56 protein-coding genes, 1 tRNA gene and 1 pseudogene (1 of these 58 running past the window's edge) are annotated in these 53,615 nt (G+C 68.2%); 26 read left to right on the forward strand and 32 right to left on the reverse strand.

Annotation, left to right across the window (positions count from 1 at the left end; genetic code table 11):
• From H7A85_RS00005 to H7A85_RS00015, 3 genes and pseudogenes are all read right to left on the reverse strand, one after another.
• A pseudogene (locus H7A85_RS00005) lies at positions 1-864 on the reverse strand (IS3 family transposase); the annotation flags it as partial.
• Positions 865-980: 116 nt separating this feature from the next.
• Complete coding sequence (locus tag H7A85_RS00010; protein WP_182083844.1) at positions 981-2,312, reverse strand: SDR family oxidoreductase; 1,332 nt, start codon at positions 2,310-2,312, stop codon at positions 981-983.
• Positions 2,309-2,776, reverse strand: coding sequence for a DUF2269 domain-containing protein (locus H7A85_RS00015; RefSeq protein WP_182083845.1), 468 nt, complete (start codon positions 2,774-2,776; stop codon positions 2,309-2,311). The genes H7A85_RS00010 and H7A85_RS00015 overlap by 4 nt, the downstream gene beginning before the upstream one ends.
• Positions 2,777-3,191: 415 nt before the next feature.
• Between H7A85_RS00015 and H7A85_RS00020 the strand changes: the two genes are divergently transcribed.
• The 4 genes from H7A85_RS00020 to H7A85_RS00035 all read left to right on the forward strand — a co-directional run bounded on the left by H7A85_RS00020 (position 3,192) and on the right by H7A85_RS00035 (position 5,512).
• Positions 3,192-3,401 carry a cold-shock protein gene (locus H7A85_RS00020; RefSeq protein WP_182083846.1) on the forward strand — a complete coding sequence of 70 codons (210 nt, stop codon included), beginning with the start codon at positions 3,192-3,194 and terminating at the stop codon, positions 3,399-3,401.
• Positions 3,402-3,577: 176 nt separating this feature from the next.
• Complete coding sequence (locus H7A85_RS00025; protein WP_182083847.1) at positions 3,578-3,820, forward strand: hypothetical protein; 243 nt, start codon at positions 3,578-3,580, stop codon at positions 3,818-3,820.
• Positions 3,821-4,004: 184 nt separating this feature from the next.
• Positions 4,005-4,490: a hypothetical protein gene (locus H7A85_RS00030; protein WP_182083848.1), complete on the forward strand. Its 486-nt coding sequence runs from the start codon at positions 4,005-4,007 to the stop codon at positions 4,488-4,490.
• Positions 4,491-4,627: 137 nt separating this feature from the next.
• Positions 4,628-5,512 carry a calcium-binding protein gene (locus tag H7A85_RS00035; protein ID WP_182083849.1) on the forward strand — a complete coding sequence of 295 codons (885 nt, stop codon included), beginning with the start codon at positions 4,628-4,630 and terminating at the stop codon, positions 5,510-5,512.
• A 727-nt stretch (positions 5,513-6,239) separates the two neighbouring features.
• Here H7A85_RS00035 and H7A85_RS00040 read toward each other — a convergent pair.
• The 3 genes from H7A85_RS00040 to H7A85_RS00050 form a co-directional block, all read right to left on the reverse strand.
• Positions 6,240-7,511, reverse strand: a complete 1,272-nt coding sequence (locus H7A85_RS00040) for an ATP-binding protein (protein WP_182083850.1) — start codon at positions 7,509-7,511, stop codon at positions 6,240-6,242.
• A gap of 171 nt (positions 7,512-7,682) precedes the next feature.
• Positions 7,683-7,758 (reverse strand) — tRNA-Ala (locus tag H7A85_RS00045).
• 160 nt (positions 7,759-7,918) lie between these two features.
• Entirely contained in the window at positions 7,919-8,344 is a 426-nt protein-coding gene (locus tag H7A85_RS00050) for a TIGR02300 family protein (RefSeq protein WP_182083851.1), read from the reverse strand.
• Between the two features lie 261 nt (positions 8,345-8,605).
• Between H7A85_RS00050 and aroA the strand changes: the two genes are divergently transcribed.
• From aroA to H7A85_RS00075, 5 genes are all read left to right on the forward strand, one after another.
• Positions 8,606-9,961, forward strand: coding sequence for a 3-phosphoshikimate 1-carboxyvinyltransferase (gene aroA, locus H7A85_RS00055; protein ID WP_182083852.1), 1,356 nt, complete (start codon positions 8,606-8,608; stop codon positions 9,959-9,961).
• 25 nt (positions 9,962-9,986) lie between these two features.
• Positions 9,987-10,685: a hypothetical protein gene (locus H7A85_RS00060; protein ID WP_182083853.1), complete on the forward strand. Its 699-nt coding sequence runs from the start codon at positions 9,987-9,989 to the stop codon at positions 10,683-10,685.
• On the forward strand, positions 10,682-11,329 hold the full coding sequence (gene cmk, locus H7A85_RS00065) for a (d)CMP kinase (RefSeq protein WP_182083854.1): 648 nt from the start codon (positions 10,682-10,684) through the stop codon (positions 11,327-11,329). The genes H7A85_RS00060 and cmk overlap by 4 nt, the downstream gene beginning before the upstream one ends.
• A 267-nt stretch (positions 11,330-11,596) precedes the next feature.
• Entirely contained in the window at positions 11,597-13,300 is a 1,704-nt protein-coding gene (gene rpsA / locus H7A85_RS00070) for a 30S ribosomal protein S1 (RefSeq protein WP_182083855.1), read from the forward strand.
• Between the two features lie 172 nt (positions 13,301-13,472).
• Positions 13,473-14,069, forward strand: a complete 597-nt coding sequence (locus tag H7A85_RS00075; RefSeq protein WP_182083856.1) for a GNAT family N-acetyltransferase — start codon at positions 13,473-13,475, stop codon at positions 14,067-14,069.
• 50 nt (positions 14,070-14,119) lie between these two features.
• Here H7A85_RS00075 and H7A85_RS00080 read toward each other — a convergent pair whose 3' ends face one another.
• Entirely contained in the window at positions 14,120-14,458 is a 339-nt protein-coding gene (locus H7A85_RS00080; RefSeq protein WP_182083857.1) for an ATPase inhibitor subunit zeta, read from the reverse strand.
• A gap of 187 nt (positions 14,459-14,645) precedes the next feature.
• Positions 14,646-15,272 carry a ribonuclease D gene (locus tag H7A85_RS00085; protein WP_182083858.1) on the reverse strand — a complete coding sequence of 209 codons (627 nt, stop codon included), beginning with the start codon at positions 15,270-15,272 and terminating at the stop codon, positions 14,646-14,648.
• Positions 15,273-15,469: 197 nt separating this feature from the next.
• Between H7A85_RS00085 and H7A85_RS00090 the strand changes: the two genes are divergently transcribed.
• A complete protein-coding gene (locus tag H7A85_RS00090; protein WP_182083859.1) occupies positions 15,470-15,709 on the forward strand; it encodes a hypothetical protein in 240 nt (79 codons plus the stop codon).
• A 4-nt stretch (positions 15,710-15,713) separates the two neighbouring features.
• Here H7A85_RS00090 and H7A85_RS00095 read toward each other — a convergent pair whose 3' ends face one another.
• Positions 15,714-16,298: a PAS and helix-turn-helix domain-containing protein gene (locus H7A85_RS00095; RefSeq protein ID WP_182084447.1), complete on the reverse strand. Its 585-nt coding sequence runs from the start codon at positions 16,296-16,298 to the stop codon at positions 15,714-15,716.
• A gap of 101 nt (positions 16,299-16,399) precedes the next feature.
• On the opposite strand from H7A85_RS00095, the gene H7A85_RS00100 reads away from it, so the two are divergent.
• Together H7A85_RS00100 and H7A85_RS00105 are read left to right on the forward strand one after the other, a co-directional pair.
• Positions 16,400-17,137 (forward strand): CoA transferase subunit A, encoded by a 738-nt coding sequence (locus H7A85_RS00100; RefSeq protein ID WP_182083860.1) that lies wholly within the window; start codon positions 16,400-16,402, stop codon positions 17,135-17,137.
• Positions 17,137-17,778, forward strand: a complete 642-nt coding sequence (locus H7A85_RS00105) for a 3-oxoacid CoA-transferase subunit B (RefSeq protein ID WP_182083861.1) — start codon at positions 17,137-17,139, stop codon at positions 17,776-17,778. The genes H7A85_RS00100 and H7A85_RS00105 overlap by 1 nt, the downstream gene beginning before the upstream one ends.
• 276 nt (positions 17,779-18,054) lie before the next feature.
• Here the strand turns inward: H7A85_RS00105 and H7A85_RS00110 are convergent, their stop codons facing one another.
• The 7 genes from H7A85_RS00110 to H7A85_RS00140 all read right to left on the reverse strand — a co-directional run bounded on the left by H7A85_RS00110 (position 18,055) and on the right by H7A85_RS00140 (position 25,704).
• A complete protein-coding gene (locus H7A85_RS00110) occupies positions 18,055-19,119 on the reverse strand; it encodes a carotenoid 1,2-hydratase (protein ID WP_182083862.1) in 1,065 nt (354 codons plus the stop codon).
• A complete protein-coding gene (locus H7A85_RS00115; RefSeq protein ID WP_182083863.1) occupies positions 19,119-21,647 on the reverse strand; it encodes an FtsX-like permease family protein in 2,529 nt (842 codons plus the stop codon). Before H7A85_RS00115 ends, H7A85_RS00110 begins: the two co-directional genes overlap by 1 nt.
• Positions 21,640-22,380 (reverse strand): ABC transporter ATP-binding protein, encoded by a 741-nt coding sequence (locus H7A85_RS00120; RefSeq protein WP_182083864.1) that lies wholly within the window; start codon positions 22,378-22,380, stop codon positions 21,640-21,642. The genes H7A85_RS00115 and H7A85_RS00120 overlap by 8 nt, the downstream gene beginning before the upstream one ends.
• 338 nt (positions 22,381-22,718) lie before the next feature.
• Positions 22,719-23,090, reverse strand: coding sequence for a DUF1330 domain-containing protein (locus tag H7A85_RS00125; protein WP_182083865.1), 372 nt, complete (start codon positions 23,088-23,090; stop codon positions 22,719-22,721).
• A 47-nt stretch (positions 23,091-23,137) separates the two neighbouring features.
• Positions 23,138-23,857: a YafY family protein gene (locus tag H7A85_RS00130; protein ID WP_182083866.1), complete on the reverse strand. Its 720-nt coding sequence runs from the start codon at positions 23,855-23,857 to the stop codon at positions 23,138-23,140.
• A gap of 164 nt (positions 23,858-24,021) precedes the next feature.
• Entirely contained in the window at positions 24,022-24,705 is a 684-nt protein-coding gene (locus H7A85_RS00135) for an alpha/beta hydrolase (protein WP_182083867.1), read from the reverse strand.
• Between the two features lie 63 nt (positions 24,706-24,768).
• Entirely contained in the window at positions 24,769-25,704 is a 936-nt protein-coding gene (locus tag H7A85_RS00140; RefSeq protein ID WP_182083868.1) for a VOC family protein, read from the reverse strand.
• 127 nt (positions 25,705-25,831) lie between these two features.
• Between H7A85_RS00140 and H7A85_RS00145 the strand changes: the two genes are divergently transcribed.
• Both H7A85_RS00145 and H7A85_RS00150 read left to right on the forward strand, forming a co-directional pair.
• Positions 25,832-26,710, forward strand: a complete 879-nt coding sequence (locus H7A85_RS00145) for a LysR family transcriptional regulator (protein WP_182083869.1) — start codon at positions 25,832-25,834, stop codon at positions 26,708-26,710.
• Positions 26,711-26,855: 145 nt separating this feature from the next.
• On the forward strand, positions 26,856-27,557 hold the full coding sequence (locus tag H7A85_RS00150; RefSeq protein ID WP_244630850.1) for a Fe-S cluster assembly protein HesB: 702 nt from the start codon (positions 26,856-26,858) through the stop codon (positions 27,555-27,557).
• A 54-nt stretch (positions 27,558-27,611) separates the two neighbouring features.
• Here the strand turns inward: H7A85_RS00150 and H7A85_RS00155 are convergent, their stop codons facing one another.
• Both H7A85_RS00155 and H7A85_RS00160 read right to left on the reverse strand, forming a co-directional pair.
• Positions 27,612-27,788 carry a hypothetical protein gene (locus tag H7A85_RS00155; RefSeq protein ID WP_182083871.1) on the reverse strand — a complete coding sequence of 59 codons (177 nt, stop codon included), beginning with the start codon at positions 27,786-27,788 and terminating at the stop codon, positions 27,612-27,614.
• A gap of 44 nt (positions 27,789-27,832) precedes the next feature.
• Positions 27,833-28,003 (reverse strand): hypothetical protein, encoded by a 171-nt coding sequence (locus tag H7A85_RS00160; protein WP_182083872.1) that lies wholly within the window; start codon positions 28,001-28,003, stop codon positions 27,833-27,835.
• Between the two features lie 172 nt (positions 28,004-28,175).
• Here H7A85_RS00160 and H7A85_RS00165 point away from each other — a divergent pair, with 172 nt between their 5' ends.
• Positions 28,176-28,415 carry a hypothetical protein gene (locus tag H7A85_RS00165; RefSeq protein WP_182083873.1) on the forward strand — a complete coding sequence of 80 codons (240 nt, stop codon included), beginning with the start codon at positions 28,176-28,178 and terminating at the stop codon, positions 28,413-28,415.
• On the opposite strand, the gene H7A85_RS00170 is transcribed toward H7A85_RS00165, so the two are convergent.
• Genes H7A85_RS00170 through H7A85_RS00180 form a run of 3 tightly spaced genes read right to left on the reverse strand, consistent with a single transcriptional unit; the run spans position 28,400 to position 32,071 of the window.
• Entirely contained in the window at positions 28,400-28,999 is a 600-nt protein-coding gene (locus tag H7A85_RS00170; RefSeq protein WP_182083874.1) for an aminodeoxychorismate/anthranilate synthase component II, read from the reverse strand. The two genes, H7A85_RS00165 and H7A85_RS00170, sit on opposite strands and share 16 nt — an antisense overlap.
• Positions 28,996-30,396, reverse strand: a complete 1,401-nt coding sequence (locus H7A85_RS00175) for an anthranilate synthase component I family protein (protein WP_182083875.1) — start codon at positions 30,394-30,396, stop codon at positions 28,996-28,998. The genes H7A85_RS00170 and H7A85_RS00175 overlap by 4 nt, the downstream gene beginning before the upstream one ends.
• Positions 30,397-30,439: 43 nt before the next feature.
• Positions 30,440-32,071 (reverse strand): histidine kinase famiy protein, encoded by a 1,632-nt coding sequence (locus H7A85_RS00180; protein WP_182083876.1) that lies wholly within the window; start codon positions 32,069-32,071, stop codon positions 30,440-30,442.
• A 99-nt stretch (positions 32,072-32,170) separates the two neighbouring features.
• Here H7A85_RS00180 and H7A85_RS00185 point away from each other — a divergent pair, with 99 nt between their 5' ends.
• The gene (locus H7A85_RS00185) at positions 32,171-32,560 is read left to right on the forward strand and encodes a response regulator (RefSeq protein WP_182083877.1); all 390 of its coding nucleotides are present in this window, start codon (positions 32,171-32,173) and stop codon (positions 32,558-32,560) included.
• A 5-nt stretch (positions 32,561-32,565) separates the two neighbouring features.
• Here the strand turns inward: H7A85_RS00185 and H7A85_RS00190 are convergent, their stop codons facing one another.
• Genes H7A85_RS00190 through H7A85_RS00200 form a run of 3 tightly spaced genes read right to left on the reverse strand, consistent with a single transcriptional unit; the run spans position 32,566 to position 35,449 of the window.
• On the reverse strand, positions 32,566-33,207 hold the full coding sequence (locus H7A85_RS00190; RefSeq protein ID WP_182083878.1) for an LUD domain-containing protein: 642 nt from the start codon (positions 33,205-33,207) through the stop codon (positions 32,566-32,568).
• Positions 33,204-34,631, reverse strand: coding sequence for a LutB/LldF family L-lactate oxidation iron-sulfur protein (locus H7A85_RS00195; RefSeq protein WP_182083879.1), 1,428 nt, complete (start codon positions 34,629-34,631; stop codon positions 33,204-33,206). Before H7A85_RS00195 ends, H7A85_RS00190 begins: the two co-directional genes overlap by 4 nt.
• Positions 34,628-35,449 carry a (Fe-S)-binding protein gene (locus tag H7A85_RS00200; protein ID WP_244630851.1) on the reverse strand — a complete coding sequence of 274 codons (822 nt, stop codon included), beginning with the start codon at positions 35,447-35,449 and terminating at the stop codon, positions 34,628-34,630. The genes H7A85_RS00195 and H7A85_RS00200 overlap by 4 nt, the downstream gene beginning before the upstream one ends.
• A gap of 176 nt (positions 35,450-35,625) precedes the next feature.
• On the opposite strand from H7A85_RS00200, the gene H7A85_RS00205 reads away from it, so the two are divergent.
• From H7A85_RS00205 to H7A85_RS00240, 8 genes are all read left to right on the forward strand, one after another.
• Positions 35,626-35,892, forward strand: a complete 267-nt coding sequence (locus tag H7A85_RS00205) for a hypothetical protein (protein ID WP_182083880.1) — start codon at positions 35,626-35,628, stop codon at positions 35,890-35,892.
• Positions 35,893-35,974: 82 nt separating this feature from the next.
• Positions 35,975-36,151, forward strand: coding sequence for an Rmf/CrpP family protein (locus tag H7A85_RS00210; protein ID WP_182083881.1), 177 nt, complete (start codon positions 35,975-35,977; stop codon positions 36,149-36,151).
• 215 nt (positions 36,152-36,366) lie between these two features.
• Positions 36,367-37,251 (forward strand): BadF/BadG/BcrA/BcrD ATPase family protein, encoded by an 885-nt coding sequence (locus H7A85_RS00215; protein ID WP_182083882.1) that lies wholly within the window; start codon positions 36,367-36,369, stop codon positions 37,249-37,251.
• A 99-nt stretch (positions 37,252-37,350) separates the two neighbouring features.
• Positions 37,351-38,460 carry an S-(hydroxymethyl)glutathione dehydrogenase/class III alcohol dehydrogenase gene (locus H7A85_RS00220; protein ID WP_182083883.1) on the forward strand — a complete coding sequence of 370 codons (1,110 nt, stop codon included), beginning with the start codon at positions 37,351-37,353 and terminating at the stop codon, positions 38,458-38,460.
• A gap of 4 nt (positions 38,461-38,464) precedes the next feature.
• Positions 38,465-38,926: a GNAT family N-acetyltransferase gene (locus H7A85_RS00225; RefSeq protein ID WP_182083884.1), complete on the forward strand. Its 462-nt coding sequence runs from the start codon at positions 38,465-38,467 to the stop codon at positions 38,924-38,926.
• A gap of 33 nt (positions 38,927-38,959) precedes the next feature.
• Positions 38,960-39,802 carry an S-formylglutathione hydrolase gene (gene fghA / locus H7A85_RS00230; RefSeq protein WP_182083885.1) on the forward strand — a complete coding sequence of 281 codons (843 nt, stop codon included), beginning with the start codon at positions 38,960-38,962 and terminating at the stop codon, positions 39,800-39,802.
• Positions 39,803-39,894: 92 nt separating this feature from the next.
• The gene (gene gndA / locus H7A85_RS00235; RefSeq protein ID WP_182083886.1) at positions 39,895-41,325 is read left to right on the forward strand and encodes an NADP-dependent phosphogluconate dehydrogenase; all 1,431 of its coding nucleotides are present in this window, start codon (positions 39,895-39,897) and stop codon (positions 41,323-41,325) included.
• A gap of 839 nt (positions 41,326-42,164) precedes the next feature.
• Positions 42,165-42,497, forward strand: a complete 333-nt coding sequence (locus H7A85_RS00240; protein ID WP_182083887.1) for a hypothetical protein — start codon at positions 42,165-42,167, stop codon at positions 42,495-42,497.
• 328 nt (positions 42,498-42,825) lie between these two features.
• On the opposite strand, the gene H7A85_RS00245 is transcribed toward H7A85_RS00240, so the two are convergent.
• From H7A85_RS00245 to coxB, 3 genes are read right to left on the reverse strand one after another with little or no spacing between them, the layout of a single operon-like run.
• Positions 42,826-43,185, reverse strand: a complete 360-nt coding sequence (locus H7A85_RS00245) for a hypothetical protein (RefSeq protein WP_182083888.1) — start codon at positions 43,183-43,185, stop codon at positions 42,826-42,828.
• Entirely contained in the window at positions 43,182-45,767 is a 2,586-nt protein-coding gene (gene ctaD / locus H7A85_RS00250) for a cytochrome c oxidase subunit I (RefSeq protein WP_182083889.1), read from the reverse strand. Before ctaD ends, H7A85_RS00245 begins: the two co-directional genes overlap by 4 nt.
• A complete protein-coding gene (gene coxB, locus H7A85_RS00255) occupies positions 45,764-46,417 on the reverse strand; it encodes a cytochrome c oxidase subunit II (RefSeq protein WP_182083890.1) in 654 nt (217 codons plus the stop codon). The genes ctaD and coxB overlap by 4 nt, the downstream gene beginning before the upstream one ends.
• 48 nt (positions 46,418-46,465) lie before the next feature.
• On the opposite strand from coxB, the gene H7A85_RS00260 reads away from it, so the two are divergent.
• A complete protein-coding gene (locus tag H7A85_RS00260) occupies positions 46,466-46,966 on the forward strand; it encodes a DUF2231 domain-containing protein (protein WP_182083891.1) in 501 nt (166 codons plus the stop codon).
• On the opposite strand, the gene H7A85_RS00265 is transcribed toward H7A85_RS00260, so the two are convergent.
• Together H7A85_RS00265 and H7A85_RS00270 are read right to left on the reverse strand one after the other, a co-directional pair.
• A complete protein-coding gene (locus H7A85_RS00265) occupies positions 46,944-47,450 on the reverse strand; it encodes a CopD family protein (RefSeq protein WP_182083892.1) in 507 nt (168 codons plus the stop codon). The two genes, H7A85_RS00260 and H7A85_RS00265, sit on opposite strands and share 23 nt — an antisense overlap.
• Positions 47,447-48,211 (reverse strand): cytochrome c oxidase assembly protein, encoded by a 765-nt coding sequence (locus H7A85_RS00270; RefSeq protein WP_182083893.1) that lies wholly within the window; start codon positions 48,209-48,211, stop codon positions 47,447-47,449. Before H7A85_RS00270 ends, H7A85_RS00265 begins: the two co-directional genes overlap by 4 nt.
• Before the next feature lie 712 nt (positions 48,212-48,923).
• Here H7A85_RS00270 and H7A85_RS00275 point away from each other — a divergent pair.
• Positions 48,924-49,961, forward strand: a complete 1,038-nt coding sequence (locus tag H7A85_RS00275) for a hypothetical protein (RefSeq protein ID WP_182083894.1) — start codon at positions 48,924-48,926, stop codon at positions 49,959-49,961.
• A 240-nt stretch (positions 49,962-50,201) separates the two neighbouring features.
• Here H7A85_RS00275 and H7A85_RS00280 read toward each other — a convergent pair whose 3' ends face one another.
• The 3 genes from H7A85_RS00280 to H7A85_RS00290 all read right to left on the reverse strand — a co-directional run.
• A complete protein-coding gene (locus H7A85_RS00280; RefSeq protein WP_182083895.1) occupies positions 50,202-51,743 on the reverse strand; it encodes an MFS transporter in 1,542 nt (513 codons plus the stop codon).
• Positions 51,744-51,812: 69 nt separating this feature from the next.
• Positions 51,813-52,841 carry an aliphatic sulfonate ABC transporter substrate-binding protein gene (locus H7A85_RS00285; RefSeq protein ID WP_182083896.1) on the reverse strand — a complete coding sequence of 343 codons (1,029 nt, stop codon included), beginning with the start codon at positions 52,839-52,841 and terminating at the stop codon, positions 51,813-51,815.
• Between the two features lie 95 nt (positions 52,842-52,936).
• Positions 52,937-53,615, reverse strand: the 3' portion of a protein-coding gene (locus H7A85_RS00290; protein WP_182083897.1) for an ABC transporter permease. The gene runs 176 nt beyond the window's last position; 679 of the gene's 855 nt are visible here — the last part of the coding sequence; its start codon lies beyond the right edge, outside the window — the gene reads right to left on this strand; the stop codon is at positions 52,937-52,939.

Consider the following 53,615-nt stretch of genomic DNA (forward strand, 5'->3'; position numbering starts at 1 on the left):
TCCGCACTGCCTTGGCGATGAACTCAGGACCGTTGTCGGATCGGATGTGCCCTGGCACGCCGCGTAGGATGAAGAGGTCGGACAGAACGTCGATGACGTCCGCGGACTTCAGCTTCCGGTCGATCCGGATACACAGGCATTCTCTGGTGAACTCGTCGATGACATTGAGCATCCGGAACTTGCGGCCGTTGTGGGTGCGGTCCTCCACGAAGTCATAGGACCAGACATGATTGGGGTGCTCGGGCCGAAGCCGAACGCACGAGCCGTCATTCAACCAGAGCCGACCCCTCTTGGGCTGCCTAGCTGGCACCTTCAGCCCTTCCTGCCGCCAGATGCGCTCCACCCGCTTCACGTTCACAAGCCATCCAGCGTCTCGCAGCAAAGCTGCAATCCGACGGTATCCATAGCGTCCATACTGCGTCGCCAGCTCGATGATGTCGGCCGTCAGCGCCGCATCGTCGGCTCGACCCTTCGGCACCTTGCGCTGTGTTGATCGGTGCTGCCCCAGAACCCGGCACGCCAGCCGCTCCTTCACGCCATGCTCCTTCATGACGTGCTCGATGCAGCGGCGACGGCGGGAGGGGCTCACCAGTTTCCCGAGGCGGCCTCTTTGAGGATCAGCTTCTCGAGCGTCAGATCGGAGACTGCCTTGCGCAACCGCTCGTTCTCCTTCTCCAGATCCTTGAGCCGCTTCACCTGATCCAACTTGAGACCGCCGAACTCCTTGCGCCACCGGTAGTACGTGAACGGCGTCACGCCGATCGTGCGGATCGCCTCCGCCACCGGGCGGCCTTGCGACAGCAACACGTCCACCTGCCGAAGTTTGGCGACGATCTCTTCCGGCTTGTGCTTCTTCTGTCCCATTCTCGTGTCCTCCATCAGCTCGAAAGCCTACTTCAGGGAGGACCACTTTTCAGGGGGCAGACCAGTCGCCCGAACACAACTTCGAGATGTGCGCGCGAATCTTTCGTCCCGCCGGCTCAGCGGTCCTCCCATGTCGCGAAGGCCACGATCATCAGGACGATGGCGGGTCCCGTCTTGACGAGGGCGCCGAGCGGCTCGACCCACATGGCGGGCGTCACCACGGCCGCCATCGCCATGTAGAACAGGGATAGCGCGACGCCCGCCGCAAGCCCGAGCCGGCACGAGCGTCGATGGGCGATGAGGACGCCGATCGAGATGTCCATGAGGCTGGTCAGGACGGTGACGGCATCGGCCAGCGGCCGGCTGAAACCGTGGTCGACGAGAATGCCGGACGCCGCATCGAAGGCGACGGAGATCGCGATCGCCCCGGACACGATCCAGAACAGGGCGAGCGTCGCGATCACCAGGGCTTTCAGGAGATAAAGGCGGGCGAACCAAAGGTCCTGCACGCCAGACCCGAGCCGGCCGACCACTGCCGGGCCCGGCAGGGGAACGAGGCCGGTGGCCCGCATCCAGGCCGAGGGATCGCCCCGCACCCCGCGCCGCATCTCGGCGATCGCGGTGGAGCGCACCGGCGGGCGCCAGCCGAGGCGCGAGGCGAGGTCGCCGGCCCGGCCCGCCCAGTCGAGGAGGCGACCGGGCGCGGGCAAGCGCGGCGCCGGCCCGCCCAACTGGTGGCGCAACGCTTGGAGAACGGTGCCGACGCTGGACGCTTCCCGCTCCATCACGTCCCAGGTCTGGCGAAAGTCGCGCCGACCGGCTCGCCACTCGGCGGCGAGGAAGGCCACGGTGCGCGCGATGTCGCGCCCGTCCGTCACCGCGAAGGGGCGCTCGGCCAACGCCTCCGGCAGTGCGACGGGAAGGGTCGCGAGCGCGCGCATCAGCGCGCTGCCGCCATAGGGGACATGGGTCAGAACGAAGCCTGGCCGCAGGATCGCATGAGCGATGGCGGAGCGCGCGATGGCCGCTTCCCCCGCGCGCTTGGTGCGGCTGAAGGACGTTCGATCCTCCGCCGCATCGCCGGGCACCGAGACGTGGACGAGAAGGGCGGGGGCAAGCTCTTCCATGGCGCCGAGAAGGCGCGAAACGAAGCCTTCGTGGACGTCGGCGGCTGCCGAGCCGGCCGTGTCCTGCAGGACGCCCACGCAATTCACCACGAGATCCGGCGCGATGCGGATGAACTCGGCGGCAAGGCCCGGCGCGTCGGCATCGACCAGGGGAAAGAGGACGGCGCGCCCTTCGAAGGCGGCGAGTTGGCGCTGCGTGAAGCTGCGCGCCACCGGCACCACCTCGTGCCCCTCGCGTGAGAGCTCGGTGCAAAGCATCTCGCCGATCAGGCCGGACGCGCCGAGAACCGCGATGCGGGGTTTGGCTGGGATTTCGCTCATAGGGCAGGCTTTGCGATCATCAGCCAGAGGATTGCCATCACGGAGCCGAAGCCCGGAAAGCCGAACGCGAACCAGATGCGATACAGCCGGTGATAGGCGGGGGGAAGCGGGGCGCCGACGGCGGCGGCCTCGCGCGCCAGGTCGCGCATGCGCGCCTGGATCCACACCACCGGCAGCCAGAACAGGCCGGCGACGGCGTAGAGGACGAGGGCAAGGCCGAGCCAGCCCTCCCCGAGCGGCACGCCCGTCGCACGGGCGAGGAGATAGCCGGTGATCGGCTGCGCGATCACGGCACTCGCGGTGAACAACATGTCGGCGACCACCACCACGCCCGCCGTTCGCGCCACGAAGGCCGTGTCCTGCGTCCGGTGCGCCATCAGCATGAAGAACGCGATCCCCGTGCCCGTCCCCAGGATCACGACCGCGCCGAGCACGTGGAGGAACTTCAGAACGACGTAGTCCATGGCGGGGTCGGCCTCCCGGGTCGGCGTTTCCCATGCCTTAAACCCTCGCGGGTGGGAAAGCCGTTAAGATGCCGCAACCGCGCGGGGGCTCGCGAACGGGAGGTCCGTCCGCCGGTGGCCGGCTGGAAGGGGGATTGATCGCGGGAGGGCCGTTTCGAGGATGCCGGATCGCAAGAAAATCGAGGCCGTTTCACCCCGGAGTTTCGAGAAGAAATCCGACGCCGCCGAGATTATCGTGGCGTTCGGATTGTATTTTCCGCCTCGTCGTTTTAGGGTCATGCCATCGATCTTTGGTAGTCGATCCTGTTTTTTGGCGCCTGGGCGCCCGAGCGATCCTCTTTCTCACTGTCGATCTTCGCATTCTCGCGCACGCGGCGCGGGAAGCTATTCGCTTTGTCTTCGAAAGGGCATCGTCATGACCATCGGAACCGTCAAGTTTTACAACGACACCAAGGGCTTCGGCTTCATCGCGCCGGAAGAAGGCGGCAACGACGTCTTCGTTCACGCCTCGGCTCTCGAGCGCTCCGGCATGCGTGGCCTCGTGGAAGGCCAGCGCGTCAGCTTCGAGGTCGTCGCCGACCGCCGTTCGGGCAAGAACGCGGCCGAGAACATCCAGGCCGCCTAAGGCCCACGGCCCACGGCCGGGGATGCACTCGGCAGGGCACATATGAACGATGGGAAAGGCCGGGCCATGTCCGGCCTTTTTCGTGTTCGGAGGGCCAGCCGGCCCTTGCGGACCGACGCCCGGGCGACGCCAGACGTCCGCTTCCGCCCTCCTTCGCCTCGATGGGAACGCGCCTCATGGAATGCCATCCGCTGTTTGGAGTGCTCGCGATCCGCAACGCGGGCGAGGCGGGCGACGATTGGGTCGTGCGCGATGCGGGCGTGTCGCTGGCCGAGGTGGTCGAACTGATCGAGGCGGGCTGGTCGGTGCCCGATATCCTGATGCGCCACGTCATGGTGCTGCGATCCGACCTCGTGGCCATCATGATGCTGCATGCGATGGCAGCGCCCGCTCCCGGCGCATCCCCGGCTGCGGCCTAAGGGGAGATCGGGCGGGTACCGGGTTGTCGAAGGGGGCCTATGTTCCCGACAAGGGGCGTGAACCTCCGGTCGCGTCGTTCGTTCACCCACCGGCCGACGAGATGACGGCAAAGGGGCAGGGTCGCATGGGTTGCCGCACGGGACCGATCCGTCCGCGCGTCGCGAAGAGCCGGGAGGGCGAAAGATGAAGTCGATCGCGTTCGCAAGGTGGGTTGGCGCCATCGGGCTGGGTGCCGCCGCCGTTTTCACGGGTGGAGGGGCGGCGCATGCCTATACCTATACCAACCCGACCTACGGCACGTCGGCGACGTTTCCCGCCCGCGCCTTTCCGCGCATCGCGCCCGCCTCGCCCGACGGGGAAGGTCAGGCCTGGCGTTCGGACGAGGGTGCCGAGATCGTGATCTACGCCATCGACAACCGGCAATGGCCGAGCCCGCGCGCGCTCGTCGCCTGGCGCCGGGGCATCGACAAGGTCACCTACCAGCGCACCGGCGAGGACTGGGCGGTGGTGTCGGGATATCTGCCGGACGGGCGCATCTTCTACGAGCGCTACATCTTCCGGGGCCGGCTGACCCATTCGGTTTCCGTGCGCTATCCCGAAACGCTGCGCGACCCCTACGACAAGCTCCTGAAGCCGATCACCGAAAGCCTGCGCGGCCCCGCGCGCTGACGCCCCGAACTCGCATGGTGCGTCGAATGCGGGCCGACATCGCCACCCCCGGTTAACGCTGGCGCCAGCGGCAAATCGCGCTTTGCCCCGTCCCGCCCTATGCTCGTTCCATCCCAGCGTGTGTGGAGGTCTTCGGCATGGCCGACGTCCAGATCTATCAACCCGTCGATTTCACCAACCTCCCGGTCCTCGATGCCCTCGTGCAGACCGCGAACCCGACCACCCTGATCATCGAGGAAGGGTTCGACCGGATCATCTATTCCGGCAGCTTCGGCTATGCCGGAGCCAGCGTTTCGGGCACGCTGGACACGCTGCAACTGACCATCGGCAACACGCCGCTCTTCTTCGTCAGTGGCATCGCCAGCCCCGTCGCCCCGGTGTCCGGCGCGATCTATGCCGGCAAGGTGCTCGATCCCCTCGCCTATGCGCTGCGCGGCGACGACATGGTCCAGGGCTCCAGCGGCAACGACGTCCTGGACGGCTTTTCGGGCAACGACACGATGACCGGGGGCTACGGCGACGATCGCCTCCTCGGCAGCGAAGGCCACGATCTCCTGTTCGGAAACCCCGGCAGCGACGCCCTCTATGGCAACCAGGGCAACGACACGCTCTATGGCGGCCAGGACAACGACGAGCTCTGGGGCGGCCGGGACGACGATCAGCTCTTCGGCAACCTCGGCAACGACGCGCTCTACGGCAATCTCGGCAACGATCTCCTGCACGGCGGGCAGGGGCAGGACTATCTGGACGGCGGCCAGGGCGACGACACGATCTACGGCGATCGGGGCGACGACACGCTGCGCGGGGGCCTGGGCGCCGACGTCTTCGCCTTCGATCCCGACAACGGCAGCGATACGGTAGTGGACTTTTCCTATGCCGAAGGCGACCGCCTGTCGCTCGGCGGCCGGGCCTACTATCTCGGCTCCGTGGACGGCCAGGCCTTCCTCCAGCTCGACGGCGGCGGCACCATCCTCTTGTCCGGCATTCCTGCCGACCAGTTCAGCGCAGCCTATCTCGTGTAGGATGTGCGTTCGGCGGGCGCGGAGGGGGCGTCGTCTGGAGCTTCGCCCTTCTCGGCCGGTGGCGCCAACTGACCTTGTCCACGAACTGAAAGAGATCGACCGTGGGCCCTCTCGGACTGGTTGCTGCGATCAGATCCGAATCTCGGAAGACGAGCCTACCTGATGACGAAGTTTCCGCTGGCTATCCGACCGTATGGGTATGCCCTATCGGACAACGCCTATGTCTTGACAAACTGGGTAGCGTTACCGATTTGTTCTCCCAGCCCTCATTCGAGGGGGCAGATAGGAGCATCCATTTGGAAGCTTTTTTGGCGCCCCCAATCTCAAGGCACGCGGAGTCGCTTCCCTGTGTGGCGTTCCAATAGGGGGCCGGGCTAAGGCCGAAAGCAATCCGGGGAGAGCGACCTCACCCGGTCCTGAAGAAGTAGCCGCCCTCTCAAACAGGCCGCTGGTTCGATGTAGGATAAGGTCGATGGTGGCGGGCAGGAGCGCCCGTGCGAGGAACTGGGAGCCTAACGCAAGGCCCGAGGGCAGTGCCCAGGCCAACCCAGCGACAACCCCGCAGCGAGGGTCCGCCACCGTGCCCACCACTTTCAGGCTGCAAAGGTCAGCATGGGTTCCTTTCTTGTCGCAAACACGCAAACCGGGGAGGCGGTACGGGGGGAAGTTCGTCTCCGCTCTCACGTTGATGGGGTCTCGAATAACCGACCCCAAATCTAAGCCGTGGTTAGATCGACACGACGTTATCCCTGCCCAGCGAAACCCCAGCATTTTCGGCGCGGAGGCGGACGTAGCCTCGCATAATGTTTTCGCGAAATCCGAACCACCCGGACCCGTACCCGATAAGGATCTTACCATGGCCCTCGCTACGCAATGCTAGAAGGCGCTGATTGAACTTGTCCCGCGCGAGCATGCTTCGCTCGCCTTTTGCGACGAAGATTCGCTTGTAGGAGCTTTCATAGATCTCGGTAAGCTGCCGCCTGTCCGATGTCGTATCCGCGAGAGACCATAGCGCGTCCTCATAGTCGGCCGTGTTTTTGGTCTTCATGGTCGCTTTTTCGTATTGGGTGCGGAGCATTGCCTCCGCGCGTTCCAACGCGCCCCGTATGCCGGCCTTAAAGTGGCTAGCGCGGATAGCATCCACAGGATAAGGGTCGTCATAAGCGGCATAAAAAAGGGACTCGCCAATCAAATGGACGTAGTGCGGAAAGCCGTCACTTATCTGCCCGATGCGAACTAGGGCTTCCCGCTCGACCGCTACGTTCAGTTTCTCAGCAACGTTGCGGATGATATCCCAAAGATAGTTGTGGTGTAGTTTTTCGAGATTGATAGGCTCAATTACCCGGCCGGCGGAGGGGTGAGTTCCGATCAGTTCATTGACGGTAGAGGCGATGCCGCAAAAAATGAACTTGATCCGGTCGCTAAGCTCCGGAATATTTTTGATGAACTCCGCAAACTTCTCGCGTTGGGCCGCATCCCCAATGCGCTCCATTTCGTCAATGACGATGACGGTTTGGCCGGATCGCTTACTAAGGACGAACCTTACGATGTCGAGGGCTTCATTCAGCGACGTGGGAGCGGCAATCGTAGTCTGTGTTTTGTCGGCCCCTTTGAATGATCCACCAAACCCTGCGAATGTCGCTCCGATCGTGGCCGCCGCTGCGCTTTTCTCAAAGCGTTCCTCGACACGTAAGACCGCTACGCCGATGGCCCGTATCACGTCCTCGAACTTGTCGTTCTGGCTGCAAACAACGTAAATCGGCGGAGCGGTCGATCCGTTAAGCAGATGCGCGGCGGTAAGGGCGAGCGATGTTTTGCCTACGCCGCGATCTCCATAAATGAATACTTGACGGCCCTGCGATGCAAGAGCGCGTTCTATCTGTGTGAGGGCTCGTTCTCGACCAAAAAGCAACTCAGGTGTTTTGATTGTTGCCGATGGGGTAAGATTGCTCGCAAGGATCTGTTGGAACTCATCCCGCGAAACCGACGTAAGCGCCATGCCAACTTCCTCGAATCACAACCTGGAGGCTAGCACGGGTTGCATCGAAGAAGAAGAAAACGTGAACGCTCGGAATGGTACTTCGCGGAGGGTGCGCAGTCGGGTGCGCACTAGAACCTTCCAGGCTCTTAACCCGCTGTAACGTATACTGGGTCGGCAATTTGAAATGAATGGTGGAGCCAAGCGGGATCGAACCGCTGACCTCTACAATGCCATTGTAGCGCTCTCCCAGCTGAGCTATGGCCCCATCGCCCGCATCACAGCGGACGTTCCGTCAGGACCCTTGGGCAGGCCCCTCGACCGGTGTGGCGGCTAAGTATGACAATGCGGCCGGGAGCGCAAGCGAAAAAAGAAGGGGCGGGAGGATTTCCCTCGCCGCCCCCTGCCGTTCCGATCTTGCGGATCGCTCAGGCGTCGTCGTCGTCGTCGCGCCCGCCGCCGATGATGTCGGTCATGTCGTCGTCCTCGTCCTCGTCGTCGGCGAGGAACGTGTCGTCGTCGTCATTGTCGTCGTCGTCTTCCAGAACGTCGTCGTCCTCGTTGCCGTCGACATTGGGCAGGTCGTTGGAGGACGAGCCCTCCTCGTCCTCGGCCACGTCGTTGAGGGACACGGTCTCCTCGTCGGTGTCGGCGACCTCCGTCACCTCGACCTCTTCCGTCTCCTCCTCTTCCTCCTTCTGGCGGGACGGCCGCCCGGCCTTCACCGTCTCGAAGAAGGACAGGGGATAGGTCTTGCCGGTGAAGGGCGAGACGATCGGGTCCTTGCCCAGATCATAGAACTTGCGGCCCGTTTCCGGGTCGATGCGCTTGGTGCCGAGTTCGGGTTTTGCCATGGGAGAACCTTGCGAAAGGGGAGGGAAGCGGCCGCGGACGGCCCCTTTGCGAAACGGTGGAAAGGCAGGCGCCGAACCTCAAGGATTCCGGCGCGAAAATCGGTGGTCCCTTACGTTCTCCCCTCCGGCTTGTCAAAACAAGGCGAACGGCTTCGCCGGGCGGGGTTCGGCGGGCGTGACCCGTGGGGCGGGCCGTGATAGGCCTCGGCCGCGATACGATACCAGCACGATCCCCAGCACGATCCAAGGACCGCCCCGCCCATGACCGGCCATGCCAGCACCCCCCGCCCCCTGACCAGCCGGCGCGCCGGCGCGCTTCAAGGCCGGGTGCGCGTGCCCGGCGACAAGTCGATCTCGCACCGCGCCTTTCTGTTCGGCGGCCTCGCCTCGGGCCGCACCCGCGTCACCGGCCTTCTGGAGGGCGAGGACGTTCTGGCGACGGGGCGCGCCATGCGCCAGATGGGCGCCCGCATCGAGCGCGAGGGCGAGGCGTGGGTGATCGACGGCGTCGGCAACGGCGCGCTTCTGGAGCCGGACGGCGTTCTCGACTTCGGCAATGCGGGCACCGGCTCGCGCCTCACCATGGGCCTCGTCGGCCCCTATGATTTCACCACCACGTTCGTCGGCGACGCGTCGCTGTCGCGCCGGCCGATGGGGCGGGTGCTCGATCCCTTGCGCGAAATGGGCGTTCAGGTGCTCGCCCGCTCGCGCGACCGCCTGCCGCTGTCGATCCGGGGGCCGAGGGTCGCAGCCCCCATCGAATACCGGGTGCCGATGGCCTCGGCGCAGGTGAAGTCGGCCGTGCTCCTCGCCGGCCTCAACACGCCGGGCACCACCACCGTCATCGAGCCGGTGATGACGCGCGACCACACCGAGAAGATGCTGGAAGGCTTCGGCGCGAGCGTTTCGGTGGAAACCGACGGGGCGGGCGTGCGCACCATCCGCCTGACGGGCCAGAGCGAACTCAAGGGTGTGGCCGATTTCGTGGTGCCGGGCGATCCGTCCTCGGCGGCGTTCCTCGTCGTGGCCGCGCTTCTCGTGCCGGGCTCGGACGTCGTGATCGAGAACGCTTTGATGAATCCGACGCGCACCGGCCTCGTCGAGACGCTGCGCGAGATGGGCGCCTCGATCGAGATCCTGAACCCGCGCCTCTCGGGCGGCGAGGACGTCGCCGATCTTCATGTGCGCCATTCCGCGCTCAAGGGGGTCACGGTGCCGCCGGAGCGCGCCCCTTCGATGATCGACGAATATCCGGTGCTGGCCGTTGCCGCCGCCTTCGCGGAAGGGGAAACCCGGATGCAGGGGCTGGAAGAGCTGCGCGTCAAGGAATCGGACCGTCTGGCGGCCGTCGCGGCGGGCCTTCTCGCCAACGGCGTGACGCACGAGGAGGGCGAGGACTGGCTCACCGTCACCGGCCGCCCGGACGGCCGTGGGCTCGGCGGCGGACGGGTCGAGACCCATCTCGACCACCGCATCGCCATGAGCTTCCTCGTCATGGGGCTGGCTTCGGAGAAGCCGGTCGGCATCGACGACGCCGCGATGATCGCCACGAGCTTTCCCGAGTTCGAAGGGCTGGTGACGGGACTCGGCGGGTTGCTGGAGGAACAGGCGGCCTGAAGCGGAACGGAGCGAACGGGTCGGCATGAGCTTCCGCATCGACCAGTTCTGGATGCTGCTGCGGTTCGGGCAGGTCCTCGACGCCGTTCTCATCTGGCTGGTCGTCATCCTCGTGCCGGCCTGGTTCGTCTGGCATTCGACGCGCCATCCCCTGGCATGGCGCGTCTTGAAGCTCGTGCTTTGGGCGACGCTCCTGTGGCTGGCGTTGGTGCTCGTCCTCGCGGTCGCCTTGATGGCCCAGGCGGGCTACGGTGGCTATGCGATGGGACTGTTTCTCCTGCCGCTCGGGGTCGTGTTCGGCCTCGGCCGCGCGCGTCGGCGCTGGGCGCGGATGGGCGAGACGGGGGAGGGGCTCGGGGCCACGCTGTTCCGCCTCGTGCCGTTTCCGCTTTTCGTGTCGGTCGCGCTCTACTTCGTCCTCGCCGAGCTTTCGCTGCGCGGCACCGAGCCCCTGCCGTTTCCCTTCGAGATGCTGGGAGCCGCGAGCGGGGGTGAAAGCTTCGAGCCGCGCATCGTGGCGTCGAGCGGCACGATCGATACCGTCTTCGGCCTCCTGCGCTTCGTCGGCTACGCCGCGCTCTACTTCTTCTTCCTGTCCATCCCCTACGTGATGGGCAACCTTGCCGCCGCCGTTCTTCTCGTTCTCGCGCGCCTCGGCTGGGAACGACCGATGCGGATGCGGGGCGAGGCCGATGATCCAGCCCTTTCGAAAGGTATCGAATGACCTCTCCCCTGGTGATCGCGATCGACGGGCCGGCGGCGGCCGGCAAGGGCACGATCGCCAAGCGCCTCGCCGCCCATTACGGCCTCGCCTATCTCGACACGGGTCTTCTCTACCGGGCCATCGGCCGCCTCGCGCACGAGCGGGGGCTGGATCTCGGTGACGGGGCGGCGGTGGGAGCGGTGGCGCGCGAGCTCGATCCGGCCTCGCTGGACGACGCCGCCTTGCGCGGCCGGGAAGCGGGCGAGCTCGCCTCGCGCGTCGCCGTGCACCGGCAAGTTCGCGACGCGCTGACCTCCTTCCAGCGCGCTTTTGCCGTCATGCCGGGCGGCGCGGTCCTGGACGGGCGCGACATCGGCACGGTGATCTGCCCGGATGCCCAGGTGAAGATCTTCGTGACCGCCTCGCCGGAAGTGCGCGCCCGCCGGCGCACGGACGAGCTTCTCGCCAAGGGCCGGGCGGTGGACTACGGGACGATCCTCGCCGAGGTGCGCGAGCGCGACGCGCGCGATGCCGGGCGCGCCGCCGCGCCGCTCAAGGCCGCGCCCGATGCCCGCTTGCTGGATACGAGCGAAATGGATATAGAAGCGGCGTTCCGGGCGGCTTGCGGCATCGTCGACGAGGCGCCATATCGGGACGAGGATTGAGCATTCGGACCGCTCGTCGACCCGCCATCGTGTAGGTCGGCCGGCGGATCGCATGCGTTTCCAAGCCGAGAAGATCACCGCCGGCCGCCGGTTCCTCGCGCCGAAACGGGCTTTCGCTCCCGACGAGCGATCTCCCCCGTGGTTTCCAGACGATCCGCAGAGCGCGGGGCCGTCCGGGACCGGAACCGGCCGGACGGCCCCGAAGCGACCAACCCCGGCGCGATGCCCGTCAGCCTTGGAAAGAAGGCGGGGTCCCAAGGAGAACGAATGTCCAACGCAGCAGTTTCGCGCGACGATTTCGCCGCGCTTCTCGAAGCGTCCTTCCATGAAAACGATGTCGCCGAAGGCGCCGTGGTCAAGGGTACGGTCGTTGCGATCGAGAAGGACATGGCCGTCATCGACGCCGGCCTGAAGGTCGAGGGCCGCGTCGCCCTCAAGGAATTCGGATCGAAGGGCGGCGAAAGCACCCTGAAGGTCGGCGATGTCGTCGACATCTATGTCGAGCGCATCGAGAACGCGCTGGGCGAGGCCGTCCTCAGCCGCGACAAGGCGCGCCGCGAGGAGAGCTGGGTCAAGCTCGAGGTCAAGTTCAACGCCGGCGAGAAGGTCGAAGGCCAGATCTTCAACCAGGTCAAGGGCGGCTTCACGGTCGACCTCGACGGCGCCGTCGCCTTCCTGCCGCGCTCCCAGGTCGACATCCGTCCGATCCGCGACGTCGGCCCGCTGATGAACACGCCGCAGCCGTTCCAGATCCTCAAGATGGACAAGCGCCGCGGCAACATCGTCGTGTCGCGCCGCACGGTTCTCGAAGAGAGCCGCGCCGAGCAGCGCTCCGAGATCGTCCAGAACCTCGAGGAAGGCCAGATCGTCGACGGCGTGGTCAAGAACATCACCGACTACGGTGCGTTCGTCGACCTCGGCGGCATCGACGGCCTCCTGCACGTGACCGACATGGCCTGGCGCCGCGTCAACCACCCGACCGAGATCCTGCAGATCGGCCAGTCGGTCAAGGTGCAGATCATCCGCATCAACCAGGACACGCACCGCATCTCGCTGGGCATGAAGCAGCTGGAAGCGGATCCCTGGGAAGGCATCGGCGTCAAGTACCCGATGGGCGTCAAGGTCTCGGGTCGCGTCACCAACATCACCGACTACGGCGCGTTCGTCGAGCTGGAGCCGGGGATCGAGGGTCTCATCCACGTTTCCGAGATGAGCTGGACCAAGAAGAACGTCCATCCGGGCAAGATCCTTTCGACCTCCCAGGAAGTCGAAGTGGTGGTGCTCGAGGTCGATCCGGTCAAGCGCCGCATCTCGCTCGGCCTCAAGCAGACGCTGCAGAACCCCTGGGAAGCGTTCCGCGACCAGTTCCCGGTCGGCACGATCGTCGAGGGCGAGGTCAAGAACAAGACCGAGTTCGGCCTGTTCGTCGGCCTCGAGAACGACGTCGACGGCATGGTCCACCTGTCCGACCTCGACTGGTCGCGTCCGGGCGAGCAGGTCATCGACGAGTTCAACAAGGGTGACGTCGTGCGCGCCCAGGTTCTCGACGTCGACGTCGAGAAGGAGCGCATCTCGCTCGGCATCAAGCAGGTCGGCGGCGACTCGTTCGCGACCGCTGCCGAGTCCGGCGAGCTTCGCCGCGGCGCGATCGTCACCTGCGAGGTGACGGCGGTCAACGAAGGCGGCATCGAGGTCCAGATCGTGGACACCGATCTCTCCACCTTCATCCGCCGCAACGATCTCGGCCGCGACCGCGACGACCAGCGCCCCGAGCGCTTCTCGGTCGGCCAGAAGGTCGATGCGCGCATCACGCAGTTCGACAAGAAGGCCCGCCGCGTCGGCGCGTCGATCAAGGCGCTGCAGATCGCGGAAGAAAAGGAAGCCGTGGCGCAGTACGGCTCGTCCGACTCGGGCGCTTCGCTCGGCGACATCCTCGCTGCCGCGATGAAGAACCGTCAGGACGGCGAGTAACATCGCCCGGAGGCAGGGCGCCGGATCCGGCGCCTTGCCCCGCACGACATCGAAAGGCCCGTGCCGAGGGATCGGCGCGGGCCTTTTTTCGTGTCTTGCCGCCTTGCGCCGCGCGCCGACCCCATGGCATCGGCCTCGGGCAAACAGAGCCTTCCAGCCGGAATTATCCGAGATGACCGAAACCCCCCGCTTCACCGCCATCGGCCCCGGCAAGATCGCGGCGATCGCGACGACGCTGGAAATGCGAGACAAGCCCGACGCCCGGCCGGAGCCGGACGGGCTCGCTGGGTGCGTGGTCCCGCTCGATGGCATCACGGCGGGCGAGTATCTCGACCTTTATCGCCGGGTCGGGGCGGACCATCTCTGGGTGACGCGCCTGTTCATGACGCAGGGCGAGCTGGAGGACGTGCTGCGCGCTCCCACGACCCGCCTTTACGGCGAAGAGGTCGAGGGGAGGCTGGAGGGCATCCTGGAGCTCGATTTCTCGGAAAGGGACGCCTGCGAGATCAAATATTTCGGGCTCACCGCTGCCCGCCAGGGCACCGGCGCCGCACGGCGCCTGATGAACCACGCGATCCAAACGGCGTTCGATGCCGGCGTCTCGCGCCTCTGGCTCCACACCAACACGATGGACCACCACCGCGCGCTCGCCTTCTACGCGCGGTCCGGCTTCACGCCGGTGCGCCAGGAGGTCGAGATCAACGACGACCCGCGCCTTGCCGGCCTTCTGCCGCGCGATGCGGCACCGCACGTGCCGATCTTCGAGTGACGGCACTAGGCCAAGGAACTCCCCCGAGATCCTGGTCCGGTCCTGTGGCGTCAGAGGCCCAGCGAGTAGCCCTGACCTAGGGGCACACCGAGCGGGTGCGCGAGGTCGGCCATCGCGATCGCGTAACGGGTGCGGATGGTCTCGATATGGACGTCGGTCGGCCCGAGGTCGGCGGCGATGCGGTCGAAGCCGCCGCGCCCGCCGGGCGCCGCCACACCCGCGCGCACCACCGCGTCGGCATAGGCTTCCGCTTCCGCATCGCCGAGGCCGAGCTTGGCGGCGGCCCAGAGCGCCACGAGGCGGTCGGCCCGCGCCCGGTCGCAGAACGAGCGGCGCTCGCGCAAGGCATGGTGCTGTTCGGAAAGTTCGTGGCGCTCGTCGATCGACATCGGTCCCTGTCCCCTCGGGAGTTTCTGGTGCCGCCGCCGGTTCGGGGCGGGCAGGGGAGAGGTTAGCGGCAAGCTCTCAAGGGAGACGGAACCCGGTCGAATCAATTGAATCGATCGGCTGGAAAGATGTTGACCGATCGTTAACGCGGGCGGCCGATCGGCCGCCCTTATGCTCACATCGCCGCGATCAGGCGCGGTGGGCGGAGTGCGAGAAGATGTCCTCCTCGTCCCAGCCGAGAAGGTCGAGCCGGGCGCGCGTCGGCAGGTAGCGGAACGAGGCTTCGGCGAGCTCCAGCCGGTCCTCGCGCTCCAGCTTCTTGAGAAGAACGCCCATCAGGTCGTGGAGATACAAGACGTCGGATGCGGCATAGTCGAGCTGCGCCTGGGTCAGCGTCTCGGCTGCCCAGTCGGAGGACTGCTGCTGCTTCGACAGGTCGACCCCGATCAGCTCCTTGGTCAGATCCTTCAGCCCATGCCGGTCGGTATAGGTGCGCACGAGGCGCGAGGCGATCTTGGTGCAGAACACGGGCTCCGTCATCACGCCGAAGGCATGGTAGAGCGCGGCGATGTCGAAGCGGGCGTAGTGGAAGATCTTGCGCTTGGTCGTGTCCTTGAGGAGCGCGGTCAGGTTGGGCGCCTCGCGCTGGCCCTTGGCGATCTGCACCACGTCGGCCGTTCCGTCGCCCGGCGACAGCTGCACCACGCAGAGCCGATCGCGCCGCGTGTCGAGACCGAGCGTTTCGGTGTCGATCGCCACCGATCCGGTGTAGCGGACGAGGTCGGGAAGGTCTCCCTTGTGGACGCGGATCGTCATGGGCTCTGGCTCCGGCTGGCTTCGGGCGAACAAGGGTCGCGGATCTTGGAGCCCGTCGCTTAGCGGATTTCGCTGCCTCGCCAAAGCCTCTCTTCGCGGGAATGCCGAGGTCCCCATCGCGAAACATCGGCGACATCGGCGCGAAACGGCCCGTTCCTACTCCTTGTCCCATCGAAACCCCGACGGGAGAGACCGCCATGACCGCGACGATCCACATCCACCCCCGCTTCCTGATCCGCACCACGAGCGAGCCCGCGCCCTATCCCGCCGCCTTCGGCTCGGCGGCGGGCTGCGCCTTTCACCTCGGCGCGGCCAAGGCGAGCCTTGCCGAGCGGAAAGCCTCCGAAGCGCAGCCCCGTGCCGGGGAGACGCTGATCCGGCTCGATGCGCACCGGACCCGCCCGAGCGGGGGCGCCAGGAGCATCAAGCGCGGCTGATGCGTCAGCCTCCGCCCTCGGCCAGGAACCAGGCGACGAGTTCCGCCGCGTTGCGTGCGCCGACCGAGCGCGACAAACGCAGCCGGTGCGCCTCCACCGTGCGGGGCGACAGGCCGATCTCGGTCGCGATCGCCCGGTTGGTCTTGCCCTGCGCCACCAGCGCCAGGATCTGCCGTTGCCGCCCGGTGAGTGCGAGGCTCGCACCCCCGATCGGCCGGTTCAACGGCTTGAAGCAGTAGATCGCCTCCGCGAACGGGTCGCCGAGGTTGTGGGAGCGCCCGTGCACCCGCGCCCAGAAGCGCCGCCCGCTCGCCCCGCGCATGATGCGCTCGTCGTAATAGACCCGGCCTCCCGGCAGGTGGCTTCGCCACATCTGCCCGGTGCGCACGAAGTCGTCGACCTGCGGGTAAAGCCGCGAAAAGCTCGCATCCAGGAGTTCGCCCCGCTCCGTGTCGAACAGGGCGGCGAACTCGGCGTTGCAGTCGCGAATGATCCGGTGCGTGGCGAAGACCAGCGGAACCGGCAGTTCGGACAGGGCGAAGCGGCGGAAAGCCTGTGTACCGGCATCGGGTCGGGCAGCGGTGGACATGCCGTAGAAATACGACTGGTTCGTTCTCCCTGCCAAGCCCTAGCTTCGGGGTGACCGGAGCCGAAACACACGGGGCTCCCCAACGTGACGGGAGGCGCGTTTTGAGAAAGCTTCGTTCGGGCGCGGCGGAGGCGCTCTCCGACGTCCTTCGCGACGACATGGTCGTCATGGCCGGGGGCTTTGGCCTTTGCGGCATTCCCGAAGCGCTGATCGACGCGATCCAGGCGTCGGGCGTGCGGGGGCTGACGGTGATCTCCAACAATGCGGGCGTCGACGGCATCGGCCTCGGGCGCTTGCTTGAAACCCGCCAGATCGCCAAGATGATCTCGTCCTATGTCGGCGAGAACAAGCTCTTCGCCCAGCAGTACCTTTCGGGCGAGCTGGAGCTGGAATTCAACCCGCAAGGCACGCTCGCCGAGCGCATCCGGGCGGGGGGCGCGGGCATTCCCGCCTTCTTCACCAAGACCGGCGTCGGCACCCTGATCGCTGAAGGGAAAGAGGTTCGCGAGTTCGACGGCGAGGCCTACGTGATGGAGCGCGGCCTCTTCGCCGATCTTGCCATCGTCCATGCCCATACGGGCGACGCGGAGGGCAACCTCGTCTACCGGAAGACGGCGCGCAACTTCAATCCGATGATGGCGACCGCCGCCACCGTCACGGTGGCCGAAGTCGAGAACCTCGTGCCCGTCGGCTCGCTCGATGCCGACGCGATCCACACGCCCGGCATCTTCGTGCAGCGCGTGGTGCATGTGGCGAACGCGCAGAAGCACATCGAGCAGCGCACCACGCGCCAGCGCCGGGAAAGCGCCGCGCCGGCGGCCGCGGGGGAGGAAGTCTGATGGCCTGGACGCGCGACCAGATGGCGGCCCGCGCCGCCCGCGAGCTGCAGGACGGGTTCTATGTGAATCTCGGGATCGGCATCCCGACGCTGGTGGCCAACCACATTCCCGATGGGATCGAGGTGGTGCTCCAGTCCGAGAACGGCATGCTCGGCATGGGCCCCTTCCCCTATGAGGGCGAGGAGGATGCCGACCTCATCAATGCCGGCAAGCAGACCATCACCGAACTGCCGATGACGAGCTTCTTTTCCTCGGCCGACTCATTCGCGATGATCCGGGGCGGCCATATCGACCTGTCGATCCTGGGCGCCATGCAGGTCGCGGCCAACGGCGATCTCGCCAACTGGATGATTCCGGGCAAGATGGTGAAGGGCATGGGCGGGGCGATGGATCTCGTCGCTGGCGTCAAGCGCGTCGTCGTCGTCATGGAGCACGAGGCCAAGGGCGAGTCGAAGCTCTTACCCGCCTGCACCCTGCCGCTCACCGGCGCGCGCGTCGCCGATCTCGTGGTCACCGATCTCGGCGTCTTCACCGTGGAACGGAAGGGGCCGGAACGGCTGACGCTGGTGGAACTGGCTGATGGCGTCACCCTCGACGAGATCCGCGCTAAGACGGCCGCTTCGTTCGAGGTCGCGCTTTAGGATTCAAGGAGGGCGACGATCCTTCGGGAACCGGACGTCAGCGGCGTTTCGGGCGGGCGGGGGCGGATAGGGTCGCGCGCCCGTCTTCCATGCGGCCTGCAACCGGCAAACCCGCCGCCGTCACTCCTTGTTGGAGGTTTCCTCGAAGGTCCGACGGGTCGGCTTGGCCGTTCCTTTGACCCTCGCTGACGCCCCCGGCATCGACGGCGTTTTTCGTCCCGCGAGACGGCGAAGATTCCTCGCCCACCTTCTGCCCGGGACGTCCGAAGCACTTTTCTAGAGCGACAAGGGCGAAGTGTAGCCGGTGAGTTCCAGATAGCCGCGCCCGCCATCCGTTCGAACCGCGCCTTCCCAGTAAACGGGCAAGCCCCCGGCGCGCCCGTCGAGCTCCTGGTCGTCGAACAGGGGTTTGAGGGACAAGCGCCGTTCGCCCTCGGGCAGGCGGAGGATCAGCACTTGCTCCACCGGGTAGGTCGCGCCCGTCCGCTCCGAGCGCCAGCGGCGCACTGGCTCGAAGCGGATGTCATCGGGGCCGAGGCGGACGATCGACCCGTCCGGGCGGCGAAACGAGCCGCCGGCATAGATCGCCTCCTCTTCCCGGCCGCGAATGCGGAAGGCGACGAGGGCGCCCCCGTCGTCGAGGTTGAGGCCTGTCCAATCCCAGCCGGTGGCGCCGGGAGACAGGAACTGCGAGGACCATTCGCGGTCGAGCCAGGCTCGGCCCGTGACGCGTTCGATCTTTCCCCCACGCGTCAGCGTGCCGGAGACGTCCAGTTGCGGCATCGAGTAGTAGTAGCTGGCCTCCCCTCGGCCCGCGCCCTTGCGGCTGAACCCCTCGTCGCCTTGCAGGAAGATGCCTTGCGTCGGCTGGAAGGCGAGCGTGTAGGCGAAATCCGGCGTTTGGACGCTCGTCGTGAAGCGCCCGTCCGCCTCGCGCCGGAGCCGCCAGTCGCGGATCGCAACGTCGGCGTCCCCTGTCGCCGCCCGCGCCAAGCCGAAGCCCTCGCGCGCCGAGCGCTCGCCGTGCAGAAGCCGCCCGATGGCCGGGTCCGACAGGGCGGCGTGGGCGAAGAGCACCTGGGCCGGCGCGAAGCGGCTGGGGTTCGCCTCGCCCGCGCCCGGCCGGGTGCGGAAGAAGGTTACCTGGAAGCCGAGTTCAGCGCCGCCTTCCGTTTGGAGCCAACCGGTGACGTACCACCATTCCGTGCGGAAGGCGGGATGCGCGCCGTGGTCGGCGGGAAAGGCGAGCGGCATGCCGGGGGCGACGGTCGGGAAATCCTGTGCGCGGACCGGCACGATGGCCAAGATCAGCGACAGGAGGAAAACGACGATCCCACGCATCACCAATCCTCCCGCACCGCCTGGACGGCGTCCACCGCCGTCGCGCGGCGTCCGGCCAGCACCGCCGTCAGCGCCGCCGCACCGATCAGCGCCAGGGCGACGAGGCCCAGCGTTTCCCATGGGACACGCGTTTCCATCGTCCAGTTGAAGCTTTGCGGGTTGATGACGCGGATCAGGACCTGCGCCAGCACGAGCCCGAGAAGGATGCCCGACACCGCGCCGACGGTGCCGAGCAGCGCACCCTCCAGCCCCAGCATGCGCCGGATCTGAGCCTTGGAAACACCCAAGTGCCGCAGCATGCCGAACTCGCGCGAGCGCGCGATGGTCTGCGCCGAGATCGTCGCGGCGACGCCCGCGAGGCCGACGAGGATCGCCACCGCTTGGAGCACGTAGGTCACGGTGAAGGAGCGGTCGAAGAGGTCGAGCGCATAGGCGCGAAGCTCCGCCGGCCGGGCGAGCGAGGTGCCGGCGCGCGCCCCCTCGGGCAGCGCTGCCAGAAGGGCGTTCGCCACCCGGTCGGCGTCGGCGCCGGCCTCCAGCGTCACCGCCGCCTCGTCGCGGGTGGGATCGCCGGTGATCGCCGTGTAGTCGGCGCCCCCGATCGCGACGGCGCCCTGTTGGCGCGCATAGTCGCGCCAGATGTCGGCGACGTAGAACTCGCCCGGCCCCAGCGGCAGCGTGATGCGCGCGCCCGGCCGCCAGCCGTAAAGGCGCGAGGCGGGCTCGGAGACGTGGATAGGCACGGTGCCGGCGGGCGCCGGCTCCTTAGCCGTCTCGATCGGCGTGACGAGGCCGCCGGGCTTCAAGGGGTCGAGGTCGCGCGCCAGAAGGATCACGGGCGGACGGTCCAGCGCGATCGAGAGAGGCAGCTGCCGGCTGAAACTCAAGGTCCCGACGCCCGGCACCTCGCGCAGCCGGCGCTGCGCCTCCGCGTCGAAGCCGGCGCCCGCTTGGCCGCGCAGATACAGGTCGGCCGACAGCACCTGCCCCAGCCAGTCGTCGACGGCGGTGCGAAAGCTCGTGACCATGGTGGCCATCGCGATCATCAACGCGGTGGAGGCGACGATGCCGCACAAGGCGGTCGCCGCCTCGCTCGGCGCGCCTTGCACGTGGCGCACGGCCAGAAGCGAGGGGACGCCGGCCGTCCGGCGTTTGAGAAGGGGTTTGAGAAGCTGGCGCGCCGCCCAGGGCACGCCCGCGACGCCCCCGGCGAGCAGCAGCGCCATGCCGGCGAAGCCGAGGATCGGAAGGCCCGCCACCGGCGGCATGAGGCTGGCGACGACGCCCGAGCCCATCAGAACCAGCGCCGGCAGGAGGGGAACGCGCGCGCGCGGGTCGATCATGTCGCCGGCGTTCTTGAGGGCGGCGGCGGGCGCGGCGCGCGAAGCGGCCCGTGCCGGCAGCGCGCTGCCGAGAACGGCGGCGAGGAGCCCCAGTGCGAAGAAGGCGAGCGCCGCCGGCCAACTCCACACGACGCGCGTTTGCGCGCCCTCGAAATAGCCGGCCCCGAGATCCCCGCCGAAGAGGCGCAGCGCCGCGTCCGCCAGGAGATAGCCGACGAGAAGCCCGGCGCCCGCTCCGAGAATGCCGATCAGCAATCCTTCCAGCGTCACGGCGGCGACGATGCCGCGCCGGGGCAGGCCCAGCGTGCGCAGAAGCGCGAAGGCGCGCAGGCGCCGCGCCACGGACAGGGACTGGGCGGAGAAGACGAGAAAGCCGCCGGTCAGAAGCGCCACCAGCGCCAGCATGTCGAGATTGACGCGGTAGGCTCTCGACAGGGCGCTGCCCTGCCGCGCTTGCGTTTCGTCGCTGGCCAGCGACGCGCCTGCGGGCAGGAGCGGGGTGAGGGCGGCTTCGGCTTGGGCCCGGTCGCTCAAGGCCAAGTCGATCCGGTCGAGCTTGCCCAGTCGGTCGAAGCGCCATTGCGCCGCCGCGATGTCGATCGTGCCGATCCGCTCCGTTTCGCCTGACCCATCGAGCGTGCCGGCGATGCGCAGCGGCACGCTCCGCCCGTTGGCCGAGACGGGGACGGTGTCGCCGACCTTCGCCCCGGTAGCCGTGAGGGCCGCGCGCGACAGGAACAGGGCGTCTGGGGAAAAGGCGTCGGCGCGGTTCTGATCGACGCCTTGCGCCCCGAGGCCGACGAGGCTCGGGCTGACGCGCGCGGCGCGCAGCACGTCGATCCCCAGAAGCGTGAACGCCGCCTCGCCCGCCCGCGCTTCCAGGACGACGACGGGGCTAGCGTCGCCGACGCCCTGCGCCTCGGCGACCGCTGGATACAGCGTCTCGTCGAAGCCGAGGGAACTGGCCGCGCGCACTTGGAGATCGGCCGCCCCGTTGACCCCGCGCACCGCCCCTTCGAAGGAAGCGAGCGCCGAGCCGTTGACGAGGTGGACCGCGAAGCCGAGCGCGACGCCGACCGCGATGGCCACCGCCGTCAGGAGAAAGCGCGCGGGATGGGAGCGCGCTTCGCCCGAGATCAGCCAGCGCAGTGCAAGGCGCGCGTCGACGAGCCCCGCGTCAGACATCGGCGCCGGCGTCCCGCAGACCGCCGCGCGTCAGGGTGAGGACGCGGTCGGCGACGCGCGCCGTCGCCTGCGAATGGGTGACGATCACGGCCGCCGCCCCGCCTTCGCGCACGGCGGCGGCGAAGAGGTCCAGCACGCGCTCGCCCGTTTCGGGATCGAGATTGCCGGTCGGCTCGTCGGCGAGGATCAGGGCGGGGCGATGGACGAGGGCTCTGGCGATGGCGACGCGCTGCAACTCGCCGCCCGACAGGTCGCGCGCATAGTCGCCCGCCCGCCCGCCGAGCCCGACGGCCGACAGGAGCCGCGTCGCCTGCTCCTCCGCCGCCTTCGCGTCGGGCGACAGGAGGGCCAGCGGCAGGGCGACGTTCTGGCCGAGCGTCAGGTAGGGCAGAATGTGGAAGGCCTGGAACACGAAGCCGATGCGCTCGCGCCGGAGCTTGGTGCGCGCCGTCTCGTCGAGAGGCCCAAGCGCCGTGCCCGCGACGCGGACCTCGCCGGCATCCGCCTCGTCGAGCCCGGCGAGGATGTTGAGAAGCGTCGACTTGCCGACGCCCGATTCGCCGACGATCGCCACCAGCTCGCCGCCCGCGACCTCGAGGTCGAGCCCGGAAAACAGCCGCCGGTCGCTTCCGACGGACTTTTCCAGACCGCGCACGAGAAGGCGCGGGGATCCGGACTTCCCTCGCGGTTCGGAGGCGGCGGGCGGGGCATGGGGCGAAGCGAGCGTCGTCATGGCACCCCACTTGGGGCGGCGGGACGCCCGATCCAGCCGCGCCCCCTGCCGCCCGACGCCGCACCCCGACGCCACGCGCTGGGGCTGCTCTTCCGACCCGCGTGGCCCGATGTCGCCGATGGCCAGGGCGCGAAGCGGCCCGGTTGGTGAACGCGGGCAATCGTCGGGCACCAGTCAGCGAAGGGAAAGAAGAAGGGGATCGTCCGCTTCCCCCTCGGTTCAAAACTGCGAGAGGGCGCCGCTTTGCGTTTCGAGCGGACATCGATGCATTGCGATACCGGGAATGGTCGATCGGCGTCTTCGCCTTCCGCCGGAGCCCAAAGGGTCTCCTCGCGGCGTCAGGTGCCGACGTCGTTGATCTTCAACGGTTGGAGGTGGATGTCGGCGATCGCCGATGCGCCGACCTGGAACGCGGCCTGATAGTCCGGGTCGGCGACCATCTCGCCGAAGGCGGATCGCCGGGGATACTGAACCAGAACCACGGCATCCCAGCCATTCCCCGATCCGGTCGTCAGCACCGGCAAGCCATCGCCGCCGAACAGGATGCGCGCGCCGAACCTTGCAAGGATCGGCTTCGCCATTTCGAGGTAGTCCCGGTATCTCTGTCGTCCGCCGTCGGGCTGGAACCGCAGGAGGTTCAACATGACGACGGGTGTGTCGTCGGCTTCCGCCAGGAAGGCGTCGAATGCGCCAGGCATGAAGGCGACCATGGCTCTTTCCCTGGTAAGGCACCGGGCATGACGGTGCCGCCCGATCGCTAGACTGCCGCCACGTCAGAAACTGTCAGCAGCGAACGCCAGTCGCGATCCTGCTGCTGCCAACGTGTCACGATCGACTGACGACGCCCGGGATAGCGGTCCTGCAGGGTTTCTTTCACGTGCAGTCGATCGACCCGGAAGTGGCGAAAGGCGGATCGCAGCTCGCACCAGGCCGCGAGGACGCGAACGTCGTCGAAGTATACGATGATGACGGGCCAGACGATGCGCTCCGATCGGGCGCCCGAAGCGTCCTCGTAGCCGATTGCGACCTTGCGTTGGCGGCGGATCGCGTCGCGCAACAGGGCAACCTGCGGCGGATCCAGGCGGGCGGAGAGCGAGGCCGCCGTGACGATGGCGGGCGGGTCTTGGCCGAGCGCCGGCCCATTGGCTCTGGCGGCGAGTATCTTCGCCAAGGCGCTTTCGCCGCATCCCGCCAGAGCCGGATCGGCACGTTGCTGCACCCAGCCGAGCCCCAGCGCCAGGGCATCCAACTCGTCGGTCGAGAAGGCGAATTCCGGAAGGAAGAAGCCCCGCCGCAGGAGATAGCCGACGCCCGCCTGTCCATCGATGGGAGCGCCGATCGCACGCAACGTCTCGATGTCCCGGTAGATGCTGCGCGACGAGACACCCAGCTCCCGCGCCAGTTCGAGGGCGGTCGTGGGAACGCGTCTGGCACGAAGCACGGCCAGGAGTTCGAAGATGCGGGTGGTTCTGGCCATGGCCGTTCGCCCTTTGCAGATCGCGCGACCCCTTCCTTTAACGTCGGAGCGAAAGGGATGCGACCGGGGCTAGGTCGCTCGAAGGAGGCGGCTTTCGGCGACTGGCGTCCCAAACCCCAGGGTCTCCGATGACACGTCGCCGACCGATGGATCGCGTTCCCTGCCTAGTCCCCCGCTGACCGTCCGGACCACTCGGTCGATCGAGCGTCGCCCGGCCCCAGTTCCTGCGCCGCCAGCCACCGCTTGGCGATCGTGATGTCCATCTGCGACAGGGCGTGGCCGAGCGGCAGCGTCTCGTGGGTGACGAGAGCCCCGCCCGCCGTGAGGGTCTGCGCCAGACGTCGGACGTTGTCTTCCGGCACGATGGGGTCCATCGCGCCCGACAGGATCAGCACCGGGCGCCCCGCGAGGCGGAAGGGCGGGGGCTCGGCGAAGGGCATCATCGGGCGCAGGAGCACGGCGCCGGCGAGCGTATCCGGCTCGCGCATCAGGAGGACGGCGGCGATGTTGGCACCGTTGGAAAAGCCGACCGCGACCGGCGCCCCGATTCCGTAGGCGCCTTGCGCCTCGCGCACGAAGGCACCCAGCGCATCGGCACGACGCGCGACGTCCGCCTCGTCGAACACCCCCTCGGCCAGGCGGCGGAAGAAGCGCGGCATGCCGTTTTCCAGAACCTGCCCGCGCGGCGACAGGAGCGCGGCGCCGGGCGACAGAGCGGTGCCGAGGCCGAGGAGATCGCTCTCGTCGCCCCCCGTCCCGTGCAGGAGGAGGAGCGGCGCGTGCAGGGCGGCGCCGGTCGCCGGCTGGAACCGGTGGACATGCGACAGGGCGGCAGGGGTGGTGCTCATCGGTCTCGGTCTCGCGATCTCGGCAGAAAGGGTCCGGGGCGGCCCGAAGGCCGCCCCCGGTCGTCAGCCCTCGGACAGGGGCGGCAGCGCCCCCTCGATCCGGGCGCGGTGCGCTTCGAGGCCGGCGGGCAGCTTCAACGCCGAGCCGAGGGTCGCAGTCGGCTCGTCGGCCAGAAAGCCCGGCGCGTCGGTCGCGATCTCGAACAGGACGTGGCCGGGCTCGCGGAAATACACCGAGCGGAAGTAGTTCCGGTCGCGCTGTTCGGTGACCGCGACCCGGTGGTTCTCCGCAAGGCGCCGCACCATCGCGGCTTGCCTCGCGTCGTCCGCCGCCCGGAAGGCGACGTGATGCACCGAGCCGGCACCGGGGCGCGGCTTCAGGAAGCCGCCGACCGCGCGGATGTCGATGATGCCGCCGATCCCCGCTCCCGGCACCTGGAAGCGCGTGGTGGAACCGTCCGCGCCGAGTTCCCCAAAGCCGAGGACGTCGGTCAGCACCGCGCCCGTCGGCGCCTTGTCCTCCACGAGCAGGCTCACCGAATGGAAGCCGCGAATGGCGTGCTCAGGCATTACGCCGCCGCCCGTCCATCCCGGCTCCCCTTCCGCCCCCGGTACGGCCACGAGCGCGAGGTTCATCCCGTCCGGGTCGCGGAAGGCCAGCGCCGTTTCGCCGAAGCGCTTCACCGGCGGGTCGAACGAGACGCCGCGCTCGATGAAGCGATGCGTCCAGAAGCCGATCGAGCCCTCCGGCACCCGGAACACGGTTTCCTGCGTTTCGCCGACGCCGAGCCGGCCGGGCGCGGCATGCTCCCAGGGGAAGAAGGTCAGGATCGTGCCGGGCGTGCCGGTTTCGTCCCCGTAGTAGAGGTGCCAGGTGCCGGGATCGTCGAAGTTGACGGTGCGCTTCACTAGACGCAGGCCCAGCGTATCGGTGTGGAACCGCACGTTGCGCGCGGCCGGGCCGGCGATGGCGGTGACGTGATGGATGCCGTGGCTCATGGGGTGCCTCCGTTGCGCGGGTGTGTTGGAGCCAACATAATCGCAACACGGACGGCTTGTCAGATGCGTTTCAATTGCGAGAATGCAATGAGACGATTGCGGGTTCGAAACGGGGAGTTCAAACGCAGTGGGGTTCGAGATCGATCGCCTGTCCTGGGACGACGTGCGCCTCGTCGGTGCAGTGGCGGAGGCGGCGAGCCTGCCGGGCGCCGCCGACCGGCTCGGCGTCGCCCATTCCACCGTGTTCCGCCGGCTGCGCCAGATCGAAGGGGAGGTCGGCTGCCCCCTGTTCGAGCGTAGCGGCGCCCGCCTGTCGGCTACCGTCGCGGGCGAAGAGATCGCGGCCGTCGCGCGGATGATGGGCGCGGCGATGGACGGGGCGGCGCTGCGCCTCGCCGGCCGTGAGCCCTCGCCCGCCGGCGAGGTTCGCGTCACCACCAACGACTCGCTCCTCGTCGGCTTCCTGACGCCCTTGTTCGCCGGCTTTCGCCGCCATTGCCCGGACGTGCGACTCGATGTCGTCCTCGGCAATCCCGCGCTCAACCTGTCGAAGCGCGACGCCGACGTCGCGATCCGCGCCACCGACCGCCCGCCCGACACGCTGGTCGGGCGCAAGGGCGCGCGCATCGCCTGGGCGCTCTACGAGGCGGACGACGGCGCGTCGCAGAACTGGGTGTCGCTCGGCGACGCGATGGGGGCGATGAAGGTGGTGCGGCACGTCACCGAGACCGTGCCGCCCGAGCGCATCGCCTTTCGCGTCAACACGGTCCTCGGGCTCGCCGAAGCGGTGGAGATCGGGATCGGCCGGGGCTATCTGCCCTGCTTCATCGGCGATACGCGGCCCACGCTGCGTCGGCTCGGCGAGCCCGATCCGCGCTTTGCCACCGACCTCTGGCTCCTGACCCATGCGGACCTTCGCCACGTGCCCCGCGTCCGGGCGCTGATGGACTACCTGTTCGACGCCGTCGCCGAGCGTCGGGGTCTTTTGGAAGGGCGGGGTGCCTGACGGCCAAGGCGAATTGCCGCAGTCTTTCCACAGGTTGGAACGCAACCAAATCGCCGTCGATTGCGGCTCCATGGCACCGACCCCGTCCTCCGAACCCGTTGCGCGCTTCAAAGCGCGCCGTCCGCCGCCCCAGCGAAGCGCGCCCTTGCTGGAGCCGGCACCAGCCAGCGATCTCGTCGCCAAGGCACGCCTCGTCCACGACCGGCTTTGCGCGGTCTACGGCTGCCCGATCGGCTATTTCCACGATCTCGATCCCTTGAGCGAGCTCGTGTCCTCGCTCCTGTCGCACCGGACGCGCAACGCCGACTCGGGGCGCGCCTTCAAGGCTCTGCGGACACGCTTTCCCGATTGGGCGGAGATGATCGACGCGCCGACGGCGGAGGTCGAGGCCCTGATCCACGGCGTGCGCTGGCCGGAACTGAAGGCGCCGCGTCTTCAGGAGATTCTGGCCGCGGTGCGGACCCGGCGCGGCGCGCTCGACCTCGATTTTCTCGCCGACCTGTCCGTCGAAGAGGCGCGCGCCTGGTTGGAGGAACTGCCGGGTGTCGGGCCGAAGACCAGCGCGGCGGTTCTGTCCTTTTCGGTGCTGCGCATGCCGGCCCTGCCGGTGGACAGTCACCACCACCGCGTTGCCCAGCGGCTCGGGCTGATCGGGCCGAAGCTCGACGTCGGTCCGTCCCATCCCGTTCTTCGCGGGCAACTGCCCGAGGATTGGAGCGCGCAGGACCTTTACGACAATCACGAGGTCCTGATGCTGCACGGGCAGAAGGTCTGCCACCACCGCCGCCCGGCCTGCGACCGCTGCACGCTGGCAGACATCTGCCCGAGCGCGTTCCACGTCGCCTGAACGCTCGGCGTCGGGTTGGGGCAGGGCGTTCTCTCCGAACCCCGGCCGGGTTCCTTACCCCTGGCCCGGCGGGCGATCTCCGCCCGACGGTTGCGGCGAGGACGGCGCGGCGCGGTCGGCCTCCGTGCCACCCGTCTCGTCGTTCGGCTGCACCAGCCCGTCCTCGCCGATCGGCTCCGGCAGGATCGGATCGGGTGCGTTGCGCTCCGGGGTGTCGGGCGTATTGGACATTGGCGATGGCTCCTCGAAATCGTCGGGGGAAAGGGGCGGGTCGCTCAGCCCGCGCCGGCGTCGTCGCCGGCATCCTTCTCGTCCGGCAGGCTGCCGGCGCCCGGCGTCGCGTCCTCGTTGGTAAGCTCGGGCTTGGCATGCGGTCCGGCACCGGGTGTCCGGTCCTCGCCCGTCTTCGATGCTTCGTCCCGTTCGGTCTCGTTCGAGCGGCTCATCGCATGGGCCTCCATTCCGACCATGTTTGCCGGAGAATGACGCTCGAAGGGGCGTGGGGGTTCCCGGCTTCCGCCGGAGCGCACCCGGCCCGCCCCACGTTCGCGCAAGTTCCGGCTGGAACGCTGCGGATCGGCAGGCATGACGAAACACGCTCGAAGGAGACGCATTCTCATGAGAATAGGCCTGAACGAGATCTCGTCCGACCAGGTGGCGATGCTGTCGCGTCTCAACGACGCGCCGGCGCGCGACAGCGTGGGTCTGCGAACGGGCGAACTGTCGCTCGACGAGTTGCGCCGATGCCTGGAGCTTCATGCGCTGGGGCTGGTGTCCGCGACGGTCGGCTGGCGCGACACGTGCTGGTTCGCGCTGACGCCCGCCGGCCGCCGGATCCGCCGTCAGGCGCCGGTCTGAGCCGCGCGCCAGCGCTTCGCCAAGTGGAGGAAGCGCTCGATCATCGCCGCGCCGTCCAGCGTCAGCACGGATTCGGGGTGGAACTGGATGCCGAAGGTCGGGTGCCGGCGATGCGACAGCGCCATGATCTCGCCGGCCCCGGATCTCGCATCCACCTTGAGGCTCTCGTCCATCTCCCGCGTTCCACGCACGATCAGCGAATGGTAGCGCCCGACCGGGATCGTCTCGGGGAGCCCTTCGAAGAGCCCTGTCCCGTCGTTCCAGCAGGGCGAGGCGCGCCCGTGCATCGGTTCATCCGCGCGCTCCACCCGGCCCCCGAACGCCGCGCCGATCACCTGATGCCCGAGGCAGACGCCGAGGATCGGCAGGCGGCCTGACAGGGCGCGCACCGCCTCCAAGCTGACGCCGGCCTCCGCCGGGCCGCAGGGGCCGGGGGATATGACGAGGGCATCGGGCGTCTTGGCCTCGATTTCGGCCATGTCGATCCGGTCGCTGCGCACGACCAGCGTTTCCTCCCCCAGTCGCTCGGCATAGCGGGCGAGGTTGAAGGTGAAGCTGTCGTAGTTGTCGAGAACGAGGATCACGGCGCCTCCTCGTCCGGCTCGAAGGCTCGGAGGATGCGCGCCGCCTTGGTCTGCGTCTCCGCCCATTCGGCGGGGCCTTCCGACAGGATGGTGACCCCGCCGCCCGTCCCGAAGGACACCTCGCGCGCGCCGAATTCCAGTGTGCGGATGGCGATGGAAACGTCGGCCGAGCCCGAAAACGACAGGGCGGCCACCGAGCCGCAGTAGAGGCCGCGCGGGGCGCCCTCGATCTCGGCGACGATGTCGGTGGCGCGGATCTTCGGCGCGCCGGTGATCGAGCCGCCGGGAAAGGTCGCGGCCAGAAGCGCGCCGACGCCCGTGCCGGGCCGGAGACGGCCGGTGACGGAGGAGACGAGGTGATGCAGCCCGGCATAGGATTCCAGGGCGCAGAGTTCGGGAACGACCACCGAATCCGCCTCGCAGACCCGCGACAGGTCGTTGCGCAGGAGATCGACGATCATCACGTTCTCAGCTCGGTCCTTTTCGGAAGCCAGAAGCGTGTCGGCCGCCGCCCGGTCGGCGGCTTCGTCCGCCGCCCGGCGTGCCGTTCCCTTGATGGGCCGCGTTTCCACCTCGCGGCCGCGAAGGCGCAGGAAGAGCTCGGGCGAAGCGGAGGCGATCGTGCGAGCCGGCTCTTCGAGATAGGCGGCGAAGGGCGCGGGGTTGACCTCGCGCAGGCGCCCATAGAGCGCGAACGGGTCGAACCCTTCGGGCAGCGCGGCGTGCATCCGGCGCGACAGGTTGGCCTGGTAGACGTCGCCGGCAAGGATCAGCGCCTTCACCCGCTCGACCTCGGCGGCATATTCGCTCGCCGTCCGGCTGCTGGTCCAGACGACGGAGCGCGGTTCGAACGCGGGCGGTTCGATCGGGCGCGCCAGCGCCTCGGCGAAGAAGTCGAGCCGGGCGGCGGCATGCGCTGCTCGAACCCTCACGTCGGCGCTCGCATCGATGCTTGGCGCGAAGCCGGCGGAGACGAGATGCGCCGATCCCTCCGCGTGGTCGAACACAAGGGCCGTGTCGTAGAGATGAAAGCCGAAAAGCGGCTTCTTCGGATCGAAGCCCACCGGGCGACGGAGGGCTTCCACCAGGTGGCCGGCTTCGAAGTCGATCGTGCCGACGAGCCCGCCGCAGAACGGGGCGGGGCCTTCGTGTTTCACGTGAAACCTCGCCAGCACCGCGTCGATCGCTGCAAAGGGCGACTCCCGCAGGGTGGCGCCATCGAGCCGCGCGCCACCGAGGTCCGCTTCCAGCCGGGCGAAGGGTGCGGCCGCGACCACCGACCAGCGGCCGTTCGACGGGTGAAGACGCGCGCTGTCGAGAAACGCCAGGCCGCCAAGCGGTCGCAGGCGCGCTGCGGCCTGCAGGGGAGGAATGGGATCGACGGGCCGTGTCCACATGGGCCAGCCCTGTAGCAGTCTGACCAACCGGCTTGAAGACCCCTCAGCCGACGCCGGTCGGCCCGTCCAAGACGATGCGCACCCGCCGGGCGAGGTCGAGGCGCGAATAGGGCTTGTTCAGAATCTCGAACCGGGCGCCTTCCGCTTCCGAGCGCTCCAGCGAGGCTTCGGCATAGCCGGTAGTGAGCAGCACCTTGAGGCGAGGGGCGATCCGCAACGCTTCCTGCGCCAGTGCCGTGCCGTTCATGCCGCCGGGCATCACGAGGTCGGAAAACAGGAGATCGAAGGCTTCGCCGTCCCGCAGCCGCTTCAGCGCACCGAGCGGCGATGTTTCCACGTCGACGGCGTAGCCGTGCTCTTCCAGCATCTCGCGTGCCAGCTCGGCCACCGCCTCGCGATCGTCCACTACGAGGATGCGCTCGGTGCCCTGCCGCTCCACCGCGCGCACGCGCTGGAGGGACCGCGTTTCCTCGCCCCGGGCGGCGGGAAACAGAAGCTCGACGGTCGTGCCCTCGCCTTCGCGCGATTCGAGATGGACCGTGCCGCCCGACTGCTTGGCGAAGCCGTAGACCATGGACAGGCCGAGGCCGGTGCCCTTGCCCTCTTCCTTTGTGGTGAAGAACGGGTCGAGAACGCGGCTCAGAACCTCGCGGGCCATGCCCGATCCCGTGTCGGATACGGCGACGGACACGTAGTCGCCGGGCGCGACGTCGTCGTAATCAGTCGCATCCTCCGCGCCGATCGTCCGGTTGGCGGTCACGATACGCACCGTGCCGCCGCCCGCCATGCCCGACATCGCGTCGCGGGCGTTGATCAGGATGTTGAGAAGCGCGACCTCGGCCTGCGTCGGATCGACGCGCGCCGTCGCGAGATCGGGCGCGAGGTCGGTTTCCACCGCGATCTGGTCGCCGAGCGTGCGCGCCGCCATGTCGGTCATGCCCGACACGAGGCCGTTGAGATTGACGAGGCGCCCTTCCAGGCGCTGCTTGCGGGCAAACGCCAGAAGCTGCTGCGTCAGCGTCACGGCTCGGGCCGAGGCCGAGCGCACGTTGTCGACGGCCCGCGCCGTGCGCGTGCGGTCGAGTTCGGGCTTTTCGAGCTGGGCGGCGATCACCTCGACATAGCCGGTGACGACCTGGAGGAGGTTGTTGAAGTCGTGCGCGATGCCGCCCGTCAGCTGCCCCAGCGCTTCCATCTTCTGCGACTGGCGCAGCGCCTCTTCCGCGTCGCGCCGGCGCGACACGTCGAGCTGCGAGCCGAAGAGGTAGACGAGCTTTCCCTCCGCGTCGTAGACCGGCGAGATGAACAGGGCGTTCCAGAAGGTCGAGCCGTCCTTGCGGTAGTTCAGGATTTCGGTCGCGATCTCCCGGCGCCCTTCCACCGCGGCGCGCACCTGGGACACCGTTTCGGGATCGGTCTCGGGGCCTTGCAGGAACCGGCAGTTGTTGCCGACGATCTCCTCGCGTCGATAGCCCGTCATTTGGACGAAGGCGTTGTTGGCGAAGACGATGGGGTTGTCGGGACGGTGCGGATCGGTCACCGTCATCGGCATGCGCGTGGTTTCCACGGCCGCGAAGAAGATGTCGTCGTGACTGTCCAGGCGACCCGCCGCACGAACCCGGACCGTCGGCTTCGGGCCATCGAAGGGCGGCGGGCTGTCGAAGCGGTTGGTCATGAACGCCTTGTGAAGCAAGGAGCGGCGACGGCGCCGGCGCGAAATGCTAATTCCATTTCGCAAGACATATTCGCGGGCGGCGAATAGGAAAGGAACCCGATGTCCGTTTCGGACCACGACTTGACGGCGCGAGGCAAGGTGTTCCTCGTGGAGGACGATCCGATGATCCGCGCGCTGACGGCGGAATGGATCGAGGACGCGGGATACGTCGTCGCCGATTTCGCCAGTGGAAACGAGGCCTTGGAGGCTTTGGCGAGCGGCGGCGAGGCCCATGCCGCCGTTCTCGACCTGACCTTGCCCGATATGCGCGGCGACGAACTGGCCGAGCGCCTTCGCGCCCTGCAGCCGAACCTCGCGCTGGTCTACGCCACAGGCGATTCCAACGACTTAAGCGACGGCGCGCTCGATCGTCCCCATACGGGCCTTCTGCACAAGCCGTATTCGGCTGCCGATCTCCAGTCGGCTATCGAAAAAGTCGCCGGGGCCTGAAGGGATCAGTCCTCGACGAGGAGAATGTGCAGCGTCGCCGGCCCGTGGACGCCGATCACCAGGCTCCCCTCGATATCGGTGGTGCCGCTCGGTCCTGTGACGACGACGAGATTGCGCGAGCGGGCGAGATCGGCGTCGCGGACCGCGTCTTCCAGATGAAGCACCACGTCTTGAGCCCGCACCGCCACGATGTGATGCAGCGGCAGGAAGGCGTCCAGGATCGCCATGCGCGGGCCGGAGCGAAGAACGAGGCTCGCGGTTTCCGCGATCGCCCGCTCGGCCATGGACAGGGATACGAGATCGTCCACTTCGGCGCGCGGGCGAAGGCCCGCCCCCGCCCAGTCCAGCGCTTCCAGAACGGGCAGGGGCTGGATCTTCAGGGCGGGCTCCAGTTCGAGGGCGGCCAAGCGACGGGCGACCGCGGCGGGCACGTCCTCAACTCGCGCGACGCGCTCGCTCGAGGCGCCGGGCGGCAGGCGCGTCACCGCCGCCTCGAAGAGAGACAGGGCATCGCCCTCGGGCAGCAGGGGGCGCACCCGTTCCGGCTCGGCGAGAAGCGCGTCGGCTTCGGCTCGGATGCTCGCCCCGTCCGCCGGCTGGCCGATCGCGCGCGTGATCGCGGCGAAGATCGCGTCCCGCGCGCTCAACGCTCGAGGACCTTCTGCCGCGCGGCTTCGGCCTGGAGGAAGGTCGGTCCCGGCGGGGGCGCCGGCATGTCGCGGTAGGCCGTCCAGGCGCCGGCGAGCGAGGGCAGGCGGGCGATGCGGCCTCTGGCCCCGCCCATCCGGCGCAGCGCGAGGGCGCCGAGCGCCGCCAGCCAGCGATAGGCGCGCGGATGCGTCGCCGCCCAGCGCCAGCCGGACAGGCCGAAGCGCAGCGAGGTGGGCTCCAGCCCCTCGCGCCAGCTCTTCTCGCGCCATCCCTTGATGAGCGTCGGCAGGGGAATGTCCACCGGGCAGACCTCGCGGCAGCGCCCGTTCAGCGTGCAGGCATGGGCGAGATCGCGCGTCTTCTCGGTGATGCCGTCGAACACGGGCGTCAGCACCGCGCCCATCGGGCCGGGATAGGTGCCGCCATAGGCATGGCCGCCGATCTGGTTGAACACCGGGCAATGGTTCATGCAGGCGCCGCAGCGGATGCAGCGCAGCATCTCGCGAAGATCGGGCGCGGCGAGCATGCGCGTGCGCCCGTTGTCGACGAGGACGATGTGGAACTCCTCCGGCCCGTCGAGATCGCCCGCCCGCTTCGGCCCGGTGTGAAAGGTCGTGTACTGGGTCAGCGCCGCCCCGGTCGCCGAGCGCACGAGAAGGCGCAGCATCATCGCGGCATGGCCCATCGTGGGCACCAGCTTCTCGATGCCCGCCGTCACGATGTGGACGCGCGGCGGCGTCGTCGTCATCTCGGCATTGCCCTCGTTGGTCACGGTGCAGACCGAGCCGGTGTCGGCGACGAGGAAGTTGGCACCCGAGATGCCGACATCGGCGGCGAGGAAGCGCTGGCGCAAGTGGCGCCGGGCCGAAGCCGCCATGGCTTCTGGCGTTTCTTGCCTGTGCGGGTTGGCATGGCTCTTCCGGAAGAGTTCGGAAATCTGCTCGCGCGTCTTGTGCATGGCCGGCCAGATGATGTGGCTCGGCCGCTCGCCCGCGAGCTGCACGATGTGTTCGGCAAGATCCGTCTCCACCCGCTCGATGCCCGCTTCCTCCAGCGCGTGCGGCAGGCCGATTTCCTCGCCGAGCATGGATTTCGATCGGGTGACGGAGCGCGCGCCCGCCCGCCGGCAGATGTCCACCACGATGCGGCAGGCCTCATCGGCGGTCGAGGCGTAGTGCACGGTGGCGCCGCTCAGCTTGGCGTTGCGCTCGAACTCTGCGAGATAATGCCCGAGATGGGCGACGACATGGTCCTTGATGGCCCGTCCGCGTGTCCGCGCCACCGCGAAATCCGGCCATTGGCCGACGATCGCCGCGCGCTTGGTGCGAGCGGTCCCCGTGGTGCGGTCGATCGCGACCTTCAGCCATTCGTCGGCGAGCGCATGCTTCGTGCGGGCGTGGAAATCGGGGGCGACGCTCATGCCTTGACCCCGCGCGGTGCCTCGCCGATGGCCGGCGTGCCGAGACGCCCGGTCAAGGCTTCCACCGTGTGGAAGGTGCGGATGCCCGAGCCCTCGCGCGCGAGCTTGCCGGCCATGTTCAGGAGGCAGCCGAGATCGCCGCCCAGAAGAATGTCGGCGCCCGTCTTGGTGATGCTCGCGGTCTTTTCGGCCACCACCGCGTTGGAAATCGCCGGATATTTCACGCAGAACGTGCCGCCGAAGCCGCAGCACACGTTGGCGTCGGGCAGGGGGGTGAGCGCCAGCCCCTCCACGGATCGCAGAAGGGCGCGCGGCTGGTCGTGGACGCCGAGCTCGCGAAGCCCTGAACAGGTGTCGTGATAGGTGGCGGTCCCGACGTGCCGTGTCGGCGGCGGGGTGCGGTAGCCGAGGACGTCGACGAGGAAACTGGTGATCTCGTAAGTCCGCGCCGCCAGCGCCTTCGCCCGCTCGGCCCAGGCGGGATCGCCTGATAGGCTTTCGGGATAGCCGTGCCGGATCGTGCCGGCGCAGGAGCCGGACGGGGCGACCACGTAGTCGAAGCCTTCCAGCGCCGCGATCTGGTGGCGCGCCATGGCCTGCCCGTCCCGTTCGTTGCCGGAATTGAACGCCGGCTGGCCGCAGCAGGTCTGATCGAGCGGCACGAACACCTCGCAGCCGGCCGCCAGGAGGAGCTCGCGCGAGCCTTCGGCGATCGCCGGGCGCATGACGTTGACGAGGCAGGTGACGAACAAGGCGACACGCGGGCGCTTATGGGTTCCGTCGGCCATGCGATCGTCGTCGGATGGGGCTTGTGTCATCGGCTCGCACTCCTCCCGGTCGGGCGAGCTTCGGTTGTGGGCTGGCGAGCCGGCGAGTGCAAGGGCGCCGAGCCGGCCGCATCACGCGCCGTTCGCGCGGGTGTCATCGGAGTTTCGCTTGGCGAACGGGAAAACTCGTGATTAACTTTTCGTCTCATGCAACGGAGGCTCAAAAAATGTTCGTTGTACGCCTAGACCAGGATGGCATCCGCCGTTTCCAAGCCTTCCGCCATCTGGCGGATGCCAAGGCCCACGCCCGCCGCCAGGACGGCGAGGATCTGGAGCCGGGCGCCGTCGCTCTCTACGACGTGCCCGATACGAACGATGCCGAGATCGCGGTGATCGCGGTGCGCGATGGGCTGGCCGTTCCCGTGCTGGATGCCGAGCCCGATCCGGCGGTGCTTCTCGCTTCGATGGGGCTGGGCACGGGGCTGCGCATCTGACGCGAAGCTGCCGGACGCATCCCGGGAACGCCCTGGAGCCTTGCTCGTTTTCCCCTTCGGAACAGGGAAAGGAGCCAGGATCATGGCAACGGACGCATTCCAACAAGGCAAGCTGGCCTTCGCCAACAACATTCCGAAATCGGCCTGCGAGTATCCCGTCGGCTCGACGCTTCGCGCGGAATGGATGGAAGGCTGGACGCAAGGGCTGAACGCCAAGCCGGCCGACGCCGGCCACGCGGCGCAGGCTGCCCTGCATTAAGCCGATCGATGCCGCCCGAATGGTTTTCGGGACGCATTTTCAACGGATGCCGGCGATCGTATCGCCGGCATTTTTGTTGGTATGGGCATCTGGATGGTCCGTTCTTCCAGAAGCCCGATGGCCCCGGCCCTTTGAGACGGGCGCAAACTCCGGCATGAAGGAGAACCCAGGCGATTCGGGACGGGAAAGGCTGCGACCTCGATGGGCACATCCTCATGAGCGGCCCCCTGTTTCTCGGCCTCGATGCCGGTGGCACCTCCTGCCGGGCGCGGCTGACGGATGCGTCCGGCCTCGTGTTCGGCGAGGGCCATGCGGGGCCGGCCTCGGCGCGGCTGGGGGTGGAGGCGAGCTTCGAATCCATGCTGGCGGCCGCGCGCGAGGCGTGGCGCGCGGCCGGGCTCGGCGCCTTCGACTTCGCCCGGCTCCATGTCGGCGCCGGGATCGCGGGGATCGAGCGGGTCGGCATGCGCGAAAGCTTTGCCGAGCGCCCGCACCCGTTTGCCGGCTTCACCCTGTCCAACGACGGCGCGATCGCGTGTCTCGGCGCCCATGGCGGGGCGGACGGCGGCATCGTCGTGGCGGGCACCGGGTCGATCGCCTTCGGTCTTCGTGGCGAGCGCTCCCTGCGCTTCGGCGGCTACGGCTTTCCCGGCTCCGATGAGGGCTCGGGCGCCCGGCTGGGACTGGCGGCGGTGGAAGCGGCGTTTCGCGCGAGCGACGGGCGGCTCGGCCCTTCGCTTCTGACCGACGCTCTTCTCGCCCGGTTCGACGGGGCGCCGCTCGGGCTGACGAAATGGTGCGACGGGGCGTCGGCGACCGACTATGCCGGCCTCGTGCCGCTGGTGATCGAGGCGGCGGGCGAAGGCGACCGCTTGTCGATCGCACTCCTTCAGGACGCCGCGCAGGCCATCGGCGACCTCGTCGACACCTTGCGCGACGCCGGCTGCGAGCGTGTGTCGCTGACCGGCGGGCTGGCGCGCCCACTGCGTCCCTATCTACCGGAGGGGCTCGCCGACACCTTGGACGAGGCGCTCGGCGACCCTCTCGACGGCGCGCTGATCCTCGCCGGTCTGCCGCCCGTCGAGGCCGTCGAGGATTGAGCGCCGGGGTGGCGTTTCGGCCGCCCGATCGTGTAGGCAGGGTTCGATGAGCCGCCCCCGCATGAGGGGTCCTGCCGCCCGAACCCGAGGACGCTTCCCATGAAGACCCGTGCCGCCGTCGCCTTCGAGGCCAAGAAGCCGCTGGAGATCGTGGAACTCGACCTCGAAGGCCCGAAGGCGGGCGAGGTGCTGGTCGAGATCATGGCGACCGGCATCTGCCACACCGACGCCTACACGCTGGACGGGCTCGATTCCGAGGGGCTCTTCCCCTCCGTCCTCGGCCACGAGGGCGCGGGGATCGTGCGCGAGGTGGGCGCGGGCGTCACCTATGTCGAGCCTGGCGACCACGTCATCCCGCTCTACACGCCCGAATGCCGCCAGTGTAAGAGCTGCCTGTCGGGCAAGACGAACCTGTGCACCGCGATCCGAGCGACACAGGGCAAGGGCCTGATGCCGGACGGCACGACGCGCTTCTCCTACAAGGGCCAGCCGATCTTCCACTACATGGGCTGCTCGACCTTCTCGAACTTCACCGTCGTCCCCGAGATCGCGGTCGCCAAGATCCGCAAGGATGCCCCCTTCCGCACCACCTGCTACTGCGGCTGCGGCGTCACCACCGGGGTCGGCGCCGTGACCAAGACCGCCAAGGTCGAGCCCGGCGCCAACGTCGTCGTCTTCGGCCTCGGCGGGATCGGGCTCAACGTCATCCAGGGCGCGCGGATGGTGGGCGCCGACAAGATCGTCGGCGTCGATCTCAACAACGACAAGGCCGAATGGGGCAAGCGCTTCGGCATGACCCACTTCGTCAACCCGAAGGAGATCGAGGGCGACATCGTCAGCCATCTCGTTGCGCTCACCGACGGGGGCGCGGACTACACGTTCGACTGCACCGGCAACACGACTGTCATGCGCCAGGCGCTGGAAGCCTGCCATCGCGGCTGGGGCGTTTCGGTGGTGATCGGCGTGGCCGAGGCGGGCAAGGAGATTTCGACGCGCCCGTTCCAGCTCGTCACCGGCCGCGTCTGGAAGGGCTCGGCCTTCGGCGGCGCCAAGGGCCGGACCGACGTTCCCAAGATCGTCGACTGGTACATGAACGGCAAGATCGAGATCGACCCGATGATCACCCACACGCTCTCCCTCGAGGAGATCAACAAGGGCTTCGACCTCATGCACGAGGGCAAGTCGATCCGCTCCGTCGTCGTCTTTTGATCCCATGGGAGAGTGGCGCTGGTCCACGTTTGCCGAACTGTCGGGGCAGGAGGTCCACGATCTCCTGAAACTCCGGCAGGACGTCTTCGTGGTGGAGCAGGCTTGCGCCTTTCCTGAGATCGACGGGCGGGACGGGGAGGCGCTGCACCTCGCCCGCCTGGAGGACGGGGCGCTGGCGGGCGTACTGCGCGTCTTCGCGCCCGGCGCCGCGAACCCACGCGCCCGGATCGGGCGGATCGCCACCGCTCCGGATGCGCGCGGCACCGGGCTCGGGCACGCCATGATGCGCGAGGCGCTACGCTTCGTGGCCGAGCGCTTCGGGCCGGTGGAAATCGACCTGTCGGCGCAGGCGCATCTGGAAACCTTCTACGCCCGTCACGGGTTCTCCACGATCTCCGGGTCCTATCTGGAGGACGACATTCCCCATGTCGACATGCGCCGTCCCGGAGGTTTCTCCGGGACCTGACCTCAAACCCCTCGCCCATCCCAAGGATCGCCCATGCCACTCGACGTCGTTTCGGAAGCCAAGGCCCATGGCGGCACGCAAGGCGTGTATCGCCACCAGTCCAGAACCACCGACACGTCGATGACCTTCGCGGTCTTCACGCCGCCCCAGACGAGGCAAGGCCGCGTTCCCGTCCTGTGGTATCTCTCGGGCCTCACCTGCTCGCACCAGAACGCGATGGACAAGGGCGAATTTCGCCGCGCGGCCGCCGAGCACGGGCTGATGATCGTCCTGCCCGACACCTCGCCGCGGGGGCCGAACGTCCCGGACGAGAAGGACAACTGGCAGTTCGGCTCGGGCGCCGGCTTCTATGTCGATGCGACGCAAAGGCCATACGCCGCGAACTACCGGATGTATTCCTACGTCACGGACGAGCTGCCGGGATATCTGGCGACGCACTTTCCCGCCGACATGAACCGGCAAGGCATCTTCGGCCATTCCATGGGCGGCCACGGCGCCTTGACGATCGCGCTGCGGAACCCCGGAACCTATCGCTCGGCCTCCGCCTTCGCGCCGATCGTCCAGCCCTCCACCGCCGGCTGGTCGCGCCCCGCCTTCGAGAAGTATCTCGGCCGCGACCGCGCCCATTGGCGCGCCTATGACACGACGCTCCTGATCGAGGACGGGCACCGCTTTCCCGAATTCCTGGTGGATCAGGGAACGGCCGACACGTTCCTCGACGACGGCCTGCGCCCGCATCTTCTCCGGGAGGCCTGCGACAGGGCCGGCATCAAGCTAGCGCTCAACATGCGCGAGGGCTACGACCACTCCTACAACTTCATCTCGACCTTCATGGACGACCACCTCGCCTGGCATGCGGAGCGGCTGAAGGGATAGGGCCGGCTTCCCATCGTTTCGATGGAACGGACCGCCGCTTTTCGCTAAACCTGCCTGCGACAAACGGGACCAACGGTCGGGGGGCGAATCGAATGAGCGGCGCACAGGCGGATCTAGGCGTACTGGGCATGGGCACGATGGGGGCGAACCTTGCCCTCAACTTCGCCGACAACGGCGGCTTCACGGTGGCCCTGTCCAACCGCACGGTGGAAAAGGCCTACGGCGTGCGGGACGACAATCCGGGGCTCGCCGAACGCCTCGTGCCGACCGATTCGATCGAGCATTTCGTCGCCACGCTGAAGGCCCCACGCGTCGTCGTCCTGATGGTCAACGCCGGCAAGCCGGTGGACGACCAGATCGCTCTCGTCCTGCCGCATCTCGAAGCGGGCGACATTCTGATCGATGCCGGCAATGCCGACTTCAACGATACGGTGCGCCGCGAGCGCGCGGTGCAGGGCACCGGCATCCACTTCGTCGGCATGGGCGTATCGGGCGGCGAGGAGGGCGCGCGCCACGGGCCGTCCATCATGGTGGGCGGCGACCGGGCCGTGTGGGAGCGGTTGAAGCCGCTGCTCGAGCCGATCGCGGCGAAGTTCGATCGCGTGCCGTGCGTCGACTGGCTGGGGCCGGACGGTGCCGGTCACTTCGTCAAGACCATCCACAACGGCATCGAATATGCCGACATGCAGATGATCGCGGAGATCTACGGCATCCTCCGCGACGCGCTCGGGCTGCAGGCCCGGGAGATGGCCGACATCTTCGCCGACTGGAACACGCGCGATCTCCAGTCCTACCTGATCGAGATCACCGCCGCGGTGCTCGCCGAGCGCGACCCCGAGACGGGCGGGCCGCTGGTCGATGTCATCGTCGACGAGGCGGGGCAGAAGGGCACCGGTCGCTGGTCGGTGATCGAGGCGCAGAAGCTCGGCGTCGGCGCGACCACGCTGGAAGCCGCCGTGTCGGCGCGCGGCATCTCGTCCCGCCGCGAGGAGCGCGCCGAGGCGAGCCGCCTGTTCGACGGGGTGAAGGTCGCGCGCGCCGAGTTCCACATGAGCCGCGAGGGTCTGGCCGAACTGGAAGCCGCGTTGGTGACCGCCAAGATCATCGCCTATGCGCAAGGCTACGCGACGCTGGCCGAGGCCTCGGCCGAGTTCCAATGGGATCTGCCGCTCGGGCAGATCGCGCGGATCTGGCGCGCCGGCTGCATCATCCGCTCGCGGTTCCTCGACGACATCACCCGGGCCTACGAGGCGGGCGCGGTGGTCAACCTTCTTCAGGCGCCGAGCTTCCAGGCGCGCATTGAGGCCGGCCAGGAAGCCCTGCGCCGCGTCGTCGCCAAGGCGGCGCTTGCCGGCATCCCGGTGCCCGCGCTCGCCGCCGCCCTGTCCTATTTCGACGACTACCGCCGCGCGCGCGGCACCACCAACCTGACGCAAGGCCAGCGCGACCTCTTCGGCGCCCACACGTTCCACCGCCTCGACCGGGAGGGCACGTTCCACCACCAGTGGCCGAAGATCGGGTAGGGAAAGGAGCGCGCTCAGCGGCATCCAGGCGGGCCGCTTGGCCGCCGCGCATGGGCGAAGCTGCCGGCGGTCGCATATGCGTCTTTTACACCCCGAACGACGGCTTTCCCGTTCGGGTCGGGAGTTTGGATCTCCGTCGTCCGACTTCCAGAACGTTGAAGGCAGCCCGTCGAGGCGAAGGGCTGGCTGAAGCCTATCCAATGAAAGCCGAGCGGGCCTTCGCGCCCGGAGAATGCGACGAGCCGGAAAACCGAAGCCGATCCCGTAAATGCATAGGCGCCCGATCGGCTTCGGAATGGGGTTTTCGTTCGCAGGGTCGGCGTCGAATTCGATGTGGCGCTTCGAAGGCTTCGGGCCGGCGAAGCGGGACCTTGAGTGAACGCGACTGACGGGGAGCGCGGCAAGCTGGCATCGGCGGACCTAGAGCGCTTTCCGACCGGCTTGGATGGTCGGCACGGCGGTGATTTCGGTTCGTGGCCGACGAGCAACGCGGCCGAGGAGCGAAAGCGCCCTGCCGCGAGCCAAGCGTCCGCAGGACGATGACGAGCGTTCAACCCGGTCGGACGTGGCCCTAGTGGTCGCTGGAACGACGCCGGCGTCTTCATGCGCCCGATCGACGGGTTTGCGCGACGCACGGCGCGCATCGAGGTTGCGGGATGCTTTTCCCGCCCGCCGATGGAGGCGGCCGAAACGGTCTCCTCGGCGCGTCGGTCGCGCGAGATAGGTGTTGCCGCCCCGGCCGGCGATCCTTAAATTTTGAGGGATTTCCTCGCCGTTCGCAGCGCTACCTCCTCCCTTATCCGATCGCGATCCGCGACCCTTAAGAGTTGGAGGATGCCATGACCAACCGGTATCGCCCGAACGAGCCGACCTCTCCCGTTCCTCTCGAACTCCTAGCGCTGCTTCTGCGCTCGCCCGACGAGCGGGTCGCGGAAACCGTGCGCGAACTGCCGCCGCTCCAGCGTGCGACGCTCGCGGCCTACTGCATCGGCCGCACCCACATGCGCCGGATCGCGCTCGTGATCGCCGCCGAGTGCAGCGAACACGCCCTTTGGGAGGCGGCGGGAAAGGTCGGCCTGGCGCTCCACGAACAGTGCCGCGACCAGGTCGCCTTCGATCGCGAGCCGGGCCTGTCGTCGCGGCGCAAGGTGTCGCTGGCCAAGGTCGCCTGAAGGGCGGCCTTCGGGCGCTCCGGGCGAGACCTAAGGGCTTGCGGAGGGCGGCGCCGGGTGACGGCAGGCTCGAACCCTTCCTGTGGGGTGAAGCGAGGCGCCTTGACGCCTCGCCTCGCGTTCAGCCCTTCTTCGTCGCGCCGCTGATGCCACCCTTGAGGCTGGGGGCGGCCGCGATCGTCTTTTCCACCACCTTCTTGGGCTTGCGGGCTTCCTTGCCGCCTTTGCGCTTCTCACCCATGATGCCGGCTCCTTGGTTGCAAGACGGCGCAGCTTGGCACGGATCGGGGGGATCGGCACCATCAATTCGGCGGCGAGGCGACGAGCCTCAAAGGCAGGCGGACGGCAGGAGAACCGGGACGAAGTTCAGGATCGTCACACCGAGCGCCACGGCCGTCGTCCAGACCGTCGCCCGCGCCAGAAAGGTGTCGGGCTCCGCACCCGCCGGCAGGACGCGCCTTCGGCGGCGCGCCCACAGGAGAACCGCGCCGATCGCCACGAGATGGGCAAGCCAGACGGCGACCAGCATCGCGCGCTGGAGCGAAACGGGGCCGATAACGGCGTCTTCCCAGCCGAAGGCGCAGCCGATCGACAGCGCGGCATAGAGCCAGACGAAGGCCGAGCCCCAGATCACGAAGCCGGCGCATAGCAGAAGAAGAGAAGAGGCCGAGCGCGGCGGGGTGGTCATGGTTGGGCCATCTCGCGCAGAGGCAGAAGGGCGGGCAGGGCGAACAGGAAGCCGAGGCTGAGAAGCGCAGCGGCTGCCGTGTAGTCGTGCCAGAGGCTCATCGTGCGAAGATCCGCCGAGCGCCGGGGCGAAACGAAGCCTGCCATGCAGCGCCAGATGCCGAGTCCCGCCAGAAGGGCGCCGATCGCGGCATGTAGCGCCACATAGGCTGGGAAGGCCGCCGTCACCGCGAGATAGGCGTGGCTCGTGGGCGCGGGCACGTCGGACAGCATCAGCCAAACCGCGACCCCGGCCGCGATGATCTGTGCGGCAAAGGCGCCGCCGAGGATCGGCAGGGCGGCGGCGGCCGAGGTCCGGGCGGCGGTGCGCGCCGCCATGCGGCCGAGGAGTGCGGCCAGAAGCGCGGCGAGCGCCAGCGCGGCGCATTTCAGCGGGGGCAGCGACACGGCCTCGGGGCCCGGCCAGCCGGGCGCGACCAGCCACAGGAACAGGGCGCCGAACAGGAGCGAGGCGAAGGCCGTGCCGTCCGCGATCAGGAGGAACAGCATGCCCCACCAGGTCGCGGGCCGCTCCACCTCGGCGTGGACGGGCAGGCGAAGGCCGCATCCGGCGTCGATCGCTCCATGGTCCCGTTTCTGGCCGGCCTCGCGGCTCCACAGGAGGAAAAGAGCGACCACAAGGACGAGCGCCACTGGCGTCAGCCAGTACTGTTTGAAGAGGAGCGTCAGCACCACGGCGCCGATCGCGAGCGCCGTCCAGAACGGCAGGCTGGTCGGGCGCGGCAGGATCGCGATGTGCTCGGGCTTAGCTGTGGCCATGGAAACGACCAGCGTTTCCTGCCAGCCGTTGCGCGGGATGGCGAGGTGGCCTTCGCCCCGTTCCAGGCGCTCGCGAAGGCCCGGCTCGTCGCGCAGCGGCGCGCGGGAGGCGACGGTGGGAAGGCTTGCGAAGGCATAGGGGCGCGGCGGAATGGAGGTGCACCATTCCAAGGTATCCGCTCCCCAGGGATCGGGCGAGGAGCGCTTGCCGAAGCGCATCTGGAAGATCATGTCGAGCGCGAAGAGCGCGAAGCCGGCGGTCATCACGAAGCCGCCGATCGAGGACACGAGGTTCGGCACGTCCCAGCCGAGCCCTTCCGGGTAGATGGCGTAGCGGCGGGGCATGCCGAGAAGCCCCGTCCAGTGCATGATGAGGAAGGTGGCGTTGAAGCCGATGAAGATCAGCCAGAAGGCGAGCGTGCCGACGCCATAGAGCGGCCGGCGGCCGGTGAAGTGCGGCAGGTAGTAGTAGGCGGCGGCGAGCATGGGGAAGATGAACCCACCGACGAGCACGTAGTGCATGTGCGCCACGACGAAATGCGTGTCGTGCGCCTGCCAGTCGAAGGGCACGATGGCGAGCATCACGCCCGTCAGCCCGCCGCACACGAACACGAAGAAGAAGCCGAGAAGATAGAGCATCGGCACGGTCAGGCGCGGCCGCCCCGCCATCATCGTTCCGATCCATAAGAAAATCTGGACGCCGGTGGGCACGGCGACGAGGACGCTGGCGGCGGAAAAGAAGGCTTGCGCCAGATGCGGGATGCCCACCGTGAACATGTGGTGGACCCAGAGGCCGAAGCTCAGGAAGGCCATGGCCGTGATCGACGTGACGATGGCGGCGTAGCCAAGGATTTCCCGACGGACGAGCACGGGCAGGATGGTCGAGACGATGCCGGCCGCCGGCAGGAAGATGATGTAGACCTCCGGATGGCCGAACAGCCAGAACAGGTGCTGCCAGAGGAGCGCGTCGCCGCCGCGGGTCGGGTCGAAGAAGGGCAGGTCGAAGGCGCGCTCGGCCTCCAGAAGCACGGAGCCGAGGATCAGCGGGGGAAAGCCGACCAGCATCATCGCGGCGGTGACGAGAATGTACCAGCCGAAGAGCGGCATGCGGGCAAGCGTCATGCCCGGCGCGCGGAATTTGAGGATCGAGACGGTGATCTCCACTGCCGCCGCGAGCGCGGAAATTTCCACGAAGGTCACGCCGAGAAGCCAGACGTCGGCGTTGATGCCGGGCGAATGGGCGGCCGACGACAGCGGCGTATACATGAACCAGCCGGAATCGGGCGCGTAGCCCGCCAGAAGCGCCAGGACGAGGATCGAGCCGCCGAACAGGTAGCACCAGAAGCCGAGCGCGGTCAGGCGCGGAAAGGCGAAGTCGCGCGCGCCCAGCATCTTGGGCAGGAGATAGATCGCCAGCCCTTCGAACATCGGGATCGCGAACAGGAACATCATCACCGTGCCATGCATGGTGAAGATCTGGTTGTAGAGATCAGGGCCGACGAAGGCGCTGCGCGGGGAGGCGAGCTGGGCGCGGATCAGCATGGCGAGCGCCCCGCCGATCGCGAAGAACACGAAGGCGGCGATGATGAAGCGGCGCCCGAGGATCGTGTGGTTCACCGCCCGGATCGTGCCGCGCCAGCCCGGCGGCGTCGCCCAGATCCGCTCGAGGTCGCGCTGGAGCGGCGTCAGCGCCGGCGGCCCGGCGGGGTCCGCCCGGCGCCCGTCCGCTTCGCCGGGAACGGTGGGAAGAACGAGATCGCTCATCGGACATCCCCTTGCGCGGCGGCGGCGAGCGCGGCCTCGAACTCTTCGGGCACATGCGCGAAGACGGTGAAGCTCATGGCCGAATGCCCCGTGCCGCAGAATTCCGCGCACACGCCCCCGAAGGTGCCCGGCCGGTCGGCCTGGAGGCGGATCGTGTTCACGTGGCCGGGGATCGCGTCCACCTTGCCGCCGAGGCGCGGCACCCAGAAGGAATGGATCACGTCCGTGCCGACGACGCGGATGTCGACCGGGCGCCCGGCCGGCAGGTGCAGCGCGTCCGGCGTTTCGCGCCCATCGGGATAGCGGAAGCGCCAGGACCATTGCGAGGGGCGCGCTTCCACCGTGTAGGCGGGCGGATTGGACGGGTGGGGCAGAAGGCGCTCGCCGGTGCCGAGCGCGAAGACGAGCAGCGCCGGCAGGACCACGCCCGGCAGGACGAGGCCGCCCCAGACCAGCCAGCGCCGCCCGTCGCCGGCTCCGGCCTCGTTTCTGCGCAGGAACGCGAGCGCCACGAGACCCAGCACCAGCGCGAGGATCGCGGCCGAGCCGGCCAGCATCACCCACCAGAGGATCGCGGTGGAGCGGGCGGCCGGACCGGCGGGATCGAGCGCGGACAGGTTGCCGGCGCAGCCCGAAAGGCCAAATGCCATGGGAACGATCGCGGCGAACCGGCCGCCCTGCCAGACCGGAGAGCGACGATGAGCGAGACGGCAACCGACAGCAGTCCCGTGATCCAGGCCGTCGCGGAAAAGGATGTGTCCTCGGCGGTGGCGATCGCCGGCCATCCGATCCACGCGATGGCCGTGCATTTTCCGATCGCGCTCGCCATCGCCACGCTCGGCGCGGATGTCTTCTACTGGTGGGGGGGCGATCCGTTCTGGCTGCGCGCCGGCTTCTGGGCGGCGGCCTTCGCCTTCGGCACCGGAGTGGCCGCGAGCCTCGTCGGCACGGCCGAGCTTCTGCTCGTTCCCGGTATCCGCTCGCGCGCCGCCAGCTGGACCCATGCCATCGCCGCGATGATGTTCGTGTCGATCTGCGGCATGAACTTCGTCCTGCGCGTCGTGGCGCCGGACGCGGTGCTGCCGCTCGGCCTCGCCCTGTCGGGGCTTGGCGGCGTGTTCACGGGGCTGGCGGGCTGGCACGGCGGCAAGCTGATCCTGCATCACGGTGTCGGCATCATGGTGTCGGACCAGGAATGAGGGGCGACACGATCTCGGAAAGGCCGCCCGGCCGGAACAGCGCGTCCGGCAGGAAGCCGAGCGGGATCACGGGCTTGGCGGACACGAGGAAGAAGATCACGAGCATCACGGTCGAAAGGGTGACGAGGCTGGCGACGACGCGCCAACGGGCGAAGTGCCCGCCTTCGTCGAAGATGCTGAGAACCAGAAGGCCGATCCAGACATGGAGCGCCACCAGCACCCCAACGAACAGAAGCTTCAGCGCGAACCATTCGAAATACACCTCCCGCGCCACGATCAGCGCCGTGCCGGAGGCGATCGCCAGGAAGGCGGCGGGCGAGACGACCACGACATAGGCGAAGCGCGTGAAGAGGTGCAGACGGTGGAGCGGCGGACCTTCGCCGGCCGCCCGGCGCTGGCCGAGAAGCACCGGCATCAGGAGGATGCCCCCGGTCCAGAGCGCCAAGGCGGCGACGTGGACGAACTTCAGCCAGACGACGATCAACCCGCCCGCCCCGCCTGCGGCGGCGCCGTGTCGGCGAGAAGCCCGCGCACGCAGCCGAGCGCGGCCACGAGGTTCGGCAGCATGGCCGGCACCCACATGAGGAGCCCGGCGAGCTGCTGGTCCTCCAGCGCACTGACGCCGAAGGGCTCGGTGGTGAGGAAATGGGCGGCGTAGAGCGGCACGGGGGCGAAGGTGATCAGCGCGCCCAGAAGCCCCATCAGGGCGATCACCACGAGATGGGCAAGGCCCACCCCGAGCGGCGAGGCGCCGGGCGCCAGGAGTTCGCGCCAGAGAAGCGTCGCCGCGCCGAGAAGGCTGGCTTCCATGACCCAGTAGAGGCGCATGTCGGCGAGCGCGGCGGCGTAAGGAGCCGGCGCGTGCCAGAAGAAGACGGTCGCGACCTGGAGAAGTGCGAGGAGCGGCAGCGCCGATCCGACCCTCGCCCCCTTTGCCGGGAAGGCGAGCGCCAGAAGCGGCGCGGCAAGAGCGATCAAAAGCAGGTGATGAGTCACGCGCGCCGAAAACAGGGCGGAGGATAGAGCGCAGAGGGGCGACACGAAAGCGACGACGAGAACGCAGAGCGCGGCGGCGAGGGCACGCCGACGCGCGCGCGGCCAGTCGCGACCGCGCCAGATGCCGAACGCCGCGGCGCCCAAAAGCGCGGCGAGAAGCCATGGGTCCCAGTTGAAGGCCCCGATGACGTCCGCCGGCAACGGTGCCGGGCCGCAATAGGAAACCGCGTTCGAAGGCTCGCCGCCCATTCCCGATGTCGCTCCTTCGCCCGTTCGCCGTTCCGATACGTAACGCGCGCGCGCCGTCCGACAAAGGGGCCGCGCGAGGCAGGCGATGGACCGGAGGGCGGTTTCTCCGCCCTTCTCGGATCACGCTTTGGAAATCGCGACGTGGGCGTCTCCCGCGTCCTGCCCTCGGACTGACTTTCCTTCGATGTCGTCGGGCGGTGGGAATGGGGATTTCCGATGGGGATCGCTGCCGTGTCGCGTCGCCTTTCGCTCCCGGTCGTCGTTCCGGCGGGGATGGCTATCGATCATCGGGGGTTCCCGGACGGCGTCGTGGTTGTCACCGTATCGATGCGGGCGGCATCGGCTAGCTTGCCCATAGGGCAATCGCCTTGCAAAGGACGCGTAGGAGCTAGGGTTCGCTTGGCGACAGACGCGAAAAGGCTACCCGACACATCGTGACGGTCAGCCACCCTCCCGTGGGGTGGATCTGCGGAATGGGATCCGTCCTTGGGCGCTCTGGTCCCACCCGCAAACGGAGCACGCCTTGAGGGCAAGCCACGATCGCCCCGAACGGTGGAGGAGGGTGCACTCGCGGCCGGGGCATCGTATGGACGCGCACGCCTTGGCCGCCGCGAGGTTTTCGGCCCGCTCCCAAGTGGAGTATGGGAAAACGGGCATGGGCGGGTAGAGCTGCGTTCCGAGTTTCCGGGCGAACACGAGAAAGGAGGTCGCGATGCGCTTCTGGAACCGCGTCTTCCGCCGCCCGCAGGATGCGCTGCCGCCGCCGACATCCCAACTCGATGCTCCCACGCCCGCCGAAGTTCCCGGTCTTCCCAACGGAGCGAACCCGATCCTCCGGCTTGCCGCTCGCTGGCGCCTGCCCCTGGAAGAAACGCGCATGGAGGTCGTCGCCCGCCTCGGCGTCCTGCCCGATCCGATCTATGGATGGCCGGCGCTCGTCCTGGCGGATGCCGAGCCTTTGCCGGGGGCCCTGGCGCCCTGGACGGCAAGCGCCTTCGAGCGCATCGCGCCCCAATTCCCCATCACTCGCTTCACCGGGCTCGCATGGTTCGAGGACGACGCCCATGCCAACCTCGGGCGCACCGCCGATCACCTTGCGGCATCCCTCGGGCCTGCATCGATCGGCCGGCGATGGAACACGTTGGTTGCCGCTTGGCGCGCGGGGCTGGTCGAGGTGTCGCTGACGGCGTGGCCTCCGGAGTGGCAGTCCGACCTGCCTCGGGGAGAGGCCGAAGCGCGCGAGCCGCGGCTTCGCACCGCCTGCCACGTGACGCTGACGACGGGCTTTCGCCTGCGCCTCGGCGAGCGGGAGCGGGAATGGGTGACGGGCTTTCGTCCCCTTTCGATCGACGGAGATGTCGGGACGGCGCGCATGGCGCGGGCCGGCCGCCATGCGCCGGGCGAGACGGAGCTCGAATACGTGCGCGACCCGGAGGATCTGGTCGAGGACCGGCAAAGGACGCTCGGCCTTTCGCGGGACGGCGAAGCGCTGATCGTGGTGTCGGACCAGCTCTTCGTCATGCCTCGCACGGACATCCTGCGCCTATCCGTGATCCGGATGACGCCCGCCAAGGGCGGCGGCGGTTCGTCGCTCCACGCCCATTGCCGCACGAGCGCGCCGGGCGCGGACGACCAGTCCGTATTTCTCGCACAAAACAGCGATCCCGACGGCATGAGCGCGTTCGGCCGGTATCTGGGCGACCGGCTCGGCTGCCCGGTCGAGATCAGTCCCTACTACCCGGACTGCTGACGCCACACCGGCGATGCCCGAAGTCCGCGACGAGCGGCCGGGGCATCGCGTCCCTCGGCCTTGGCAGGGGGGGGGCGGGTCGGCGTATCGACGGGGGGGGGATGGATGGCGCGCTCGGCAGCGGAGACGGATCGCAGGATCGCATGCGCGCCGGGCGACGATCCCGCCGACGACGGGGGCCGGAGCCCCTTCCGTGCGATGTCGCTACCCAGGATGACACGGCTTCGACATCCCGTTCCCCTATCTGCCGGAGGGCCTCGATCGCTTCGTGGACAAGGCCGTGCTGAAGGCGCCGCGGCCGGACCGGCTGGGTCGCTCAGACGGCGCGTTTGGGTGCGAAGCCCTTACCCGCCCGGACACCTCGATGCCGGCATCGCGGGACAAGATCAGAAATCGCAGCGAGGTGATGACGCCGATCCCGCCCATGATGGCGAGCGCCGTCTGGAAGTCCGGCAGTTGCGCCGCCGCGTCGGGCGCGCCGGTCTCGAGAAGGACGCTCAGCCGGATCATCAGGGCGGCCATCGCCACGGCGAGCAGCACGGAAAGCTGCTGTGTCATGGAGGAGAAGGTCGTCGCGGCGCCACGCATCGTCGGCTCGATGTCGGCGAAGGTGATCGTGTTGAGCGCGGTGAACTGCATGGAGCGCGTGAGCCCGGCGACGAACAGGAGGGCGAGAAGGAGCGGGCGCGGCGTCGATGGATCGACCAGCGCGAAGCTTGCCACCGCCAGCGAGGCGACGACGCCGTTGGCGACGAGGAGCGTGCGGAAGCCGAGCCGGCGAAGCGTGCGCGTGGTGGCGGCCTTCATCGCGAGGTTGCCGAGGAAGTAGACCAGCATGAGCGATCCCGTCTCGACCGCGCCGAGGCCCATGCCGACCTGGAACAGCAGCGGAAGCAGGAAGGGGGTCGAGTTGATGACCATGCGCGCCATCGTCCCGGTCGAGAGCGAGGCGAGCGCGAAGGTCTGGGCCGAAAGGACGCGCAGGTCCACGAGCGGGTGAGGCGCGCGGCGCAGGTGGCGCACCCCGAACCCGCCAAGGCCAAGACCGGCGGCGACGAGGCAGGCGGCCGGCCAGCCCCCGTCCTGCGACAGCATTTCGAGCCCGACAAGCACTAGGGCCAATGCGCCGGCCGTGAGGAGGAAGCCCGGCCCGTCGAAGGGGCGCGGCGCCTCGCGCTCGCCGGCGGGAAGGAACAGGAGCGTGAGCGCCACGCCGATCGCGCCGATCGGCAGGTTCAGGAGGAAGTTCCAGCGCCAGCCGGCATGCGTCGTGATCCAGCCGCCGAGAATGGGGCCGGCCACCGGGGCGATCAGCGCGGGCCAGGTGATCAGCGCGATCGCATGGACGAGCTCGGACTTCGGGGTGTTGCGCAGCACGATCTGGCGGCCGACCGGGGTCATCAAGGCGCCGCCGATCCCTTGCGCGACGCGGGCGAGAACGAAGCTCCAAAGGCCGTCGACCCAGGCGCAGGCCAGCGAGGAAAGGGTGAAAAGGACGATGGCGCCGAGAAAGACGTTGCGTGCGCCAAGCCGGTCGGCGAGCCAGCCGGCAGGCGGAATGCACACTGCCATGGCGAGAAGATAGGCGGTGAAGCCGACGTTGAGGCTGACGACGTCGGTTTGGAAGTCGGCCGCCATGGCGGGCAGCGAGGTCGCGATGATCGTGCCGTCGAGCGCCTGCATGAAGAAGGACACCGCCACGATGCCGGCCATGAGCCTGGGGCGGGGAAGGGCGGGGGCGCCCGGTGCTGTGACGGTCATGAAATGCCGAACCCATATCATGCGAAGACGGGGGATCGGGGCGCTGACGCCCCGATCCCCCTTAGGGATAGCGCAGTTGTTGATGAACCGTCAGTTGCTCGCGGCCACTTGCGCGGCGGCGGCCTCGTAGAAGCTGCGATCGACCCAGGTATCGTAATCGACCGTGCCCTTCAGGAGACCGGCCTCCGCCATGAAGCGCTCCTCGCCCTTCAGCGCCTCGATGGCCTGCGGCGTGATGTTCGGGTCCTGGTAGAACTTGCTTCCGGCGTAGGTGGCGCGGACCGCGTTCTCGCTGTTGCCGGTCTCCTTGACGAAGATCGCGATCGTCTCGTCCGGATGCGCGTCGGCCCAGCGGGCGGTCTCGATATCCACCTTCAGAAGGCGTTCGACGATCTCGGGATAGGTGCGGGCGAAGTCGCCGTTGACGCTGATGAGGTGCGGCACCGCCCATTCGGGTTTGCCGGATACACCGGCGTCGAAGAGAACGCGCGCCTGACCTGCGTCCACCAGCTTCTGGGCCGGCCCGGTGCTCTCGACGATCGCGTCCACATCACCGCGCGCGAGCGCGGGACCCGAATTCTCGATGCCGATATTCAGGCTCTCGACGTCGTTGATCGACGCGCCTTCGGCTTCGAGCGCCTTGGCGAAGGTCGAGTGGCGCACGGTGCCGGACAGGTAGGCCACGCGCTTGCCCTTGAGATCGGCGAGCGTCTTGATCGGCGAGTCCGGCTTCACCACGACCAAAGTCTCGTTGGAGGGAACCCAGCTGGACAGGCCGACGAGCTTCACGTCGGCACCGCTCGCGCCGAGGCGCAGCGACGGATTGTTGCCGATATAGGTGACGTCGATCGCGCCCGAGCCGAGCGCCACGGACGCCGCCGAGCCGCCGTCGAAGGTGGTGAGCTCGATCTTGATGCCGTCGGGTCCGAACTCCTTTTCCAGAAGCTTCTGGTTGCGGAACAGGACGAACTTGAGGTGGCCGGGCGCCGTCGAGCCGATGCGGATGACGTCGGGCTTGGCCGGCTGCGCCAGCGCGGGGGTGCCGGCGACGACGCCCAGCGCAAGGGAAAGAGCTGCGAGCCGGAGGATCGCACGGCGGGGCAGGGAGGCGAGGGGCATGGAGGATGTCCTTGTTGGGAAGCGCGGCGGGTCGTTTCGTCCAGGACTTGCGGCTGGAACGGTCATGCTGGGGATGGTTGGGGGCGGGGGCGCTGTCAGGCCGGGCCGGCGCCTTCGCTGGCCTTCCAGCGGGTGGCGCGCGCTTCGAGGGCAACGAGGAGATAGTTCAGGACGAGACCGGTCGCCGTGAGCGTCAGGATGCCGGCATACATCCGGTCGGTCTCCAGCATCAGCGAGGAGTGCTGGATCAGGAAGCCGATGCCGGACTGGGCGGCCAGCATCTCGGCCGCGATCACCGAGAAGAGCGAGGTTTTCACGCCGAGACGCGCGCCGGCGACGATCGAGGGGACGGCCGAAGGCAGGATCACCTTCTTGAACAGGTCCCAATCCGACGTGCCCATGGAGCGCGCGGCCTTGAGGAGCAGCGGATCCACCGACTTCACGCCGACGATCGTGTTGACGAGGAGGAAGAAGACGGCCGCATAGAAGGTAATCGCGATCTTCGACGCCTCGCCGATGCCCAGCACCAGGATGAAGACGGGCATCAGGGCGAACTGCGAGGTGTTGCGCAGCGTCTGGACGAGGAAGTCGCTCATCCGCTCGAACAGGGTGTAGCGGCCCATCGCGAGGCCGAGCGGCACGGCCACCACGACGGCCAGAAGAAAGCCGAGCGCCGCGCGCTGGAGGCTGATGCCGATATGCTCGGCGATCGTGCCGCTTGCGATCATCTCCCAGAGCGCGGCCAGGACTTGGCTGAGCGGCGGAAAGAACAGG

Origin of the sequence: Aureimonas sp. ME7 (genome assembly GCF_903970965.1) — a bacterium.
In the GTDB taxonomy this organism is placed as follows: domain Bacteria; phylum Pseudomonadota; class Alphaproteobacteria; order Rhizobiales; family Rhizobiaceae; genus Aureimonas.

What these genes read in the sequence shown, in the direction of transcription:
- H7A85_RS00095 (WP_182084447.1), bottom strand. Translation starts at nt 16,298, where the DNA reads ATGTCCACCGCTGCCCGACCCGATGCCGGTACACAGGCTTTCCGCCGC.
- ctaD (WP_182083889.1), bottom strand. Translation starts at nt 45,767, where the DNA reads ATGAGCGATCTCGTTCTTCCCACCGTTCCCGGCGAAGCGGACGGGCGC.
- H7A85_RS00030 (WP_182083848.1), top strand. Translation starts at nt 4,005, where the DNA reads ATGAAGTCGATCGCGTTCGCAAGGTGGGTTGGCGCCATCGGGCTGGGT.
- H7A85_RS00195 (WP_182083879.1), bottom strand. Translation starts at nt 34,631, where the DNA reads ATGAGCGTCGCCCCCGATTTCCACGCCCGCACGAAGCATGCGCTCGCC.
- H7A85_RS00200 (WP_244630851.1), bottom strand. Translation starts at nt 35,449, where the DNA reads ATGACACAAGCCCCATCCGACGACGATCGCATGGCCGACGGAACCCAT.
- cmk (WP_182083854.1), top strand. Translation starts at nt 10,682, where the DNA reads ATGACCTCTCCCCTGGTGATCGCGATCGACGGGCCGGCGGCGGCCGGC.
- H7A85_RS00155 (WP_182083871.1), bottom strand. Translation starts at nt 27,788, where the DNA reads ATGTCCAATACGCCCGACACCCCGGAGCGCAACGCACCCGATCCGATC.
- H7A85_RS00015 (WP_182083845.1), bottom strand. Translation starts at nt 2,776, where the DNA reads ATGGACTACGTCGTTCTGAAGTTCCTCCACGTGCTCGGCGCGGTCGTG.
- H7A85_RS00115 (WP_182083863.1), bottom strand. Translation starts at nt 21,647, where the DNA reads ATGTCTGACGCGGGGCTCGTCGACGCGCGCCTTGCACTGCGCTGGCTG.
- H7A85_RS00060 (WP_182083853.1), top strand. Translation starts at nt 9,987, where the DNA reads ATGAGCTTCCGCATCGACCAGTTCTGGATGCTGCTGCGGTTCGGGCAG.
- H7A85_RS00180 (WP_182083876.1), bottom strand. Translation starts at nt 32,071, where the DNA reads ATGACCAACCGCTTCGACAGCCCGCCGCCCTTCGATGGCCCGAAGCCG.
- H7A85_RS00205 (WP_182083880.1), top strand. Translation starts at nt 35,626, where the DNA reads ATGTTCGTTGTACGCCTAGACCAGGATGGCATCCGCCGTTTCCAAGCC.
- H7A85_RS00075 (WP_182083856.1), top strand. Translation starts at nt 13,473, where the DNA reads ATGACCGAAACCCCCCGCTTCACCGCCATCGGCCCCGGCAAGATCGCG.
- H7A85_RS00280 (WP_182083895.1), bottom strand. Translation starts at nt 51,743, where the DNA reads ATGATATGGGTTCGGCATTTCATGACCGTCACAGCACCGGGCGCCCCC.
- coxB (WP_182083890.1), bottom strand. Translation starts at nt 46,417, where the DNA reads ATGGCATTTGGCCTTTCGGGCTGCGCCGGCAACCTGTCCGCGCTCGAT.
- aroA (WP_182083852.1), top strand. Translation starts at nt 8,606, where the DNA reads ATGACCGGCCATGCCAGCACCCCCCGCCCCCTGACCAGCCGGCGCGCC.
- H7A85_RS00025 (WP_182083847.1), top strand. Translation starts at nt 3,578, where the DNA reads ATGGAATGCCATCCGCTGTTTGGAGTGCTCGCGATCCGCAACGCGGGC.
- H7A85_RS00090 (WP_182083859.1), top strand. Translation starts at nt 15,470, where the DNA reads ATGACCGCGACGATCCACATCCACCCCCGCTTCCTGATCCGCACCACG.
- H7A85_RS00175 (WP_182083875.1), bottom strand. Translation starts at nt 30,396, where the DNA reads ATGTGGACACGGCCCGTCGATCCCATTCCTCCCCTGCAGGCCGCAGCG.
- H7A85_RS00135 (WP_182083867.1), bottom strand. Translation starts at nt 24,705, where the DNA reads ATGAGCACCACCCCTGCCGCCCTGTCGCATGTCCACCGGTTCCAGCCG.
- H7A85_RS00120 (WP_182083864.1), bottom strand. Translation starts at nt 22,380, where the DNA reads ATGACGACGCTCGCTTCGCCCCATGCCCCGCCCGCCGCCTCCGAACCG.
- H7A85_RS00040 (WP_182083850.1), bottom strand. Translation starts at nt 7,511, where the DNA reads ATGGCGCTTACGTCGGTTTCGCGGGATGAGTTCCAACAGATCCTTGCG.
- H7A85_RS00080 (WP_182083857.1), bottom strand. Translation starts at nt 14,458, where the DNA reads ATGTCGATCGACGAGCGCCACGAACTTTCCGAACAGCACCATGCCTTG.
- H7A85_RS00260 (WP_182083891.1), top strand. Translation starts at nt 46,466, where the DNA reads ATGAGCGAGACGGCAACCGACAGCAGTCCCGTGATCCAGGCCGTCGCG.
- H7A85_RS00245 (WP_182083888.1), bottom strand. Translation starts at nt 43,185, where the DNA reads ATGACCACCCCGCCGCGCTCGGCCTCTTCTCTTCTTCTGCTATGCGCC.
- H7A85_RS00220 (WP_182083883.1), top strand. Translation starts at nt 37,351, where the DNA reads ATGAAGACCCGTGCCGCCGTCGCCTTCGAGGCCAAGAAGCCGCTGGAG.
- H7A85_RS00210 (WP_182083881.1), top strand. Translation starts at nt 35,975, where the DNA reads ATGGCAACGGACGCATTCCAACAAGGCAAGCTGGCCTTCGCCAACAAC.
- H7A85_RS00105 (WP_182083861.1), top strand. Translation starts at nt 17,137, where the DNA reads ATGGCCTGGACGCGCGACCAGATGGCGGCCCGCGCCGCCCGCGAGCTG.
- H7A85_RS00215 (WP_182083882.1), top strand. Translation starts at nt 36,367, where the DNA reads ATGAGCGGCCCCCTGTTTCTCGGCCTCGATGCCGGTGGCACCTCCTGC.
- H7A85_RS00270 (WP_182083893.1), bottom strand. Translation starts at nt 48,211, where the DNA reads ATGGGCGGCGAGCCTTCGAACGCGGTTTCCTATTGCGGCCCGGCACCG.
- H7A85_RS00165 (WP_182083873.1), top strand. Translation starts at nt 28,176, where the DNA reads ATGAGAATAGGCCTGAACGAGATCTCGTCCGACCAGGTGGCGATGCTG.
- H7A85_RS00050 (WP_182083851.1), bottom strand. Translation starts at nt 8,344, where the DNA reads ATGGCAAAACCCGAACTCGGCACCAAGCGCATCGACCCGGAAACGGGC.
- H7A85_RS00285 (WP_182083896.1), bottom strand. Translation starts at nt 52,841, where the DNA reads ATGCCCCTCGCCTCCCTGCCCCGCCGTGCGATCCTCCGGCTCGCAGCT.
- H7A85_RS00275 (WP_182083894.1), top strand. Translation starts at nt 48,924, where the DNA reads ATGCGCTTCTGGAACCGCGTCTTCCGCCGCCCGCAGGATGCGCTGCCG.
- H7A85_RS00140 (WP_182083868.1), bottom strand. Translation starts at nt 25,704, where the DNA reads ATGAGCCACGGCATCCATCACGTCACCGCCATCGCCGGCCCGGCCGCG.
- H7A85_RS00010 (WP_182083844.1), bottom strand. Translation starts at nt 2,312, where the DNA reads ATGAGCGAAATCCCAGCCAAACCCCGCATCGCGGTTCTCGGCGCGTCC.
- H7A85_RS00225 (WP_182083884.1), top strand. Translation starts at nt 38,465, where the DNA reads ATGGGAGAGTGGCGCTGGTCCACGTTTGCCGAACTGTCGGGGCAGGAG.
- rpsA (WP_182083855.1), top strand. Translation starts at nt 11,597, where the DNA reads ATGTCCAACGCAGCAGTTTCGCGCGACGATTTCGCCGCGCTTCTCGAA.
- H7A85_RS00185 (WP_182083877.1), top strand. Translation starts at nt 32,171, where the DNA reads ATGTCCGTTTCGGACCACGACTTGACGGCGCGAGGCAAGGTGTTCCTC.
- H7A85_RS00085 (WP_182083858.1), bottom strand. Translation starts at nt 15,272, where the DNA reads ATGACGATCCGCGTCCACAAGGGAGACCTTCCCGACCTCGTCCGCTAC.
- H7A85_RS00130 (WP_182083866.1), bottom strand. Translation starts at nt 23,857, where the DNA reads ATGGCCAGAACCACCCGCATCTTCGAACTCCTGGCCGTGCTTCGTGCC.
- H7A85_RS00020 (WP_182083846.1), top strand. Translation starts at nt 3,192, where the DNA reads ATGACCATCGGAACCGTCAAGTTTTACAACGACACCAAGGGCTTCGGC.
- fghA (WP_182083885.1), top strand. Translation starts at nt 38,960, where the DNA reads ATGCCACTCGACGTCGTTTCGGAAGCCAAGGCCCATGGCGGCACGCAA.
- H7A85_RS00125 (WP_182083865.1), bottom strand. Translation starts at nt 23,090, where the DNA reads ATGGTCGCCTTCATGCCTGGCGCATTCGACGCCTTCCTGGCGGAAGCC.
- H7A85_RS00110 (WP_182083862.1), bottom strand. Translation starts at nt 19,119, where the DNA reads ATGCGTGGGATCGTCGTTTTCCTCCTGTCGCTGATCTTGGCCATCGTG.
- H7A85_RS00035 (WP_182083849.1), top strand. Translation starts at nt 4,628, where the DNA reads ATGGCCGACGTCCAGATCTATCAACCCGTCGATTTCACCAACCTCCCG.
- H7A85_RS00240 (WP_182083887.1), top strand. Translation starts at nt 42,165, where the DNA reads ATGACCAACCGGTATCGCCCGAACGAGCCGACCTCTCCCGTTCCTCTC.
- H7A85_RS00160 (WP_182083872.1), bottom strand. Translation starts at nt 28,003, where the DNA reads ATGAGCCGCTCGAACGAGACCGAACGGGACGAAGCATCGAAGACGGGC.
- gndA (WP_182083886.1), top strand. Translation starts at nt 39,895, where the DNA reads ATGAGCGGCGCACAGGCGGATCTAGGCGTACTGGGCATGGGCACGATG.